At 64.0% G+C, this 54,285-nt stretch carries 66 protein-coding genes (2 of these 66 only partly in view); 47 read left to right on the forward strand and 19 right to left on the reverse strand.

What is annotated here, in order from left to right; genetic code table 11:
- The 3 genes in view from ACE37B_RS11945 to ACE37B_RS11955 are tightly spaced (at most 12 nt apart) and all read left to right on the forward strand, a layout consistent with a single transcriptional unit that may run on beyond the window.
- A protein-coding gene (locus ACE37B_RS11945; protein WP_409923536.1) for a protein FdrA crosses the window boundary here: on the forward strand, positions 1-361 show its 3' end. The gene continues 1,175 nt to the left of window position 1, outside the view; only the last 361 of its 1,536 coding nucleotides appear in the window; its start codon lies beyond the left edge, outside the window; it ends in the stop codon at positions 359-361.
- The gene (locus ACE37B_RS11950) at positions 358-1,500 is read left to right on the forward strand and encodes an MSMEG_0565 family glycosyltransferase (protein WP_409923537.1); all 1,143 of its coding nucleotides are present in this window, start codon (positions 358-360) and stop codon (positions 1,498-1,500) included. Before ACE37B_RS11945 ends, ACE37B_RS11950 begins: the two co-directional genes overlap by 4 nt.
- 12 nt (positions 1,501-1,512) lie before the next feature.
- Complete coding sequence (locus tag ACE37B_RS11955) at positions 1,513-2,541, forward strand: siderophore-interacting protein (RefSeq protein ID WP_409923538.1); 1,029 nt, start codon at positions 1,513-1,515, stop codon at positions 2,539-2,541.
- On the opposite strand, the gene ACE37B_RS11960 is transcribed toward ACE37B_RS11955, so the two are convergent.
- From ACE37B_RS11960 to ACE37B_RS11970, 3 genes are read right to left on the reverse strand one after another with little or no spacing between them, the layout of a single operon-like run.
- The gene (locus ACE37B_RS11960; RefSeq protein ID WP_409923539.1) at positions 2,496-3,707 is read right to left on the reverse strand and encodes an amidase family protein; all 1,212 of its coding nucleotides are present in this window, start codon (positions 3,705-3,707) and stop codon (positions 2,496-2,498) included. The two genes, ACE37B_RS11955 and ACE37B_RS11960, sit on opposite strands and share 46 nt — an antisense overlap.
- Before the next feature lie 40 nt (positions 3,708-3,747).
- Positions 3,748-4,491: a CbtA family protein gene (locus tag ACE37B_RS11965; protein ID WP_409923540.1), complete on the reverse strand. Its 744-nt coding sequence runs from the start codon at positions 4,489-4,491 to the stop codon at positions 3,748-3,750.
- A 17-nt stretch (positions 4,492-4,508) separates the two neighbouring features.
- Complete coding sequence (locus ACE37B_RS11970) at positions 4,509-4,715, reverse strand: CbtB-domain containing protein (RefSeq protein ID WP_409923541.1); 207 nt, start codon at positions 4,713-4,715, stop codon at positions 4,509-4,511.
- Positions 4,716-4,744: 29 nt separating this feature from the next.
- On the opposite strand from ACE37B_RS11970, the gene ACE37B_RS11975 reads away from it, so the two are divergent.
- From ACE37B_RS11975 to ACE37B_RS11990, 4 genes are all read left to right on the forward strand, one after another.
- The gene (locus ACE37B_RS11975) at positions 4,745-5,086 is read left to right on the forward strand and encodes a nucleotidyl transferase AbiEii/AbiGii toxin family protein (RefSeq protein ID WP_409923542.1); all 342 of its coding nucleotides are present in this window, start codon (positions 4,745-4,747) and stop codon (positions 5,084-5,086) included.
- Positions 5,083-5,229 (forward strand): hypothetical protein, encoded by a 147-nt coding sequence (locus tag ACE37B_RS11980; RefSeq protein WP_409923543.1) that lies wholly within the window; start codon positions 5,083-5,085, stop codon positions 5,227-5,229. The genes ACE37B_RS11975 and ACE37B_RS11980 overlap by 4 nt, the downstream gene beginning before the upstream one ends.
- Positions 5,230-5,309: 80 nt before the next feature.
- Entirely contained in the window at positions 5,310-6,113 is an 804-nt protein-coding gene (locus ACE37B_RS11985) for a type IV toxin-antitoxin system AbiEi family antitoxin (RefSeq protein WP_409923544.1), read from the forward strand.
- Positions 6,110-6,967 carry a nucleotidyl transferase AbiEii/AbiGii toxin family protein gene (locus ACE37B_RS11990; protein ID WP_409923545.1) on the forward strand — a complete coding sequence of 286 codons (858 nt, stop codon included), beginning with the start codon at positions 6,110-6,112 and terminating at the stop codon, positions 6,965-6,967. The genes ACE37B_RS11985 and ACE37B_RS11990 overlap by 4 nt, the downstream gene beginning before the upstream one ends.
- A gap of 429 nt (positions 6,968-7,396) precedes the next feature.
- Here ACE37B_RS11990 and ACE37B_RS11995 read toward each other — a convergent pair whose 3' ends face one another.
- Positions 7,397-7,834, reverse strand: a complete 438-nt coding sequence (locus tag ACE37B_RS11995) for a VOC family protein (RefSeq protein ID WP_409923546.1) — start codon at positions 7,832-7,834, stop codon at positions 7,397-7,399.
- 470 nt (positions 7,835-8,304) lie between these two features.
- Between ACE37B_RS11995 and ACE37B_RS12000 the strand changes: the two genes are divergently transcribed.
- The 4 genes from ACE37B_RS12000 (at position 8,305) to ACE37B_RS12015 (ending at position 11,837) form a co-directional block, all read left to right on the forward strand.
- A complete protein-coding gene (locus ACE37B_RS12000) occupies positions 8,305-9,630 on the forward strand; it encodes a plastocyanin/azurin family copper-binding protein (protein ID WP_409923547.1) in 1,326 nt (441 codons plus the stop codon).
- A gap of 46 nt (positions 9,631-9,676) precedes the next feature.
- Positions 9,677-10,132 (forward strand): pyridoxamine 5'-phosphate oxidase family protein, encoded by a 456-nt coding sequence (locus ACE37B_RS12005; RefSeq protein ID WP_409923548.1) that lies wholly within the window; start codon positions 9,677-9,679, stop codon positions 10,130-10,132.
- A 55-nt stretch (positions 10,133-10,187) separates the two neighbouring features.
- Positions 10,188-11,384, forward strand: a complete 1,197-nt coding sequence (locus ACE37B_RS12010; protein ID WP_409923549.1) for an acyl-CoA dehydrogenase family protein — start codon at positions 10,188-10,190, stop codon at positions 11,382-11,384.
- A 78-nt stretch (positions 11,385-11,462) separates the two neighbouring features.
- The gene (locus ACE37B_RS12015; RefSeq protein ID WP_409923550.1) at positions 11,463-11,837 is read left to right on the forward strand and encodes a limonene-1,2-epoxide hydrolase family protein; all 375 of its coding nucleotides are present in this window, start codon (positions 11,463-11,465) and stop codon (positions 11,835-11,837) included.
- 125 nt (positions 11,838-11,962) lie between these two features.
- Here the strand turns inward: ACE37B_RS12015 and ACE37B_RS12020 are convergent, their stop codons facing one another.
- Entirely contained in the window at positions 11,963-12,457 is a 495-nt protein-coding gene (locus tag ACE37B_RS12020) for a YbaN family protein (RefSeq protein ID WP_409923551.1), read from the reverse strand.
- Between the two features lie 92 nt (positions 12,458-12,549).
- On the opposite strand from ACE37B_RS12020, the gene ACE37B_RS12025 reads away from it, so the two are divergent.
- Genes ACE37B_RS12025 through ACE37B_RS12085 form a run of 13 tightly spaced genes read left to right on the forward strand, consistent with a single transcriptional unit; the run spans position 12,550 to position 22,328 of the window.
- Complete coding sequence (locus ACE37B_RS12025; protein ID WP_409923552.1) at positions 12,550-12,954, forward strand: RrF2 family transcriptional regulator; 405 nt, start codon at positions 12,550-12,552, stop codon at positions 12,952-12,954.
- Between the two features lie 38 nt (positions 12,955-12,992).
- On the forward strand, positions 12,993-13,778 hold the full coding sequence (locus tag ACE37B_RS12030) for a YwiC-like family protein (protein ID WP_409923553.1): 786 nt from the start codon (positions 12,993-12,995) through the stop codon (positions 13,776-13,778).
- Between the two features lie 31 nt (positions 13,779-13,809).
- Positions 13,810-14,520 carry an iron-sulfur cluster repair di-iron protein gene (gene ric / locus ACE37B_RS12035; protein ID WP_409923554.1) on the forward strand — a complete coding sequence of 237 codons (711 nt, stop codon included), beginning with the start codon at positions 13,810-13,812 and terminating at the stop codon, positions 14,518-14,520.
- A complete protein-coding gene (locus ACE37B_RS12040) occupies positions 14,517-15,023 on the forward strand; it encodes a group III truncated hemoglobin (protein ID WP_409923555.1) in 507 nt (168 codons plus the stop codon). Before ric ends, ACE37B_RS12040 begins: the two co-directional genes overlap by 4 nt.
- Complete coding sequence (locus ACE37B_RS12045; protein WP_409923556.1) at positions 15,013-16,089, forward strand: MFS transporter; 1,077 nt, start codon at positions 15,013-15,015, stop codon at positions 16,087-16,089. Before ACE37B_RS12040 ends, ACE37B_RS12045 begins: the two co-directional genes overlap by 11 nt.
- A complete protein-coding gene (locus ACE37B_RS12050; RefSeq protein ID WP_409923557.1) occupies positions 16,089-18,332 on the forward strand; it encodes a molybdopterin oxidoreductase family protein in 2,244 nt (747 codons plus the stop codon). Before ACE37B_RS12045 ends, ACE37B_RS12050 begins: the two co-directional genes overlap by 1 nt.
- The gene (locus ACE37B_RS12055; protein ID WP_409923558.1) at positions 18,329-18,976 is read left to right on the forward strand and encodes a 4Fe-4S dicluster domain-containing protein; all 648 of its coding nucleotides are present in this window, start codon (positions 18,329-18,331) and stop codon (positions 18,974-18,976) included. Before ACE37B_RS12050 ends, ACE37B_RS12055 begins: the two co-directional genes overlap by 4 nt.
- Positions 18,973-19,521 carry a ubiquinol-cytochrome c reductase iron-sulfur subunit gene (locus ACE37B_RS12060; protein WP_409923559.1) on the forward strand — a complete coding sequence of 183 codons (549 nt, stop codon included), beginning with the start codon at positions 18,973-18,975 and terminating at the stop codon, positions 19,519-19,521. Before ACE37B_RS12055 ends, ACE37B_RS12060 begins: the two co-directional genes overlap by 4 nt.
- Positions 19,518-19,721 (forward strand): DUF6755 family protein, encoded by a 204-nt coding sequence (locus ACE37B_RS12065; RefSeq protein WP_409923560.1) that lies wholly within the window; start codon positions 19,518-19,520, stop codon positions 19,719-19,721. The genes ACE37B_RS12060 and ACE37B_RS12065 overlap by 4 nt, the downstream gene beginning before the upstream one ends.
- Complete coding sequence (locus ACE37B_RS12070) at positions 19,718-20,797, forward strand: tellurite resistance/C4-dicarboxylate transporter family protein (protein ID WP_409923561.1); 1,080 nt, start codon at positions 19,718-19,720, stop codon at positions 20,795-20,797. Before ACE37B_RS12065 ends, ACE37B_RS12070 begins: the two co-directional genes overlap by 4 nt.
- The gene (locus tag ACE37B_RS12075; RefSeq protein ID WP_409923562.1) at positions 20,794-21,228 is read left to right on the forward strand and encodes a pyridoxamine 5'-phosphate oxidase family protein; all 435 of its coding nucleotides are present in this window, start codon (positions 20,794-20,796) and stop codon (positions 21,226-21,228) included. Before ACE37B_RS12070 ends, ACE37B_RS12075 begins: the two co-directional genes overlap by 4 nt.
- A 32-nt stretch (positions 21,229-21,260) precedes the next feature.
- The gene (locus ACE37B_RS12080; protein WP_409923563.1) at positions 21,261-22,013 is read left to right on the forward strand and encodes a DUF1971 domain-containing protein; all 753 of its coding nucleotides are present in this window, start codon (positions 21,261-21,263) and stop codon (positions 22,011-22,013) included.
- 42 nt (positions 22,014-22,055) lie between these two features.
- Positions 22,056-22,328, forward strand: a complete 273-nt coding sequence (locus ACE37B_RS12085; protein ID WP_409923564.1) for a hypothetical protein — start codon at positions 22,056-22,058, stop codon at positions 22,326-22,328.
- Between the two features lie 958 nt (positions 22,329-23,286).
- On the opposite strand, the gene ACE37B_RS12090 is transcribed toward ACE37B_RS12085, so the two are convergent.
- Positions 23,287-23,958, reverse strand: coding sequence for a hypothetical protein (locus tag ACE37B_RS12090; RefSeq protein ID WP_409923565.1), 672 nt, complete (start codon positions 23,956-23,958; stop codon positions 23,287-23,289).
- A 544-nt stretch (positions 23,959-24,502) separates the two neighbouring features.
- Between ACE37B_RS12090 and ACE37B_RS12095 the strand changes: the two genes are divergently transcribed.
- From ACE37B_RS12095 to ACE37B_RS12105, 3 genes are all read left to right on the forward strand, one after another.
- Entirely contained in the window at positions 24,503-25,255 is a 753-nt protein-coding gene (locus ACE37B_RS12095; RefSeq protein WP_409923566.1) for a maleylpyruvate isomerase N-terminal domain-containing protein, read from the forward strand.
- Positions 25,256-25,636: 381 nt separating this feature from the next.
- The gene (locus ACE37B_RS12100; RefSeq protein WP_409923567.1) at positions 25,637-25,882 is read left to right on the forward strand and encodes an addiction module protein; all 246 of its coding nucleotides are present in this window, start codon (positions 25,637-25,639) and stop codon (positions 25,880-25,882) included.
- The gene (locus ACE37B_RS12105; protein WP_409923568.1) at positions 25,879-26,187 is read left to right on the forward strand and encodes a type II toxin-antitoxin system RelE/ParE family toxin; all 309 of its coding nucleotides are present in this window, start codon (positions 25,879-25,881) and stop codon (positions 26,185-26,187) included. The genes ACE37B_RS12100 and ACE37B_RS12105 overlap by 4 nt, the downstream gene beginning before the upstream one ends.
- A 641-nt stretch (positions 26,188-26,828) precedes the next feature.
- Here the strand turns inward: ACE37B_RS12105 and ACE37B_RS12110 are convergent.
- The 7 genes from ACE37B_RS12110 to msrA all read right to left on the reverse strand — a co-directional run bounded on the left by ACE37B_RS12110 (position 26,829) and on the right by msrA (position 31,963).
- Positions 26,829-27,308: a carboxymuconolactone decarboxylase family protein gene (locus ACE37B_RS12110; RefSeq protein ID WP_409923569.1), complete on the reverse strand. Its 480-nt coding sequence runs from the start codon at positions 27,306-27,308 to the stop codon at positions 26,829-26,831.
- Positions 27,305-28,606, reverse strand: coding sequence for a cation:proton antiporter (locus ACE37B_RS12115; protein ID WP_409923570.1), 1,302 nt, complete (start codon positions 28,604-28,606; stop codon positions 27,305-27,307). Before ACE37B_RS12115 ends, ACE37B_RS12110 begins: the two co-directional genes overlap by 4 nt.
- Positions 28,603-29,016: a DUF6510 family protein gene (locus ACE37B_RS12120; RefSeq protein WP_409923571.1), complete on the reverse strand. Its 414-nt coding sequence runs from the start codon at positions 29,014-29,016 to the stop codon at positions 28,603-28,605. Before ACE37B_RS12120 ends, ACE37B_RS12115 begins: the two co-directional genes overlap by 4 nt.
- Positions 28,898-29,629, reverse strand: a complete 732-nt coding sequence (locus ACE37B_RS12125) for an FAD-binding oxidoreductase (RefSeq protein ID WP_409923572.1) — start codon at positions 29,627-29,629, stop codon at positions 28,898-28,900. Before ACE37B_RS12125 ends, ACE37B_RS12120 begins: the two co-directional genes overlap by 119 nt.
- Positions 29,622-30,215 (reverse strand): molybdopterin-dependent oxidoreductase, encoded by a 594-nt coding sequence (locus ACE37B_RS12130; RefSeq protein ID WP_409923573.1) that lies wholly within the window; start codon positions 30,213-30,215, stop codon positions 29,622-29,624. Before ACE37B_RS12130 ends, ACE37B_RS12125 begins: the two co-directional genes overlap by 8 nt.
- Before the next feature lie 96 nt (positions 30,216-30,311).
- Positions 30,312-30,731, reverse strand: coding sequence for a peptide-methionine (R)-S-oxide reductase MsrB (gene msrB / locus ACE37B_RS12135; RefSeq protein ID WP_409923672.1), 420 nt, complete (start codon positions 30,729-30,731; stop codon positions 30,312-30,314).
- Between the two features lie 602 nt (positions 30,732-31,333).
- A complete protein-coding gene (gene msrA / locus ACE37B_RS12140; protein WP_409923574.1) occupies positions 31,334-31,963 on the reverse strand; it encodes a peptide-methionine (S)-S-oxide reductase MsrA in 630 nt (209 codons plus the stop codon).
- A 148-nt stretch (positions 31,964-32,111) separates the two neighbouring features.
- Here msrA and ACE37B_RS12145 point away from each other — a divergent pair, with 148 nt between their 5' ends.
- The gene (locus ACE37B_RS12145) at positions 32,112-32,729 is read left to right on the forward strand and encodes an RNA polymerase sigma factor (protein WP_409923575.1); all 618 of its coding nucleotides are present in this window, start codon (positions 32,112-32,114) and stop codon (positions 32,727-32,729) included.
- Complete coding sequence (locus ACE37B_RS12150; protein WP_409923576.1) at positions 32,722-33,009, forward strand: zf-HC2 domain-containing protein; 288 nt, start codon at positions 32,722-32,724, stop codon at positions 33,007-33,009. The genes ACE37B_RS12145 and ACE37B_RS12150 overlap by 8 nt, the downstream gene beginning before the upstream one ends.
- Positions 33,010-33,048: 39 nt before the next feature.
- Here the strand turns inward: ACE37B_RS12150 and ACE37B_RS12155 are convergent, their stop codons facing one another.
- A complete protein-coding gene (locus tag ACE37B_RS12155; RefSeq protein ID WP_409923577.1) occupies positions 33,049-33,597 on the reverse strand; it encodes a TetR/AcrR family transcriptional regulator in 549 nt (182 codons plus the stop codon).
- An 84-nt stretch (positions 33,598-33,681) separates the two neighbouring features.
- On the opposite strand from ACE37B_RS12155, the gene ACE37B_RS12160 reads away from it, so the two are divergent.
- The 9 genes from ACE37B_RS12160 (at position 33,682) to ACE37B_RS12200 (ending at position 45,568) form a co-directional block, all read left to right on the forward strand.
- Positions 33,682-34,770 carry a DUF1214 domain-containing protein gene (locus ACE37B_RS12160; RefSeq protein ID WP_409923578.1) on the forward strand — a complete coding sequence of 363 codons (1,089 nt, stop codon included), beginning with the start codon at positions 33,682-33,684 and terminating at the stop codon, positions 34,768-34,770.
- Positions 34,771-34,784: 14 nt separating this feature from the next.
- Entirely contained in the window at positions 34,785-35,360 is a 576-nt protein-coding gene (locus ACE37B_RS12165; RefSeq protein WP_409923579.1) for an MBL fold metallo-hydrolase, read from the forward strand.
- Between the two features lie 319 nt (positions 35,361-35,679).
- A complete protein-coding gene (locus ACE37B_RS12170) occupies positions 35,680-36,240 on the forward strand; it encodes a type IV toxin-antitoxin system AbiEi family antitoxin domain-containing protein (protein WP_409923580.1) in 561 nt (186 codons plus the stop codon).
- Positions 36,241-36,543: 303 nt separating this feature from the next.
- A complete protein-coding gene (locus tag ACE37B_RS12175) occupies positions 36,544-36,990 on the forward strand; it encodes a nucleotidyl transferase AbiEii/AbiGii toxin family protein (RefSeq protein WP_409923581.1) in 447 nt (148 codons plus the stop codon).
- A gap of 552 nt (positions 36,991-37,542) precedes the next feature.
- Positions 37,543-39,024, forward strand: coding sequence for a DUF3375 domain-containing protein (locus tag ACE37B_RS12180; RefSeq protein WP_409923582.1), 1,482 nt, complete (start codon positions 37,543-37,545; stop codon positions 39,022-39,024).
- A complete protein-coding gene (locus tag ACE37B_RS12185) occupies positions 39,024-39,602 on the forward strand; it encodes a DUF4194 domain-containing protein (RefSeq protein WP_409923583.1) in 579 nt (192 codons plus the stop codon). Before ACE37B_RS12180 ends, ACE37B_RS12185 begins: the two co-directional genes overlap by 1 nt.
- A complete protein-coding gene (locus tag ACE37B_RS12190; protein WP_409923584.1) occupies positions 39,599-42,979 on the forward strand; it encodes an ATP-binding protein in 3,381 nt (1,126 codons plus the stop codon). Before ACE37B_RS12185 ends, ACE37B_RS12190 begins: the two co-directional genes overlap by 4 nt.
- Entirely contained in the window at positions 42,960-44,186 is a 1,227-nt protein-coding gene (locus ACE37B_RS12195; RefSeq protein ID WP_409923585.1) for a Wadjet anti-phage system protein JetD domain-containing protein, read from the forward strand. The genes ACE37B_RS12190 and ACE37B_RS12195 overlap by 20 nt, the downstream gene beginning before the upstream one ends.
- Before the next feature lie 197 nt (positions 44,187-44,383).
- The gene (locus ACE37B_RS12200; RefSeq protein ID WP_409923586.1) at positions 44,384-45,568 is read left to right on the forward strand and encodes a Fic family protein; all 1,185 of its coding nucleotides are present in this window, start codon (positions 44,384-44,386) and stop codon (positions 45,566-45,568) included.
- 193 nt (positions 45,569-45,761) lie between these two features.
- Here the strand turns inward: ACE37B_RS12200 and ACE37B_RS12205 are convergent, their stop codons facing one another.
- Together ACE37B_RS12205 and ACE37B_RS12210 are read right to left on the reverse strand one after the other, a co-directional pair.
- On the reverse strand, positions 45,762-46,073 hold the full coding sequence (locus ACE37B_RS12205) for a type II toxin-antitoxin system PemK/MazF family toxin (RefSeq protein WP_409923587.1): 312 nt from the start codon (positions 46,071-46,073) through the stop codon (positions 45,762-45,764).
- A complete protein-coding gene (locus ACE37B_RS12210) occupies positions 46,067-46,318 on the reverse strand; it encodes a hypothetical protein (RefSeq protein ID WP_409923588.1) in 252 nt (83 codons plus the stop codon). Before ACE37B_RS12210 ends, ACE37B_RS12205 begins: the two co-directional genes overlap by 7 nt.
- 466 nt (positions 46,319-46,784) lie before the next feature.
- Here ACE37B_RS12210 and ACE37B_RS12215 point away from each other — a divergent pair, with 466 nt between their 5' ends.
- From ACE37B_RS12215 to ACE37B_RS12225, 3 genes are all read left to right on the forward strand, one after another.
- Entirely contained in the window at positions 46,785-47,003 is a 219-nt protein-coding gene (locus ACE37B_RS12215; RefSeq protein WP_409923589.1) for a CopG family transcriptional regulator, read from the forward strand.
- Positions 46,996-47,343: a type II toxin-antitoxin system VapC family toxin gene (locus ACE37B_RS12220; protein WP_409923590.1), complete on the forward strand. Its 348-nt coding sequence runs from the start codon at positions 46,996-46,998 to the stop codon at positions 47,341-47,343. The genes ACE37B_RS12215 and ACE37B_RS12220 overlap by 8 nt, the downstream gene beginning before the upstream one ends.
- 227 nt (positions 47,344-47,570) lie before the next feature.
- Positions 47,571-47,921 carry a DUF4279 domain-containing protein gene (locus ACE37B_RS12225; RefSeq protein ID WP_409923591.1) on the forward strand — a complete coding sequence of 117 codons (351 nt, stop codon included), beginning with the start codon at positions 47,571-47,573 and terminating at the stop codon, positions 47,919-47,921.
- Between the two features lie 406 nt (positions 47,922-48,327).
- Here the strand turns inward: ACE37B_RS12225 and ACE37B_RS12230 are convergent, their stop codons facing one another.
- Together ACE37B_RS12230 and ACE37B_RS12235 are read right to left on the reverse strand one after the other, a co-directional pair.
- A complete protein-coding gene (locus ACE37B_RS12230; protein WP_409923592.1) occupies positions 48,328-49,161 on the reverse strand; it encodes an SDR family oxidoreductase in 834 nt (277 codons plus the stop codon).
- Positions 49,162-49,194: 33 nt separating this feature from the next.
- Entirely contained in the window at positions 49,195-49,692 is a 498-nt protein-coding gene (locus ACE37B_RS12235; RefSeq protein ID WP_409923593.1) for a PPOX class F420-dependent oxidoreductase, read from the reverse strand.
- Positions 49,693-49,824: 132 nt separating this feature from the next.
- On the opposite strand from ACE37B_RS12235, the gene ACE37B_RS12240 reads away from it, so the two are divergent.
- The 6 genes from ACE37B_RS12240 to ACE37B_RS12265 all read left to right on the forward strand — a co-directional run bounded on the left by ACE37B_RS12240 (position 49,825) and on the right by ACE37B_RS12265 (position 53,704).
- Positions 49,825-50,712: an AraC family transcriptional regulator N-terminal domain-containing protein gene (locus ACE37B_RS12240; RefSeq protein WP_409923594.1), complete on the forward strand. Its 888-nt coding sequence runs from the start codon at positions 49,825-49,827 to the stop codon at positions 50,710-50,712.
- Between the two features lie 127 nt (positions 50,713-50,839).
- Positions 50,840-51,121 (forward strand): type II toxin-antitoxin system RelE/ParE family toxin, encoded by a 282-nt coding sequence (locus tag ACE37B_RS12245; protein WP_409923595.1) that lies wholly within the window; start codon positions 50,840-50,842, stop codon positions 51,119-51,121.
- Positions 51,122-51,132: 11 nt separating this feature from the next.
- Positions 51,133-51,432, forward strand: coding sequence for a HigA family addiction module antitoxin (locus ACE37B_RS12250; protein ID WP_409923596.1), 300 nt, complete (start codon positions 51,133-51,135; stop codon positions 51,430-51,432).
- Between the two features lie 379 nt (positions 51,433-51,811).
- On the forward strand, positions 51,812-51,919 hold the full coding sequence (locus ACE37B_RS12255) for an excisionase family DNA-binding protein (protein ID WP_409923673.1): 108 nt from the start codon (positions 51,812-51,814) through the stop codon (positions 51,917-51,919).
- Between the two features lie 583 nt (positions 51,920-52,502).
- Complete coding sequence (locus ACE37B_RS12260; RefSeq protein ID WP_409923597.1) at positions 52,503-52,649, forward strand: hypothetical protein; 147 nt, start codon at positions 52,503-52,505, stop codon at positions 52,647-52,649.
- Positions 52,646-53,704, forward strand: coding sequence for a haloalkane dehalogenase (locus ACE37B_RS12265; RefSeq protein WP_409923598.1), 1,059 nt, complete (start codon positions 52,646-52,648; stop codon positions 53,702-53,704). The genes ACE37B_RS12260 and ACE37B_RS12265 overlap by 4 nt, the downstream gene beginning before the upstream one ends.
- A gap of 164 nt (positions 53,705-53,868) precedes the next feature.
- Here ACE37B_RS12265 and ACE37B_RS12270 read toward each other — a convergent pair whose 3' ends face one another.
- A protein-coding gene (locus ACE37B_RS12270; RefSeq protein WP_409923599.1) for a winged helix-turn-helix transcriptional regulator crosses the window boundary here: on the reverse strand, positions 53,869-54,285 show its 3' portion. The gene runs 3 nt beyond the window's last position; only the last 417 of its 420 coding nucleotides appear in the window; its start codon lies off the right edge, out of view — the gene reads right to left on this strand; its stop codon occupies positions 53,869-53,871.

The following is a 54,285-nucleotide window of genomic DNA, read 5'->3' on the forward strand; positions in this document are numbered from 1 at the left end:
GTACACCGTCGGTCGTCCGCATCCGATGATCGACCCGCAGGCCCGCCTCGAGTGGATGTCCCAGCAGGTCGACGACCCGACCGTGGCCGTGGTGCTGCTCGACGTGGTGATCGGCGACGGGGCCCACCCCGACCCCGCCGGCCTCCTCGCACCGGCCGCCCGCGAGATCATCGAGTCCGGCGCCGCCGTGGTCGCTTACGTACTCGGCACCGACTCCGACCCGCAACAGTTCGAAGCCCAGCGCACCGCCCTGCGTGAGGTCGGCTGCATCGTCCCCGACACCGCCGCGCGTGCTGCACTCGCGGCATGTGCGTTCGTCAATCGCGACCCGGCACTCGTGCACGACGAGGTGTCGGCTTGAGCAAACGCATCGCGCTCACCACCTACTCGGTCAAGCCGCGTGGCGGCGTGGTCCACACACTCGAGTTGGCCGAGGCATTGCAGTCGCTCGGCGCCGATGTGACCGTGATCGCGATGGGCGACCCCGATATCGGGTTCTTCCGGCCCGTCGATGTCCCCGTGATCATCGTGCCGGCACCGGCCTGGGGTGACACGCTCGACGAGCGGGTGTTCAGCTGGATCGACGCGATGACCAAGGGGATCGACGCGGTCAAAGACCGGTTCGACATCGTGCACAGCCAGGACTGCATCTCGGCGCGCGCCGCAGCACGAATCCGCGATGCCGGCGCCGGCTTCCGACTCGTACGCACCGTTCACCACGTCGACGATTTCACCACGCAGGCGCTCATCGACTGCCAGATCGCTGCAATCCGCGAACCCGACGACGTCCTCGTCGTGTCGGATCTGTGGCGTCGCCAACTCCTCGCCGACTACGGCGTCGACGCGACCGTCGTGACCAACGGGGTTCGCGCCGACCGCTTCGCAAGCGACATCTCGCCCGAACGCCGGAGCGAGCTGCGAGCATCGATCGGGGCGAGCGATGCGTTCCTGTTCCTCACCGTCGGCGGGATCGAGCCCCGGAAGGGCTCGGAGTTCCTTGTCGATGCGCTCGGCCGACTCAAGGCGCGCCCGAGTGGTCGCGACGTGATGCTCGCCGTCGTCGGCGGCCATTCTTTCCAGGACTATGCGCCGTACCGCGAACGAGTGCTCGGCTCGCTCGACCAGCACGACCTCGCCATCGATGACGACATCGCACTGCTCGGAACGGTGTCCGACGACGAACTCCCCGAGTGGTTCCACGCCGCCGACGGATTCGCCTTCCCCTCCGTCAACGAAGGATGGGGTCTCGTCGTACTGGAGGCAATGGCTGCCGGGCTGCCGGTGGTCACCTCCGACATCGAGGTGTTCCACGAATTCCTCGAGCCTGACCACAACGCCATCATGACCACGACCGCCGACGCTGAGTCGCTCGCCCACGGGATGGGGCGCCTCGTGACCGACTCCGAACTCGCGCGGCGCCTTGCGGCGGTCGGCCCGGGAGTCGCTGCACGGTTCTCGTGGGAGCAGACCGCTGCACAACACCTTGCGGTCTACGGCTGACCGACGCCACTCATGGATGCTGCAGACCTTGTCGGCGTCTCCACCTACCTCAACACAGCGCACCCCGACACGCTCTTGTTCCTGGCGAATTCTCTGACCGCCGACACCGCCGATTCCGCTCGCCTCGTCCACGTGACGAACGACTGCTGCGATCTGGAGGTGGTGACCGGTGAAGGGAGCGCGACGCATCGCCTCGCCTTTGCAGCATCACAAGCGACACTCGACGGGATTCGAGGCGAGGTGTTCGGCTTCGTACGACGAGCACGGGCGGCCACCTCGCCAGAGACGCCACTCACATCGCTGGAACACATTGTTGCCGACACCGAACGCGAGACCGATCGTGTCGCCATCGTGGCTGGTCGGCGTTCCATCTCGCCGGGCCTCGTCGAGATCACGTTCACCGACCCGAACGGATTCACATCACTCGGGGGTGACGAATATCTGAAACTCTCTGCGGACGGGTCGTCAGCGTTCTACACCGTCCGGCGCCATCGCGCTGACGTCAGCGAGTTCGACATCTGGGTCGTCTTGCACACGGGTGGACCGATGTCTCGCTGGGCGGACACTGCAACCGTCGGGGCCGAGGTGATCATCGGCGCACAGCGCCGGACATTCGCCCCACCGGCTGATACCACGCACATCGTTGCATTCGGAGATGCTTCGGGGCTCGCAGCGATCGCACGAATCATCTCCGAGACATCGCCTGCGATTTCGCTGACCGCCGTTGTCTCCGTCGACGCGACGACAGCATCGAGAACCCTCACGCCGTCCGCGACGACATCGGTCCGAGTTGTCAGCGACACCACTCCGGGAGCCACCTTTCGAATACTCGAGGGTCTCGACGCCGTTCACGGCGAAGAGTTCGTCAGGCCGCATGTCGAGATCGGCCCGACGACCTACGTTTTCGGCGCCGGCGAAGCCAGCGAGATGGCCTCGGTCCGGTCATATCTCCGACGTGACCGCGGGCTTTCTCCGGACTGGTGCTGCGTTCATGGCTATTGGGCTCGCGACAACGCTGACGCTGCTGCCAACAGCAGCTGATCGCTCCCACGACTCGCGATCAGGCCGACGCCAGCCCGCCGACCTGCATGTTCGAACGGCACGACGACCTCTGGAGCGCCGCTCAGCCCAGCCAGCGCGTTCAGTCGGAGCGCATCGATGCGAAATCGCTGACGCTGCGTTGCCGTCGCTGTGAGTGCCAGCCCCTCCGGTGACGCCACCGGCATCACGAGCACGTGCCCGCCAGCGAGCCATTCGCAGATTCGAGCGCCCAGGCTCGTTCGTCGCTTCGCGTCGTGCCCCACGACGTCAGGCGGGTCCGCAGTGAATCTGCGGGCACGCAGCAGGCGGTCCCGAACCTCGGGAGTCAACGCTTCCCCGTGCTCTTCGACCCAGTCGCCGTGGCGGGCCCAGACCTCCCGACTCATCATCCGCACCAACAACTCGCCCGCCGCTTCATCGGCGGCCTCGGACACATCGAGTCGTTGCGCAGGTACTCCCCATCGATCGGCGAGCCGCGCCGCTGCAGCGGCAACGATCGGTCGAGCCGACTCGACGGACGAGCCGAACGGCCCCGCTGCAACGAGGACACCGCTCGCTCTCGGACTCCGGCCCCGCCAGGGAGCGCACGTGTCGGCTTCCAGCACCCCATACACCGTTGACAGCGTTTCGATGTCGCGTGCGAGGAGGCCCAAGGTGTCAAACGACGGAGCGAGTGGGATCACTCCGGTTGCATCGAGAACACCGTGTGTCGGACGCAGCCCGAAGAGACCACAGAGTGCAGCCGGCACGCGAGTCGAGCCGGCGGTATCGGTGCCGATGCCAAATTCTGCGACGCCACCTGCGACAGCTGACGCCGTGCCTGATGACGAACCGCCACAGAACGAACCAGCGAGGCCGATGTTGCGCGGCGGAGCTCCTTCCCCCAAGTCCCCGGTGAGTGAATACGCGAGCTGATCCAGCTTGGTGGCCCCGACGAGGTTCGCCCCAGCGTCGAGCAACCGGGCCACGATTGGAGTGGTTGTCACCGCCGCCACGTGCGTGTCGCGCCACACGCCATGGCCAAAAGATGAGACGTGACCCGCCAGGTCGACGAGATCTTTGACGACGAAGTCAACGGCGTTCAACGGCCCTCCCTCCGCTCCACGCATCGCCACGGACGGCTCGACGAAACAGTGGAGTCCGTTCCGCTCTGCAGGCATCGTCATGCGTTCGCCGGAAACGTGACCGCCTGCGCGCTGCGAGCGATCAGTTCGCTTGAACGAGGTCGGGTTCGTCGGCCGGTGACGCCTGGCCGGCAGGGCGTTCGAGGCCGGACAGCAGCGTCCCCGAAGCAAGAGACAACACGAGCCATCCTGTCGCCAGTGCACCCAGCGATGCGAGCCGGAACCGCCACACCAGGTCCGTCGGCGCTTCGACGACGTCGGGCGACTCGGGGAGGACGAAGGCAATGACCGCCAGGCCAGCCGCATACGCCGCCGTGCTGAGCCAGGCTCGACGGACGTCGGAGCCTGTGGACAGGCGTCGCCGGACTTGCCACACGACGATGGTCAGCACGATGGACATCGCTACGACCGCCAGGTACTGAACCGTGCGCTCATCGACGGTGCTCGGATCACCCACTGCGGGTGGATTGGCCGGATATTTGACGAACGGGACGAGCACGACGGTGACGAATCCGATCGCACCCAGTTGCATCGTCGACGCGATCGATGTGCGCGCCGGGAGATGCTTGGACACTTTCGCCCACACGACCATGAAGATCAGTCCCAGAGCGAGACCAAACAGCACCAGACCCACGAGACCACCGACCTCCTGCACGCCACGGCTCATCAGCGCCTCGTGCCCGGCCCCGCCGTGATCGTGCGGTAACGACTCTTCGAGCGCCAGGGCGTCGTCGAGCGGCCCCCGTCCGACCGTGGACGTGAACGTGGCGATCGCCACACCCGCAGCGAGTCCACTCGCGAGGGCGATCTCGATGAGGCGACGCATGTTCAACCCGTGCGACTTCAGTGGCAGGGGATTCCGGAGAAATGGCGACCGTCGTGGAAGAACTCATGCAGGGTGTTCGCTGCGGAGCCGAGCGCGACGCCGTTCTCCATCGTCACGAAGTAGACGACGGACGCAGCTACCATCACCACCGCCCACGCCCACACAGGTACGTGGAAACTGGGAACCAGCGAGATGTCGGGATTTGGAACGGTCACGAAGTCCATTCCTTTAGTGTTTCACACGTATCGGATAGTTGACAAGCCCGAGAGTGCTACCGCAAGGTGATCCCCCATTCGATGTAGCGCTCACAGGCCTACACCCGCTGCTCACCGTCGAGCATCAGATCGCACAGAAGCTCCATGCCTGTACCTCGGCGCATCCCCGGACCGGCGACAACGACCGCGCCCACGATCTCGTTGATCTCCAGATCCTCGAGTACGAGGAACCACTCGACAAGTCTGCCCTCGCCAAGATCGCAACCAAGCTCTTCACCGCTCGGAACGCGCAGACCTGGCCACCAGTCGTCGTCTCACATCCGAGCTGGCCAACGATCTACGCCGAAGCAGCCGACGGCCTCGACGTACGGTTCAGGTGAGACGTACGGTTCAGGTGATCGGCATCGACGACGAGAACATCGACACATCAATCGAAACCATCGACCTCGCCGCCTTCGCCGACAAGATGAACCAACGAGTACGCCACGCCTCCAGTGCGCTCGATACCTCACTGCAACCGTGAGGTATCGGAGTTCCATGAAGTATGGAGCGGACATTGTGATTCAAAGTGTGCGTAACGCACACCTTTGATACCCTGAAGCGATGGACACTGCGATCAAGCCCGCCGATCTTTCGGACTGGCTGATCGCGCATGGGCAACACTTCGCAACCACCGATGAGATCGCAGAGTTAGTTGGTGTGGCTCCTGGGAGTGTCCGCCAGAGCCTGCGCCGTCCCGCTGCTGCGAACAAGATCGTCTCGGTCACCAATGGGGCCTGGGTGCCGGTGCCCCCTGAGTACCGCGCCGCTGGGGCGCCGCCTCCGGCGCACTTCATTCACCAACTCATGGCCTTCCTCGGACACCCGTACTACGTCGGGTTCCTGTCGGCTGCCGCAATACACGGAGCGTCACACCAGGCGGTCATGGTGTTCCAGGTTGCAACTCCAGCCGTGCTTCGCGACCGACAGATCGGAGCAGGGAAGATGAGATTCATCCGTCGATCCGCAGTGCCCCGTCGTTCCGTCGTCGATCACTTCGTTCCGACCGGCCGGATCAAGGTGTCGACTCCCGCAGTCACCCTGCTCGACCTCGTTGAATCACCGAGCCACGGTGCTGGTCTGTCAAACGTCGCGACCGTCATCGCCCAGTTCGTCGAAGACGAAATCATCGATCCCGCAGTCCTGGCAGCGGAGGCGGCCCACTACCCCACCGCCGTGGCCCAGCGAGCCGGCCTACTCATCGAGTCAATGGCCGACCTCACCGGCACCCCACTCGACCTCGGCGACCTCGAGAAGTTGGCCCAGGGAGCAGAATCTGTGCCACTTGCTTCGCACCGCAGCGGCGACGGTGACCGCAACAACCGCTGGGGCGTCGTCGTCAACACTGAGATCGAGCCAGACCTGTGATCTCTGAGGCCGAACTCGCACACTGGCGAAGCGTCGTGCCGTGGGTCGATGACAGCCAAGTCGAGCAGGATCTCGTTCTCTCGCGACTCATCATCGAAATCGCACGACACCCGCTACTTGGATCCGAACTCGTGTTTCGAGGTGGCACCTGCTTCCACAAGCTCTGGCTCGACCGACCATGGCGATACAGCGAAGACCTCGACTACGTACGACGAAGCGCCACCGGAGTCGGCGAAGTCTTTGACGCGCTTCGCGACGTCGCCGCAGCTGTCGGATTCGAGGACATCGCGACGCAAGTCGGTCGTCATCCCAAGGTTCGGTTGCGATCAACGCTCGTCGGCGGCGGGCGGCTGCAGGTCAAGATCGAGATGAACACCTTCGAGCGTTCGCCAGCGCGACCGACGGTGACTCGCGACTACGCCGTCGACAGCCCATGGTTCAGCGGCGACGTAGCGGTGCCCACGTTCACGATCGAGGAACTCACCGCCACCAAAATTCGAGCCCTGTTCCAACGCCGCAAAGGACGCGACCTATTCGACCTATGGCTCGCATTTGAACACGGCACTGCGACCCTCGATGACGTCGTCGAGTGCTTCGAGCCCTACAGGCCAGATGGCTGGACAGGTGACCGGGCGCTGGCGAACCTCGATGCCAAACTCAACGACACAACGTTCCTCGACGACCTCGACGCACTCGTCACCGGCCAACCCGAGGGCTACGACCACAACTCAGCGAGAAGAGTCGCCGAAATAGTCATCGAAGCAGCCGAACACAGAAGGCAACGACTCCGCACGGCTCGCTCAGCGCTCCAGGAGATCCAAGATCTCGCCGACGAAACCGGCATGGACCTGTAGCGAACGTCGAAGCGGCGGCGTGCCTAATCCGTGCCTAGAAAAACACACAACACGGCGCAATACGGCGCAACAACGCACAACAACTGGCCGACAGGAACCCAGGCTTGACCAGGTGAAACACCTCACACGCAGGCACGATGCGATCAGCTTGGAAGCGCTTCCCAAGCTGAGAACGCGGGTTCGATTCCCGTCATCCGCTCCATATAACACCTGGTTAGAGGCAGTTTCGTCACTGTCGATGTCGCCATTCGTGCCTTGTTCGTGCCTAGACCGCTTGTGAAATCGGGTCGATAAGCCCGTTCTGGCCGATGCCGGTCGTGGTGAACTCCCTGGTCCTGGGGCTAACGCCGCTTGGATGAGTTTGTGTACTCAGGCGGAAAAGCTGATGTTCATCTGATCATCATGTCGACAATCGACGGGCGTGCTCGATCACTGACGTTCGGACCAGAACTCGATCCGGTTTCCGGCGGGGTCGGTCACGAAGAACCCAGGTGCTCCCCACCGTTTCTGGATGGGCGAGACAGCCACCCCGTTCTGCACCAACTGCCGACGGCATGCGAGTGAGTCCGGAACACGCCAGCTGAGCGTCAGGCCCGCCCCGTCACCACTGACGATGCTTGCCCGACTCGCGTCAGCCACGCTGACGTGCACCCCGGCGTACAGCTCAAACTCGATGAACCAGTCCCGTTCCATCGTTGGTCGAAGGCCCAGTCCCGTTCGATAGAAGGCGGTGACCTCGCTCCAGCGGTCGGTGTACAAGATCGTGTTCGACGCGACGACGCGAACCGGAGATGGGTGCGCATCGAGGTCGTCGACGAGATGCGCAAAACAAGGTGATTCACCCCCGCGATCGCGCTCCTCGATCATCTCGTCATCATGTCATCGTTACGTCTGGCGCGTGTTGGGACGTTGGACCCTGGCGCCGATCCCCGCAATTAATGAGTCTCATACTATGCGACTTGAGATCACGCAGCGCGGGTCCATCCCACGTCTGCGATCGGAGGAGTTCATCGTCGCGAACCAGTACTCGATCGAGCCCCGCTCGGTCCGCAGACAGTGAAGAACACGTGGCAACCCAAAGAAGGCATGACATGACGACGACTTCAGCATCCGGCAAATCTCACGGCGTTGATCGTCGTCGCTTTCTGACCGCGATTGGAGGCGGCGCGACTGCTGTCGGTCTCGTGGCCTGCGCTCCCGATGGGCCCGACGGTCCCGGTACGGCACTTTTCGAAGAGCAACGCGGCACCGGGAACGTCGAGCCTGTCAATGTCACGCAGGCCGTCGAACCGAGTTTCGACGATCGAGCCGACTCCATTGTCCCAACACTGACCCGCTTGGACGAACTCGAGGTGGCGGATGCAGCGGAGGAACGAATGGCCTACGCGCCGGCTGTCCCGACACGCGCTCAGCGCAGCGACCAGCGCGTGGTCGAGTTCGAGATCGATGTCATCGAGGGCGAGTGCGTGGTCGACCCGACCAACAACGTCTCGACACTGATGTGGGGATTCCGGATCGGCGGTGACGCCGCAACCTCCTGCGGAAGTCCTGGGCCGACGCTGCGGGCGCGAGTCGGTGATCTGGCCAGAATCACCGTCAACAATCTCGCTGGAAACGTGCACCCGCACAACATCGACTTCCATGCCGTGACCGGCCAAGGAGGCGGAGCGGAAGGGACGACAGTGCCACCCGGTGAGAGCGCGACGATCAACTGCCGTCTGCTGTACCCGGGTGCGTTCATGTACCACTGTGCGTTCGGCGACGTTCCCGAACACATCGCCCACGGCATGTACGGAATGTTCATCATCGACCCCGAGACACCACTGCCCGACGTCGACCACGAATGGACCATCATGCAATCCGAGTGGTACCTCGGCGAACCCAACGAAGACGGTGTCGCCGAATTCGACCGCGACCGCCTCGAACTCGAGCATCCGACCTACGTCACGTTCAACGGCCGCACCGACGCCCTCGTCGACGACAACGCGCTCCAGATGGAAGTGGGCGAACGCGCCCGGTTCTACATGGTCAACGAGGGACTCAACCTCACCTCGAACTTCCACCCGATCGGCTCGCACTGGGACGTCGTGTACCCCGAGGCGGCAACGCATCCGGTCAACCGAGTGATCCGCGGGTCGCAGTCAACACTCGTGGTGGCTGGCGGAGGCACGGTGACCGAACTCATCGCGCAGGTGCCGAGCACCGTGATCCTGGTCGACCACGCACTGGTCCGCGTCTTCTACAAGGGCTGCATCGGCATGGTCGTCATCAGCGGCGAAGAAAACGCACTCTTCTCCGTTGGTGACGACGGGCTGAGCGCCGCAGCCGAAAGCGAGCCCGTTGTCGCCGCTGTCGGGGACCCGAACACGGTCAACATGCCGGCCGGCGCCTACGACCCAGCCAACGCCGCAACGGCATACACGCCTGCCGTTCTCTCTGTCGCTGTCGGCACCACGGTCACGTGGATCAACAACGACTCGGTCTTCCACACCATCACATCGGGCACCTCGAACGGAACCACTGCAACCCCTGACGGCCTCTTCGACTCCGATCAGGTACAGCCTGGCGAGAGCTTCGAGTACACCTTCGACGAGGAGGGCACGTTCGACTATCACTGCACCCCGCATCCATGGATGAAGGCCCAAGTCGAGGTCACCGCATGATCCGACACCCCGATTGCGCGCAGTGGTCGACGTGAGCTCCTGACCCATGGAGATTCCGACCAAACCAACTGGCCGCCGAGAGGAGCCACCCCCGCCCGAACACCTCGGCGAGGTCGAGTGTCTCCGCCTCTTGCGCAGCGTCGAGGTCGGTCGGCTCGCGGTTCGACTCTCGGACGGCGGTGTCGACGTCTTTCCCGTCAACTTCGTCATCGACGACGGCACCGTGTTGTTCTGTACCGCTGCGGGCACGAAGCTCAGCAGCATCCAAGTCGAACCGATTGTTGCCTTCGAAGCAGACCACTTCGACTGGTACGAACGCACGGCGTGGAGCGTGGTCGTCAAGGGCACGACAGTTCAGGTCACCGATCCGGCGGAGATCCTCGAACTTCGCGATGGCGAGTTGGAGGCATGGCAGCACGACCGCAAACCGTTCTTCGTGCGCATCACGAACCCCATGATCACCGGCCGCCGTTTCACCGTGCGCCGACGGATCGAGCCATAGGGAACTCGATGCCGGAGCGGCACGAATCACGTTCGAACACTTGAAAGAGGGCCACATGGATTTCAACGTCTCGGAAGAGATGACGGTTCGACTCGCGATGATCCGCGAGTTCATGGATCGTGAGGTCATCCCGCTCGAAGGCGAGATGCTGCACGGTGACCCTGTGCAACTCGAACGCGCCGTTGCCGCGGCCCAGGTCAAGGTGAAGCAGATGGGCTTGTGGGCGCCAAACCACCCGGTCGAGTTCGGCGGCCTCGGCCTGTCGATGGTCGACCACGGCCTGTTCGCCGAAGCAGTCGGCCGCAGCCCGCTCGGCATGAACGTCTTCGGCACCCAGGCGCCCGACGCCGGAAACGTCGAAGTCTTGCATCAGTACGGAACGCCAGAGCAGCAGGACCGGTGGCTGCGACCGCTCATCGACGGCGAGATCCGGAGCTGCTTCTCGATGACCGAACCCGAAACCGCCGGGTCAAACCCCCTCCTGCTGGAAACGACAGCGGTGACCGATGGTGACGACTACGTGATCAACGGCCAGAAGTGGTTTACCTCGTCAGCCGACGGCGCCGCGTTCGCGATCGTCATGGCCGTCACCGATCCCGACGCGCCACCACATCAGCGCACGAGCATGATCATCGTCCCGACCGACACCCCCGGCTTCGAACTCGTTCGCAACGTGAGCGTCATGGGCCACGCAGGGTCAGGACACGCCAGCCACGGTGAGGTGTCCTACCAGTCATGCCGAGTCCCCAAGACGAACCTGCTCGGCCCTGAAGGTGGCGGCTTCGTCATCGCCCAGGACCGGCTCGGTCCCGGCCGCATCCATCACTGCATGCGCTGGCTCGGCATCGCCGAACGGGCCTTCGAGATGATGTGCGAACGAGCCAACCAGCGCACGATCGACCCGAACGGAGCGACCCTCGCCGACCGCCAAGTGATCCAGCACTGGGCAGCTGAACTCGACGCTGAGATCCGCTCCGCCCGACTCCTCACCCTGCACGCCGCCTGGTCGATCGACCAGCACGGAGCCAAGGCCGCGCGAGACGAGATCTCAGCCATCAAGTTCACGGTGGCGAACACGATGCTCAAGGCCGTCGACACCGCCATCCAGGTCCACGGGGCTCTCGGCGTCACCGACGACACCGTGCTCGCCTACTGGTACCGCCACGAACGAGCCGCTCGCATCTACGACGGCGCCGATGAGGTCCACAAGACCAGCCTCGGTCGTCGGATCCTTCGCCGGCACTCAACATGAGGCGGCGCACTGGCGTCTGTCCGGTCAGGCCGTCCAACGGCTGAGGTGACATCATCACGGGCAACCAAGGGACTCCCTATGACGACTGAATCCAACGTGGCAACGATCACCGAATTTGTCGCAGCCTGGTCGCGACTCGACCCCGATGAACTCTCGAGCTACTTCACCGACGACGGCAGCTACCACAACATGCCGGTGGGCCCGGTCGTCGGCCGCGACAACGTGCGCTCGATGATCGCTGCGTTCACCGCCGATTGGACAGCAACACAGTGGGATTTACTCAACATCGTCGGGTTCGGCGACGTGGTCATCGCCGAGCGACTCGACCGGACCGAAGCAGGCGACAAGACAGTCGACCTGCCCTGCACCGGCGTGTTCGAGATGGAGAACGGCAAGATCAAGGTCTGGCGCGACTACTTCGACTTGGCAACATTCACGACAGCGATGAGCTGACCGACTTCCGATCGGCTAGCGGACGTCGAGAATGGCAACCACGACAAGGAACACGACGATGCCGACCATGAGCAGCGTCGCTTGCACACGCGGGTGGACTGGCTTCTCGTGGTGTTCTGGTTCGCTCACGTTGCGTCCTCTTCGGTGCGGGAAGTGCGCGGCGGGGCGGTTGGCACGCGTCGGATGATGTACCAGACTCCGACGATGCCAGCGCCGATGATCGAGAGTCGCAGCGCCATGTTGTCCAGGAGTAGTCCGGTGCTGAGAGAGATCGCGATGACCATCATTGCGATGGCGGTGACTTTGGCTCGCTTGGGCATACCGAGGCCGGACCGGTAGTCGGCGACCGATCGGCCGACGCCCGGCAGATCGAGGACCCATTGCTCGAAACGTGGACTGCAGCGGGCGAAGCAGGCCGCCGCGATGATCATGAAACCCGTCGTGGGAAGGCCCGGCACAACCACGCCGATCCCGCCGACTGTGACTGCGAACCATCCCGCGCCGAACCACATGCTCCGAGCAAGCCATGACCTTGCGACTCGTTCCGTCCCGGACGAAGCGACCGTTCCCTCTGCCCGTTCGGCTTCACGGGTCATGACGGCACCCCCACACCGCAGCATCCAGGTCCCTGTTCGCCACGGTTGCAGCCTGCGCGACTGACACGGGACGTTCGTCCCTGGCGGCAATCAGTACTATCCATTAGTCTCATACTATGCGACTAGAGATCACGCAGCGAGCGGACCTGGCTGTGCGAGCCTTGGTGATTCTGCATCGTTCCCCGGCACGGTTGAAGAGCGCCGACCTGGCCGCGGCGTTGGACACCACAGCGGGGTTTGTTCCGCAGGTGATGGGCCCGCTGGTGCGAGAAGGCTGGGTGCATTCGGTTCCCGGCCCGACGGGTGGCTACGAGCCATTGGTCGGGATCGACGAGCTCAATGTGTTGGATGTTGTCGAAGCCGTCGACGGTCCGACCGATTCGGGCCGGTGCGTCGTCGCTGATCGACCGTGCGCGGCCACAGCACCCTGTGCGCTCCACGTCGCATGGGGACTGGCGAGAAGTGAGTTGGTGTCGTCGCTTGCCGCGCTGTCGGTCGGGGCATTGGCGGTCACAGCGTGACCGCCCAGCAGACCTCCACATTGGCATCCACTCAGAGCGTGCCGTCCGAACGTTCGCCATGGCGGGCGGTCGCCGTGCCGTCCGAGCATGGTGGGTGGGGGCTCACCCTCGAGCCCGTATTACTCGGGCTGCTCGTGGCGTTCTCGTGGTCGGGTCTCGCGATCGGAGCTGCTGCGTTCGTTGCCTTCCTCGTGCGCACTCCACTGAAACTCGTCGTCGTGGATCGTCGACGTCACCGGTCACTGCCCCGCACTCGCCTCGCCACGCGCATCGCGGCGATCGAACTCGCCGCACTCGGCCTGCTCGGCTTGTCAGCGCTGTGGGCGGCTGGCGCAACATGGCTGGTGCCGGTCGCAGTCGCAGTACCCCTCGTGGCGGTCGAGCTGTGGTTCGACATCCGCAGCCGAGGCCGCCGATTGATCCCCGAACTCGCGGGAGCATGCGGCATCACCGCCGTCGCCGCAGCAATCATCGTGGCCGACGACGGCAGCTGGCGATTGGCGATCGCAGCGTGGATGGTCCTCGCCGCTCGCGCCATCGCATCGATTCCCTACGTGCGAGCACAGATCGTCCGAACGCGGCGCGGATCCAGCCCGCTCGCCACCACCATCCTGTTCCAACTCGCTGGCGCAGCGGTCGGATTCGCCGCCATCGCCGTCGACAACCGGGCGCTCGCGGGTGCCGTGGCCGTGGCCGCGTTGGCGACCGCGCAGACGATTGCGCTTCAACGCGAACACATTCCGCCCGTGAAGGTCATCGGACTCCGCCAGATGGCCGCCGGCTTCGCCGTCGTTGCCGCCACCGCCGTCGGCGTCCTCGCCTGACACGAACCCTCCCCCTGAAAGCAACCGCACCATGACCACGCTCACCACACAATCCACACTCGCCGACATCGTCACCGCACGCCCATCGCTCGCCAGAGTCCTTGAAGCCCACGGACTCGACTACTGCTGCGGCGGCGCCACCACCCTCCAGGACGCCTGCGACAACCTGCAGCTCGATGCCACCGCCGTGCTCACCGACCTGACAGCCAACTCAAGCGACGAGACACCACCCGAATGGGCAACGATGAACGTCGCCGCACTGGTCGATCACCTCGAAGCCACCCACCACCGCTACCTGTGGGCCGAGATGCCCCGCCTGTCGGCCCTCGCTGACAAAGTACGCACCGTTCACGGAGATCGACACCCGGAACTGGCCGACATCGCGGCGTGCTACGGCACGCTGCGAGCCGACATGGAACCGCACCTCGCCAAAGAGGAACGCGTGCTGTTTCCCATGATTCGCGAACTCAGCGCAGCGAACACCGCCCCGTCGTTTCACTGCGGGTCGCTCAACAATCCGATCTCGGTGATGCTCACCGAACACGACACCGTCGGCGAACTCCTCGCCCGACTGCGCGAGCTCACCAACGGCTACCAGCCGCCCGCCGACGGCTGCGCCTCCTACGCCACGCTGTTCACCGGCCTCGCTGAGCTGGAAGCCGACACCCACCTGCACGTCCACAAGGAGAACAACGTGCTGTTCCCCGCCGTCGTCGCGCTCGAACAACAGCTCGCGTCGTGATCGTCCACCCACTCACCGACGACGACCTCGCCAACCGCAGTGACCTACTCACCCGCGACGACGTCGAGTTGCTGGTTCGCTCGTTCTACCGATATGCCGCCATGGACGAACTGCTCGGCCCGATCTTCGCAGCGGCGCACGTCGCATGGGACGACCACGTGGCGACTTTGACCGACTTCTGGGCATGGCAACTCCTGGGCGAACGGGGCTACACCGGCCAACCGCTGCGCGCCCACGAACCGGTGCAAGCGCGCACTCCCTTTGCTGATGCGCACTACGAACGTTGGCTCGACCTGTTCGTCAGCACCGTCGACGAACACTTCGTCGGAGACATCGCCGAACTCGCCAAACACCGAGCCACGAAGATGGCCTCCGCCCTCCGCAAACTGTTGAACGGCGAGCACGGCGCGGCGAACGAACCGATCGAACTGACTTTCGCGACCTCGCCGGCAGCACCTTGCGCATCGGCCCCGACGACCTACGGTGGCAAGCATGGCCGATGAGCAGAAGTTCCCGTCGCTGAGCCGGGCCGGTCTGGATCGTCGTGGCACGATCTGGGGCCTGCTCGGCGTCGCCGTCCTCCTCGCATTGACGTTCATCGGCAGCGACGGGCTGGTCTGGTTCGACGCAGCGCTCGTCGGCTACCTGTTCGGCATGATCTTCATGGTCTTCGGCGTGATCTACCGATACACGGTGTGGATCAAACGGCCCCCGACCGCGATGCTGAACAAGCGTGGGTGGGATGCGTTCAAGCAACGCAAAGCCAAGAACGCCGCTGCACTGCCGTCACTTGTCGCGACCAATCTGCTTGCCCAGGGGTTCATCCGGCGACGTTCCACCGCACGCTGGATTGCGCACCAGCTGATCTTCTGGGGATGCATCCTCGCGGCACTGATCACGTTCCCGCTGACGATGGGGCTCCTGCACTTCGAGAGTGTCGGCCAGCAGGCCGACCGCTACCAGATCTATGCGTCGCGGGTCGGCACGCTGCACTTCGACGCCGACAGCATCATCGGCTGGATCATCTTCCACGGCCTCGACATCGCCGCAGTCCTCGTACTCGCAGGCGTGTTCATCTTCCTGCGCCGTCGCCTCCGCGACCCCGGCGCCCTCGCTGTCGAGCGCAGCGGCGACTTCCTCGCGCTCGCCGGGTTGTTCGCGGTGTCTGTCACCGGGCTGTTCCTCACGGTGTCGAGCATCTGGCTCGAAGGTCGCTTCTACTCGGCGCTCAACACGATCCACGCGCTGACGGTGGTGTTGGGGTTGATGTACATCCCGTTCGGCAAGCTGTTCCACATCTTCCAACGCCCCGGCAACCTCGGCGTCGAATACTACAAACGGGCCAACCTCGAAGGCGCCCCCGCAGTGTGCACCCGGTGCGGCGACGAGTTCGCCAGCGCACAACAGGTCGCCGACCTCATCGAGGTCCTCCCCCAGGTCGGCTTCGACTACTCCCTGCAAGGCAGCGCTGACGGTGATGGGTCGGGCAACTACCAGCACACCTGCCCGCGATGCCGACGAGCCAAGGTCGCCTTGGCGCAATCCACACGAGTGAAGGGATTCGGCTGATGGCTCAACAACCACTCACCGACGACGAACTGATCGCCCGCTACGGCCCACATCTCAACGCGGAGCCTCCCGGCGGATGGAGCGCTGGGCTCGAGGTCGACAAGACGGTCAAGACGCACTGCTGTTTCTGCGGTCAGCAGTGCGGCATCCAGTTGAAGGTCCACGACAACGAAGTCGTGGGGTTCGAACCGTGGTACGAGTTCCCGTTCAACGAAGGCAAGCTCTGCCCGAAGGGCGTCAAGCGCTACCTCCAGGGCAGCCATCCCGACCGCTTGCTGCACCCGATGGAACGCGACCCGTCATCGCCTGACGGGTTCCGTCGCATCACCTGGGACCAGGCGCTCGACCGCACGGTGGCCGAGATCAAGCGGATCCAGGCCGAGCACGGCAACGACGCGTTCGCGATGTTGTCCGGTGTGTCGCTGACGAACGAGAAGAGCTATCTGATCGGCAAGTTCGCTCGCCTCGCGCTCCGGACTGCGAACCTTGATTACAACGGCCGGTATTGCATGGTGTCGGCCGGTGCGGCGAACAAGAAGGCGTTCGGCGTCGACCGCAACTCGAACCCGTGGAGCGACATCCCCCTCGCTGATGTCGTCTGGGTTGCCGGTTCCAACGTCGCGGAAACGTTCCCGATCACCACGAGCTACATCTGGCGAGCCCGCGACCGTGGCGCGAAGCTCATCGTGCAGGACCCGCGGGTTGTGCCATTGGCACGTACCGGGCACGTGTTCCTCGGAGTTCGTCCCGGCACCGACTCAGCACTGTTCGGCGCCGTGCTCAACACGTTGATCCGCAACGACTGGCTCGACCACGACTTCATCGACGCCCACACCGTTGACTTCGACCACGCAGCAGCCGCCGCTGCTGACATGACCTCGCAATGGGCGGCCGGTGTCACCGGTGTCCCTGCGGCACGGATCGAAGAAGCTGCCGAGATCTGGGGAACATCGGCCACCGGCATGCTGCTCCACGCCCGCGGGATCGAGCAGCAGTCAAAGGGCACCGAAAACGTCCTCTCGGCGATCAACATCGGCCTCGCTACCGGCAAGTTCGGCAAGCCCGGCTGCGGTGTCAGCACGATCACCGGGCAGGGCAACGGCCAGGGCGGACGCGAGCATGGCCACAAGTGTGATCAGTTGCCGGGCAACCGCGACATCCGCAATCCCGAACACCGTGCGCACACCGCTGCGGTGTGGGGCTGCGACGAGTCCGAGATCCCCGACGCCGGTATCCCCGCGTTGGAGATCATCGAAGCAATCCATGCCGGCGAGATCAAAGGACTGTTGTCGATCTGCTTCAACCCGATGGTCTCGTCGCCCGACTCGAACTTCACCGCCGAGGCGCTCGACAAACTGGAGTACTACGGCGTCATCGACTTCTTCCTGTCCGAGTCGGCACACCACGCCGACATCGTCCTGCCCGGCTCACTGCACGAAGAGGACGAAGGCACGAGCACCAGCGGTGAGGGCCGAATCATCAAGATCAACCCGGCCGTCGACCCGCCCGGCGAAGCACGCCGCGACTGGGAGATCCTGTGCGACCTCGCCGAACGCCTCGACGCGAGCAAGTACTTCGGCTACGACAACACCGAGCAGATCTTCGAAGAACTCCGACTCGCATCCAAAGGCGGCACCGCCGACTACTCCGGGGCCACATGGGACCGCATCGAAACAGAGATGGGACTGTTCTGGCCCGTCCCCGAGGAAGGCCACCCAGGGACCCCCCGGCTGTACGAGGGCGGCAAGTTCTTCCACCCCGACGGCAAGGCCCGCTTCCACGGAGTCCCGTTCCGCGAATCGGCCGAAGTCGTCGACGACGAGTACCCGGTGTGGATGACGACCGGCCGCGTCGTCAGCCAGTACCTCTCCGGCACCCAGACCCGACGGATCGCTGGGCTGGTCGAGCAGTACCCCGAACCGCTCTGCGAGATCCATCCGGTGCTCGCCGAGCAGGTCGGTGTGGCCGACGGCGAACTGGTCACGGTCAGCTCCCGGCGCGGCGCAATCACTCTGCCGGCGCAGGTTGTCACCACGATCCGACCCGACACCGTGTTCATCCCGTACCACTGGCCCGGAAGCAAGGCCGCCAACCAGCTCACCAACCGCGCCGTCGACCCCGTGTCGAAGATGCCCGAGTTCAAAGTGTCGGCCGTACGCGTCGAACGAGCAGGAACAGAACAAGCGGTCACCATTGACCAGGCTCGAAGAGGGCCAGCTTCAACAGAAGGACAGTCCCGATGACCATCACCAGCAAGTACGGCATCGACGACTCGCCAATCTTCGTCATCGACCAGAGCCGTTGCATCGGCTGCGAAGCATGTGTCCAGGCGTGCATGGAATGCGGCACCCACCGCGGGCAATCGCTGATCCACCTCGACCATCTCGACCGTGGCACCACCACGCAGACAGCGCCGATGGTCTGCATGCACTGCGAGGACCCGACATGTGCGCAGGTATGCCCGGCCGACGCGATCAAGCAGAACGAGGACGGCATCGTGCAATCGGCGTTGAAGCCACGCTGCATCGGCTGCTCGAACTGTGTGATCGCCTGTCCGTTCGGCGTCCCCAAGTACAAAGCCGAGTTCGACCAGATGATGAAGTGCGACATGTGCGTCGACCGCACCTCTGCAGGCAACCCGCCGATGTGTGCTTCGGTCTGCCCGAGCGAAGCGCTCTGGTACGGCACCATCGAAGAGTTCAACAACAAGCGCAGCGGATCGCTGCTGCGTGACTTCTTCTTCGGCAACCAAGAGGTACGCACCAAGACCTACACCGTCGTCGACGACCACGCCGCCGGGCCCCTCGACGTCGCCGGCGCAACGACACAAACCTGGCTCGACGACCCGTTCGCGATCGCCGACACGAACCAGCCGGTGATGCCATGACGACCCACAAGACAGACAACGACACGACGGCACAGAACCACGAGACGCCCGTCGAGATCACACCGACCTGGAAGCGTGACTTCCCATATCAAGCAGCGAGTGAGGAAGAGGTGACGCGCCGAGAGTTCGCCCGCTACCTCGTGCTGGGAGCCAGCTCGATGGCGGTCGCCAACGTCGGCCTCGCCGCCTGGACACAACTCCGCTCCATCAACGTCGGCGAGCCACGTGCGCTGATTGCGCTCGACAGCCTCGCTGTTGCTGACACGCACCTGTTCCGGTATCCGACCGACGCCGAGCCGGCGATCCTGCTGCGCGTGTCCGACGACGAAGTCGTGGCATTCAGCCAGAAGTGCACCCACCTCGGCTGCGTCGTCTACTTCGAAGCCGAAGAAGACCGCTGGCATTGCCCGTGCCATGAAGGGAACTTCGAAGCAGCGACCGGCGCCGTCATCTCCGGGCCGCCCACGCGGCCACTCGGCAAGATCGACGTCGAGATCCGCGACGACGGGATGGTCTGGGCGCTCGGGGTGGTCGAGCGGTCATGAGGCTCTCAGATTCAGGAAACCGCACGTCGTCGTCGGTACTGGTTTATGTCATCATCCTCGTGTCGTTCCAGATCTTCCTGCTCACGATCGCCGTCGAGGCGTTCGCCGACGACAGCGAAACACTTGCCTGGTCATCGGCGACGGTGTCAGTCGTGATGGCCGGCGCCGCGATTGCCTTCCTGCGCTACCTGCGGACATGAGCACCGCGGCCGGAGCTTCGTTGGCTGCACCCGCCACTGAGGCATCGGTGTCGCCGATCAAGACACTGTTCCCCGGCTACTTCGCGCTCGTGATGGCCACCGGCATCATCTCCATCGCCGCAAGCCAACAGAGCATCGACTGGCTGGCACAGGCGTTGTACGCCGTGGCCGCAACCGGCTACACGGTTCTGACCGTCATGCTCACGCTGCGCATCGTGCTCTACCCCCGGGCGTTCATCGCGGACGTGCAGACCCACACGAAGGGCTTCGCATTCTTGACGACGGTCGCCGGAACGAATGTGCTCGCCAGCGCCTCCGCCATCGTCCACGGATGGTGGGCTCTTGCGTGGGTGCTGTGGTGGGTCAGCCTCGGGCTGTGGGCGTTCTTTCTCTACGCCACGCTCATCTCGACGGTCGTGCGCGGCAACAAGCCAGCGCTCGGCGGCGGCATCAACGGGACCTGGTTCCTCCTCACCGTCTCGACACAGTCGATCGTGGTGGTCGGCGGCCTCGTCTTCGACCGCCACCCCAGCGACACCCTCGCATTCGCACTGCTCGCAGCCTTCCTCGTCGGCATCGTGCTCTACCTGATCGTCATGACGATGGTGTTCCTGCGGTGGACGTTCCACGAACTCGAACCCACCGAAGTGGACCCACCAGCATGGATTGCCGCGGGGGCCGTCGCGATCACCGTGCTCGCCGGCTCCAACCTGCTCATCGCAGCTCCGGACTCCGAACGTCTCACCCGCCTCGCCGGCTTCGTCGAAGGAATGACCGTGCTCGCCTGGGCGACCGCCACGTTCTGGTTCCCACTGATGATCGCCATCGGCGTCTGGCGACACGGCGTGCGGCGCGTCCCGCTGCGCTACCACCCGTCGTACTGGTCACTCGTCTTCCCCATCGGCATGTACAGCGCAGCCACCTACCGCATGCGCGCCGCCATCGACCTCGAATCGCTCGAAGTGCTCCCGAAGCTCGCACTCGCCGGAGCGATCGTCGCATGGTCGGCAACCGCCATCGGCCTCGGCCACCAAGGCATCACCAGCCTGCTCACGCGGCGAAGCAACGACCCATGACCGAGCAAGAACCAGCCGTCGAGGAACTCTCTGCCGCAGCGTGCTGGGCGCTGCTCCGCACCACCCCGGTCGGACGCATCGCGATGCACGGTGCTAACGACGAGATCGAGATCTTCCCGATCAACTTCATTGTCGATCACGGCAGCATCGTGTTCAAGACCGCCACCGGAACCAAACTCTCCCTCGCCGATCAGCAGCGCAGCGCAGCCTTCGAAGCAGATGGCTTTGACTTCTACGAGGGCACGGCGTGGAGCGTGGTTCTGCGCGGCACACCCAAACTGATCAAGCATCACCAGGACATGATCGAAGCGTTCGACATCGAGATCCAGACCTGGCAAGTCGGGCACAAGCCGACCTATGTCCGTCTCGAGGCCGACGTCATCACCGGCCGACAATTCACCGTCAACCCCGCCACCGGAACAACCGCATAGCAGCGCACGACTCGTTACATTGACTGAACCCAATGATCGAACCCACACTGCCCCAGGAACTCCTTGAAGCCAGACGGACACCGCTGTTCGACTTCGAAACCTTGCCCGATCAACTCGCCGAGTCGCACCGCACGACCGTCTGGGCGCAACTGTTTGTCCAGTCCGGCACCGTCCGCTACACCGACCTCCACAGCAACGATCCGCGCGACATCAGCCTCGGAGCGGGTGATTCAGCAGTGATCGAGCCGAACGTTGAGCACCGCGTCGAGCCAGCGACGGACGCAACATTCTTTATTCAGTTCTATCGAACGCCCGACGCACCGATGATCCCCGGCACCATTGCGCCCAGCCCACCGCAACGCTCCGGACCCTGGGAACACAGCGGACAAGATCTCGACAGCACCGATCAGATCCTTGAGATGGTCACCCGCCAGTACGTCGATGTGGTGCAAGACGAGCTCCTCGAGCCGTACTTCAATTTCGCGCCCGGGTTCATTGACTGGCAAGGCCATATCGAATCTGTCGCCGACTACTGGTGCCACGTCCTGCTCTACGCACCCGGCTACCAGATCGACGTCATCGAAGCGCACCGAACACTGCACGACACCGATCCGTTCACCCCCGAAGTGTTCGATCGCTGGCTCGACATCTTCAACAACACCATCGATGACGGATGGACCGGCCCCCACGCCGAACACGCCAAGAAGAAGGCAACCGGAATGGCATGGGCGATGGCCCAACGATTCCTGGGCAAAGGAACCTGGAAGCCCGCCGCGCACCGCTAGGCCACCCGACCCGCGCTCCACCGCTCCCAAAGGAGACCACCTGTGCTCACCTACGTCACCGCCGACGTCAACTGTCCGAACTGTTTCAACCAAGTCATCGACACCATCCGCGCGACCCCGGGCGTCCACAGCGCCGCCCCACACATCGACAAGGGCTGCATCGCCATCAACCACGACCTCGACGAAGCCGACTTGCTCGCCACGATCACCACCGTTGGCCACACCCTCGACATCGCACCCAACGGCGAGGTCACCATGGGACAAGCACACGCCGCAAGCGCTCAGCTCTGTAGCGAACACGAACCCCAACCCTGACTACCACCCCGACGGCTCGAACGCTGCAAGCCAATCGGCAAGTCGCTCGAGGCGAGATCGCAACCCCCTGGCATCAGCGTCCGTAGGGCGCACGTCTGACGGCTGCCCTTGACCCACATCCGAGCCGGCAGACGATCGACTTCATCGCCTCGCTGACCACAGAATGAACACACCGTCGGCGTGCCTAATTCGTGCCTAGAACAACACGCAACAGGGCGCAATACGGCGCAACAGCGCACAGGAACCGACGCCTCAAGAACTACACCTGACCTGGCGAAACACCCCACACGCAGGGACGATGCGATCAGCGTCGAAGCGCTTCCCAAGCTGAGAACGCGGGTTCGATTCCCGTCATCCGCTCCATATAGCACCCGAACAGAGGCTGTTTTGTCACTGCAGGTGCTCACCTTCGTTCCTTGCTCGTGCCTAGCCCGCTTGTGAAATCGGGGCGGGATCGCCGATTCGACTCACGCTGGCCGCAGAAACTTCCTGCTCCTCAGCAGCTGCCGCCTCAGGGACCGTGCGGTGTACTCAGGCGAGAAAGCTGATGTTCCTGCTGGCCATGTGGCGACCGTCGACCCAGAGGTGCGGACCGCGATTATGGGTCGGGTGGGAGTGCGGAAGAAGTGCCGTTCGGAAAGGTCAGCGGCGGGTGAGTGGACTCGGCGATATGCGTGCCGATGTCGTCGACTTCAGTCTGGTTCGGAAACCTCGCCTGCCTTGAAGCCCAGACGAGGCGCTTGGTCGTCGCCGGACAGGGTGTTTCAACCAGCACCGCTCGGGACCGTCAGCGTCGCACACGATGCCGCGGCGTCCGTCTTGATGGTGCGGCTCCACCTCGCGACCATGATCGGTGATGAAGTCGTACTCGACCCGACGCTGGGTAGCTGTGTCTCTCGAAACGGGGCCATGGTCCGGCCTGCCCGCTTCTCGGCGCCGAAGCGCCAGTCGTCGTTCGTCAGCCGGCGTGACCGAACACGAGCGTCCGGAGCTCGCGGGCGGTCGTCAACACCTCGAGCGACTGCTGTGGGGTAAGCGGGCGGGTCCGGACCAGGAGGTGGTCGGCACGGAGCTCGAAGCCAATGCGCAGCGAGCGGAACGATTCGCGATGGGTTCCGAGCCAGGTGGCCACGTTGCGGCCGACGATCGTGCGAGCGAAGCTCTCGTCGTTCGAGCTCACGCGATAGACCTCGCCAAGTCCGACCTCGTCGAGCGCTGCGATCCGCACGTGCGACGATCTGAGCCCCAAGCGTTCGCCGACGTTCGCCAGCCCGAAGGTCGACTCGATGACGAGATGCGGCGTCGATGACGGCATCACGGCGAGTGCGCAGGTGAAGACCGCGTCCGGCATGTTGCCCGCACCGCGACCACGCAGCTGGAAGCCGTGGTCGGGCCCCACATCCGGCCAGAGACGGTGTTCGATGAAGCGTTGGCCGTAGCGGATCTCGAGCAGCGACAGATCGAGTTCGGGCAGCGGGCTCGGACCGCGCTCGTATCGGAATCCGTGAGCTCTCGACCAGGCGGCGAGTTCGGCGTCGTGACGCTTCGACTGCCGAGAGTTGCGGATGACGGCCACCACGGCGAGCACGAGGCTCGCGAGCACGAGCACGCTGATCACGACGATGGCCACGGCCACAGTCTTGCCGACGTCGATGGGCCGGCAGGTGACCACCCTGCGGTGGCGCGCACACCAGATGGCTCGTGCGAGAAACGAGCGTTGTTGCGGTTCGCTCCCCGAACATTCGGTCGACGTGGAACCGCGCTCCTTCGACGCCACCAAAACGTGCATCAAACCCGTCCGAGACATCGGTCGCATACCGCTTGTGAGCCACACCTCACGTGTTCCGAGGTGGGCAGCCGATGAACGGGCGAACCATCCGAGACCCCGATCCAAAGACTGGCCTGGCCCTCGAATCACGTCAACCATGACAAGAGGCGTTCAAGAGCGGGTCGTTAGTCGGCAATGGGGCGTTTGCATCGAGTGGTTCGGCCGCCGTTTGCCGATCCTGTGGTAGCCAAATTCGTTCGCGGTCGACCACGAGAGCTCGGAGGCTGCGATTCTCGAGGAGCTTCGTGCCACCCAGGAACGTCACGTCCGAAAGGCGCCTGTTTCCGGACGTGCGACGGTCCATCATCGGTCGAGTCACCTCCACCAAACCTGAAAGACACCACCCATGCAGACACGTTGGACCAATCACGAAGCGATCGCGTTCGCCGAGACCGTGAGCGGCGCTCCCAGCAACCTGATCACAGCCTGTCGGGGGTGGACGGCCCACGACGTCCTCGCGCACGCTGTGGCGGGCGGCGGCGAGATCGCCCGTCTTGTCGGTATCCACCTTGCTGGCGACCCGGTGCCGTCCACGATCAGCTTCGAGGACCGCGAACCCGCGTTTCGCGCGCTGCCCTACGACGACCTCGTCACTCTCGTCTCAGCCGGCGGGATCTTCGATCTACTTGCAGCGATGGCCGAGAAGAACGGATCGCTGGAGTTCACCGGTTGGGAAATGAATGCCGACACGCTCGCGCTTCACGTGCGCAGTGAACTCGCGATGCATCGATGGGACATCGCTGGCAGCGATCCGACCAGTATCGAACTGCTGAGCCAACCAGATCTGACTGCCCACGCGATACGGGCAATCAACCACTTCGACTTCATCAACGAGAGAGCCGCTGCTCGAACCAGACGCGCCGGAGTTGCCCCACTCGATGTCCGACTCCGAGTCAAGGGCGAACCCGACGTCATTATTCGAGCGTCAACCGAGTCGACCGAACTCTGTCTCGCCGAACCTGACGACTCGCCGGCGCTCATCACCGACGCCGCCGCACGACTCCTCATGCTCTGGGGACGACAACCTCCCGCTGCTCACCGCAGCACCACCGGCATCGACAACGCAACCCTCGTCTCCCTACAGAACTGGCTGTACTGACGATCCGTTGGAGCGTCGCAAGGAGCGCGTTCGGGAGCACCGGGTCTGCTGCATGAAACGGTGACACCTGATCCGGCCGATATCACCTCGCATGACGTGGCCGTCGCCGTCACCGCACTCGTCGACGGCGGCACGGAAGGGTGATCGAGACAGCGGGGTTGTCTCGGCTGTACGGCTAGCCCGGCAGCTTGTCGCCGCGCACGAGCGCCTCGGCCGACGATGCCGGCAGGAACTCTCCAACTCGGATCGTTCGGTCCGGATCGTGAGAGAACACTACAGATGCTTCCGCCTGGCGTGATGAAGGGGGCGTCGCGATGAGGGTCCGCTCACCCTTCCGCTACTGCGATCACCACGTCGAGTGAGGCTTGCTAACGTGATCTCATGACGGAACTCGGACGAACAGTGTTGGCCGAAGCACTCGACCTCTCAGAGACCGAACGCGCCGACATCGCAGCCGAACTCCTGGCGAGCCTCCATCAACCAGATGAGATGCCGGCCGACGAACTCGAACAGGTCTGGACCGACGAGATCCAACGACGGGTGGAGCGAGTCCGCTCCGGTGAGAGCCCCACCGTTGCCTGGAGCGAGGTTCGCTCGGAAGCCGAGCGACGCCTCTCGCCGCAGTGAGCCGATCCATCCAGTTCGATCCTGCTGCTCGACTGGAGGCGATCGAGGCGGCCGTCTGGTACGACGATCAACGAATCGGACTCGGCGAAGAGTTCCTCGACGCGATCGAAATCACCCTCGACCATGCTCTCCGTCGCCGAGTCCCGGGCTCGCCCGTTGCCGACCTCGACGATGTTCGACGAGTTCCAGTGAAGCGGTTCCCGTACCACCTCATCTTCCTCGCGTCGTCCGACGAGATCATCGTCGTCGCAGTGATGCACGAACGACGACGTCCGACCTACTGGATCGATCGCCTCGACGAGTGACCGACACGGCGTGCCTAATTCGTGCCTAGAACAACACTCAACAGAGTGCAATACGGCGCAACAGCGCACAACAACCGACGCCTCAAGAACTACACCTGACCAGGCGAAATGCCTCATACGCAGGTGCGATGCATTCAGTCTGGAAGCGCTTCCCAAGCTGAGAACGCGGGTTCGATTCCCGTCATCCGCTCCATATAATACCTGGTCAGAGGCTATTTGGTCACTGCAGATAACAGCTTTCGCGCCTTGTCCGTGCCTAGACCGCTTGTGAAATTGGAGCGATATTGCCGACTCGGGTTGCGGTGATCGCGGAAACGTCCTGGTCGTGAGGTTGCCGACGTTGGGATTGATACGCGTACTCAGGCGACAAAGCTGATGTTCTGGCCAGCGATTTTGTCTACCGCCAATCGAGTCAAGTCCACGCATTCATGGGTCGATTCCCGTGAGCGGGATGTGCCTGACTCATGATGGGAGTGCGTTGCGGCGGTTGTCGTAGCATCAAAGGTTCCGGTGGAAGGTTCTGATCTTCGGCTACGGGATCCGCAGCGTGGATATGGAGCTGTGAGCATTCGCTCAGCGAAGATGGTTCGGTCGACCTCTTACCGGGAACCGGCCTGACATCCGGCGTCGGCTGATCCGCTTCAGGGCGCGGCGTCGATCGACGCTGCCACAGGCGTTGCGCCTTGGGCCAGTTTGAGTCGGGTCCAGACGTTCATGTTGATGATGATCGCAGCGAGCTCTGCGATCTCGGTCGCGTCGAAGAATGCTGCAGCGCGCTCGTGGATGTCGGCGAAGCCGGGCGCATTGCCCGCAGTGAGGGCATCGCAATAGGCAAGGGCTGCTTGCTCGGCGGGGTCGAAGAGCTCGCTCTCCCACCAACTGCCGAGGTTGTCGATCTTGGCTGGATGGATACCGACGGTGCGGCTGGTCTCGGCGTGCAAGATGAGACAGTACGAGCAGTTGTTGATCTGGGCGACACGGAGCCTGACCAGCTGCGCGAGATGCTGATCGAACGCGAGGTCGGCGGTGTAGCCGAATGCCTTGGCCATGGCCTTCGCATGGTCGTGGAAGCTGGTGAGGTCGGGGTCGAATCGGCGGTTCTCGAACACGATGTCGGTCATGAGGTTCTCGGTCCTTGTGGTTGGTTGGGGTCGGCGTCCGTCACCGGCATGGGGCCGGAACGGGTGGGGAGTTCGGGGACGGGTTCCATTTCGGGCATCGGGTCGGTTTCGGCGTTGAGTCGTCGGGCGAGACGGCCGGCCCACGCGCTTGCGGTGAGTCCGTGTGCGAACACGCTGACGAGCACGGTCCATGCGGCCACGGTGAAGATGGTCCGCCCGGCGTCGGAGTCGAGTTCTTCGACCACGATGAGCGCGAACAGGGTCGAGGCGAGGCCGCGTGGTCCGAACCAGCCGAGGAACACGCGGGTTTCGAAGAACGTTCCCGACGCGGTGAGCGACAGCACGACGGGCACGATGCGAACCACGGTGAGCGACAGCACGACGTACAACGCGATCTGCCAGGTGAGGTCGTCGAGCACCGGTCCGGCGAGCACCGCGCCGAACAGGACGAACGTGATTGCGGAGAGCAGCTCGCCTTCGTCTTCGGTGAAGTCCTGAATGCCGGTGCACTGTTGCCGTGCGATTCCGCCGAAGGCCAACCCCGCAACAAACGCGGCGATGAAGCCGTTGCCATCCAGCACACCAGCCAGGGCGAACGCACCCACGGCGATGGCAATGGTGGCGAGCTGTCGGTAGACGCCTTCGACGTGGCCGGCGGCGGCTCGATGGTCGAGCAGGCGTCCGCCGATCACACCGGCTGCCACGCCAGCCGCCACGCCGAAACCGATTTGGCGGGCTGCCAGTTCCATCCAATCCGAGGCCCCGCCCGCCGACTCGACAGCTGCGGCAGCGAGCAGCACGGTCACCACCGGCACGGCTATCCCGTCGTTGAGCCCACTTTCGACGTTGAGGGTTTGGCGGATCCTGACGGGCAGTCGACGGTCACTGACCACGGCCTGTCCGAGCGCAGCGTCGGTGGGTGCCAGCACCGCAGCGAGCAGTGCGGCCTCGATCACGCTCAGACCGGGAAAGACCACGACGGCGAGCGCGGTGCCGGCGGCGATGGTGAGTGGGAGGCCGATGCCGAGCATGCGTCCGGGGAGCGTTGCGTGGTGACGCAGCGAGCGAAGGTCGATGCGGATCGCGTCGGTGAACAACACCAGCACGAGCGTTGCTTCGACGAGGATCGATGTCGCCTCACCCTCCAACTCCAGGTCGAACCAGCCGAACCCGCCGGTTCCGACAATGAGGCCGACGGTGGTGAACACGATCGGGGCGGACACGGGCGACATTGCGAGACGCTCCGACACGAGCGCATAGCCGAACACCACCAGCGCGATGATCAACAACTCGATCATGTTCGACCGCCGGTCACGTCGATGGCTTCGACGCCGCTCATCGTGACGTGGAATCGGTGGTTGATTTCGACCAGCACGATCTCGACCGACGTGCACTGCGGGCAGCGGATCACGATGCCGGGGCAACGCAGATACACATGGCATTCAGCAATGGCATGTTGCAGACCGCAATGGCCGCACACGGCGGAGGCTTCGGCCATGTCAGCGCCCAAAGCAATCGAGAGCGCCCCGATCACAGCGTTTCCATCGACATGAGTCATGTTGGGCTCCTCTGGATCGGTGTGGTGATGATCATCCGAATCGTTCCAGTCGCATCGCCCCAGGCGGCACGCCGGCCTCGCTGAGCAGGGTGGCCACGTGCTCGACGAAGCCGGTTGGGCCGCACACGTACACAACCGGATCAGACGCATCCGACGACGCTGCCTGAGCGAGAACTTCGGAGATGTCGTCTCGATCGAATCGACCCGTCCGGAACCCCGAGGCGGCGTGGCGAGTGAGGTGAACTCTCGCTCCGAGCGCTCGGAGTTCGTCGGCGTAGATCAGTTGTTCGACACCGCATACCGATGCACCAACCACGACCGGACATGTCTGATCGGTCGCTGCCCGCCAGATCGATCGGAGGGGTGCAAGGCCCGAGCCGCCACCGATCAACACAAGGGGTGCGTGGGAGGGTGCCCACACGAAGTAGCCGCCGATCGGACCACGAACCTCGATCGGCTCACCGACAGCGATCTCGTCGACGAGGAACGGCGACACTTCACCATCGGCGACACGTTCGACCGTGATCTGCGGCGCCTCGCCCGGCGCCGACGACAGCGAGTAGCTCCGTGTTGCCTGGTATCCGTCGGGTGCCGTCAGGCGCACATCGAGGTGCTGTCCGGCCCGATGATTGTCCCACCCGTCGATCCCGAGCACCAGTGTGCGCGCAGACGCGGACTCGGTGACCGATTCGACGACGGTGGCGTCGCGCCATGCGAGCCGCTTGCGGATCGGAGTCGCGTCGATCGTGGCGGCGTCAGTCACTGGTGTACCGCTGTTCGGACCACGGGTCGCCGTAGTTGTGGTAGCCCGCTGCTTCCCAGAAGCCCTGGTCCTCGTCGTCACCGAGCCGGATCTCCGACAGCCACTTGGCGCTCTTCCACAGATACAGGTGCGGGACCAGAAGCCGTGCCGGTCCGCCGTGTTCTGCTTCGAGCGGTGCGCCGTCGAACTCGACGGCCACCATCGCGTCGCGGTCGAGGAGATCAGTGACCGGCAAGTTGGTTGTGTAGCCGCCGTAACTCGACACCAGCGCGAAGTCGAAGTCACCGACACCCGCAGCTTCGAACAGCGACTCGATGGGAACGCCGCGCCATGTCGTGTCGAACTTGGACCAGTGCGTGACGCAGTGGATATCGGTCGTGATCGTTTCCATCGGAAGCTCGTGCAGAGCAGCCCAGTCGAAGGTCGTGCTGACTATTCCGTCGCTCACGGTCAGTTCCCAGTCTGAGGTGTCGACGAACTCGGTCGGGCCTGCGGTCAGGACCGGAAAATCATCGGTGACGTACTGGCCGGGCGGAACCCGCCCGTCCGTAGATCGCGCACGACCCTGGAATCCTCTCGTTGCCATCACTCACACACTCCGTTCTGTACACGCATCTACTGGTTCACCATGTCACGATCAGCCCGCCAGCAACGATGCTGGCGAGCTGGGACGGGTTGTCGCTCAGTTCGCCGAGTCAATCGGCTCGAGACGCAGCGACGCCGAGTTCATGCAATACCGCTCGCCGCCGGGTCCCGGGCCGTCCGGGAAGACGTGGCCGAGGTGAGCGTCGCAGGTGTTGCACCGTGCTTCGGTACGGACCATGCCGTGGCTGCGGTCCACGATCCGCCGGACCCGTCCCTCCTCGCTCTCACCAGTGAATGACGGCCACCCGGTTCCGGAATCAAACTTCGCTGCACTGTCGAACAATTCCTCGTCACAGACGATGCAGCGGTACATGCCGTTGGTCTTGGTGTCGCAGTAGACGCCGGTGAACGGGCGCTCCGTGCCACCGTTCTGGGTGACCTCGAACTGCTCCTTGGTCAACCGGTCCCGGAGATCGTTCTTGTTCAGGGCCTTGGGGGTGGTTGCTTCGTTTGTCATGGGATTGTTCCTTTCGTCCGCGGCGGGCGCGGAAGGTGGTGAATTCTGATGGTCGACGAGCACTGCTTCGATGAGTTCCACGGCGGCGTCAGCGTCGAGTTGGAGACCGTTGAACAGCACGGTCCGGTCGGGGCCGATCACGACCGTCCAGGGGGTGCCACCGGTGCGATAGTCCGACATGATCGTGGGGGGATGTCCGGAGTCGTGACCGAGTGCGATGTCATCAAGTCCGTGGCGGCCGAGTGCTTCGCGGGCTGCGTCGGCGGTGTTGATGTCGTGTCCTTCGAACACTGTCTGGACCGCAATGAACTTCACCTGACCGGAGAACCCGTCAGCGTCCAGCGCCGTTCGGACGGCGTCGAGGGTCGGGAAGCCGTGGCTGTGACAGCCCGGGCACCACGACTGGAAGTTGCAGAGGTAGATCACGGGCACGTCGATGTCGGCAATCCGGAGATCTCCGTCGACGTTGTCGAGCCACTGATCGACTCGGAACTCAGGTGCGGTGTGGCCGGCAATGGCGTACTGGTCATGCATGGTGCGGTCCTTTTCGAGCGACCGATCGTGTCAGTCGGGGGTGGGCGAAGTGATCTGAACTGAACTGGTCAGGCGTAGGCGACCTGGCAGAACCCGTGGTTGCAGTAGCCGCCCGGGTTCTTGGCCAAGTACTGCTGGTGGTATGGCTCGGCGTAGAAGAACTCAGCCGCCGGCGCTATCTCGGTGGTGATTTCACCGAACCCGGCCGTCGACAACCGCTCCTGATACGCGTCGCGGCTCGCAGCGACAACAGCGGCCTGGTCGTCGGAGTTCGTGTAGATCGCCGACCGGTACTGGCTGCCGATGTCGTTGCCCTGGCCCATGTACTGAACCGGGTCGTGGTTCTCCCAGAACACCGCCAGCAACTGCTCGACGGTGACCTCGTTCGGGTCGAACACCACCAACACGGCCTCGGTGTGCCCGGTCATCGAGGTGCAGGTCTCTTCATAGGTGGGGTTCGGTGTGGTGCCGCCGGCGTAGCCGACCGCGGTGCTGTAGACACCCGGGGTTTTCCAGAAGAGGCGCTCGGCGCCCCAGAAGCAGCCCATCGCGACGACCAGCGTGTCGAGGCCGTCAGGCCACGGACCAACCAGCGGGTTGCCGTTCACGTGGTGGACATCAGGGACAGTCCGCGGCTCGCTTCGACCCGGCAGGCAGTTCTCAGCAGGGGGTGGCGGGGCGGCAATTCGACGGTTCATCGTGGGCCTCCAATTCGATGCTCGATCATCGATCGAGGTGGACAACAACGCCCCCGCCCACATCGCTCGGTCGAGCGGGTCGTGGATGGCGACGTGTTCTCAGACCAACAACTCCGGCGGTTGTTACAGACCCTCATAGGATCCGACTGTGACAAACGACTCCGACATCGTCAACGCGCTCCGCGCCGGCGACGAGGACGCGTTTCGGGCCATCGTCACCGAACTCAATCCCGGCCTCACCCGCCTCGCTCGCACCTACGTCACCCAGGCGCTCGCCGAAGAAGTCGTGCAAGAGACGTGGGCCGCGGTCATCCGATCGATCGGCAGTTTCGAACAACGATCATCGCTCAAGACCTGGGTCTACCGCATCATGCTCAACAAGGTCCGCACACTCGCTCCCCGCGAAGCCAAGATCGTCCCGTTCGCCGCCATGGGACACACCAGCGACGGGCACCATCAATCGATCGACCCCGATCGGCTCATGGCCGAGGGAGCGCCCGGACACTGGACCACGCCTCCCCCCGATTGGCAGCGCCTCCCCGCCGATCAGCTCGAAACCCACGAGACACTCAACGCGATCCGAAGTGCCATCGAGCAACTCCCGCCAGCGCAACAAGAAGTCGTCCAACTCCGCGACGTCCACGGCTGGACGGCCGACGAAGTCTGCAACACTCTCGGCATCTCATCAGTCAATCAACGAGTGCTCCTCCACAGAGGACGCACCGCTCTACGAAGCATCCTCGAGGAGCACTACATCGATGCCTGACGACAACGAACCCACAGCAACAGCCGACGGCTCCTTCAGCATTCGCTGCGCCGACGCCGTCGAACTCGTCACCGACTACCTCGACGATGCCCTCAACCGGGCCGACTTCGCAGCCTTCCGACACCACCTCGACGGCTGCGAGGGCTGCACCATCTTCGTCGATCAAATCCGCATGACCATCCAGCTCACCAACGCCACAAACGACAGGCAACTCCACATCATGCCTGCGGACTTCGACAGCCTCCTCGCCGATCTCCGGGCACAAGCGAACGATCAGTAGATCCAGAGAGCCGCGCCGTGTCGGGCATACGGCTGGCGCTCAAGCCGACGATGAGTCAACCGGAGCGGCACTGACCGTCTTGAGCGCGGCGGCGAGCTTGTTGGTCAACTGTGGGTCGCCGGGCGATGCGTCGACCGCGTTGAGGAGCGACGGCCCGAATACTTCCCAGCCGAGGGCGAGTGCGTAGGTGATTGCGGCATCGACAGGATCGTGGTCGTTTGCGAGCAGTTCGAGCATTGGGAACTCGCCCTTCACTGCAGCAACGTCAACACCGTCGAGAATCAGGCCTGCGACGAGGCGCCCGGTCGCAGGATTGTTGACGACTGTTTCGGCGACCATGTCGAGAGCCTGGCCGGTGTCGGCCGCCGAAGCAATCGCAGCTCTGGCGCGCTCGGTGTGGCGTGTCAAGACGAGTGCGATGACGTCGTCCTTGGAGCCGACGTAGCGGTGGATCAATCCGAGGTTCACGTCGGCTGCGGCGGCGATCTCTCGGACCGAAACAGCTGAGGGGCTGCGTTCGGCGAAGAGTTCGGCAGCGCCGTCGGCGACCGCTTCGATGATCTGTTGAGCTGTCCGTCTTGTTGCCACGGATCAATTCTGCCAGAAAAGGTAGACGAACGACTACTTTCTGGTATACATTCGTCTACCTAGACACCGAGAGGGACCATGCTGATGACGACCGATTCCGAGACAGACACCGAAACGAATGAACTGCAGCTTCGAGACGCATGGGATGCGTTCACCGAGAGCCTCAAGACGATGGGCCACGATGCCCTCGAGTCGGCGCCGACCGATGTCGAACGCGCTGATGGACTCCGCTTCATCCTGCGTCAACTCGCGTACCGCGAGGAACAGTTCCTCGAGTTCCCGAGCGGCCACAAACCAGAGTTGTTCTGGGCCGAGTCACCGACGCGCAAGGTCTTCGCGGACTGCCCCGACACGATCTATCGCCAGTTCAGCGTCGTCAAGGGCGGCGTGTATCGAGTCACCGGAACGCGAGGCGAGTCGCCGTACATTTCGTTCACGGCCTACCGAGCCGGCGCCGTCGACCGGGTCGTGGCCGACCTCCATGACGGCGAACTCGAGATCAACGCCGACGGGACCCTGTCGATCACCGTCGGAGGGCCCGACACGGGCAGCAACTGGCTCGACCTTGGTGAGGACGCCGCGTTTGTCATCATCCGCGAGTACACCCACGACCGGGTCAATGGGGTGAAGGCGACGTTCGAGGTCGAACAGGTTTCCCCTGAGCTGGGACATCGTCCCGAGCTCGACGCTGATCGGATCACGTCGTTCCTTGGCTTGCTCGGCATGGGTTTGAGCTGGGTGAACGATGCGACCGTCCGACTGTCGGCCGAACTCCGGTTGCGCCCGAACATCATGAACGAAGCAGGCGCCGACCTCGTCTCGGAGATGGCGGGCACGCCGCACAATCACTACCAACTCTGCTACGTGCAACTCGAGCCCGGACAGGCATTGGAGTTGGAGCTCAACCCGCCGACGTGTCGCTACTGGAGCGTGCACCTCAACAACTGGTGGCTGGAGTCTCCCGAGTTCCGCGACGGCCAATCGGTGTGCATCAACGACGCCCAGGCCGAACGCGAACCGGACGGCACGGTCAAGATGCTTGTCGGTCCGGACGACCCCGGCACCGGCAACTGGCTCGACACCAAGGGACGAACCGAAACGATCCTGCTTGCCCGCTATCTGCTGCCAGAGAACGAACTCCCGCCCATCATCACCAACATCATCAACATCTGATCGAGGAGAACACCATGCGCAAACCTGCAACAGACTTCACGAAGACCGCCAACGACAACATGGGCGCCACGCTGCCGCTCGACGACCGCGACGACTTCGACCGGAGCGACCGTGGCCTCATCGCACGGGCTGACACCCTGGTGCTCACCAGCATCAGCAACGCCGATGACGTTGTCTGGGACATGGACAGGTTCTCGTTCATCGATGGCGATGCGCCGGACACGGTCAATCCGAGTCTGTGGCGTCAGGAGAAACTCAACAACCTTCACGGGCTCTTCAAGTTGACCGATCGCATCTATCAGGTGCGGGGTTATGACGTCTCGAACATCACGTTCATCGAGGGTGACACCGGCTGGATCGTCATCGACCCACTCACGACGACCGAAACGTCGGCCGCTGCGCTGAGGCTGCTCAACACAACGGTGGGCGAGCGACCGGTCGTCGGGCTGATCTACACTCACAGTCACGCCGACCACTTCGCAGGCGCGTACGGAGTCACGAACGACGAAGATGTGGTGACAGGTCGAGTGCCCGTCATTGCACCCGAAGGCTTCGTGCGCGAGGCCGTGAGCGAGAACGTCACGATCTGAGGCGCACAATGGCAGGCACGGCGTGGACCCCATACCCGGCGGAGGTGCGACGTTCTGGATTGAGCTCCCGAGCGGTGATGACCGGTGACGTTGTCTCTATCGTGGCCGTTGTGGGTGTGCATCCGGGTGCGCAGTGCGATGGGCATGACGGACGACTGGGGTAACTGACCCCACCCCGGCGATCTTTGATCCGCCGCTCGAACGATCCCACCCGCCCATACTGTGCAGCCCAGACCGCCGAAAGCCGACGTTGTTTGCCAGTCGTCTTACCGACCGACGGGTGGTGTCAATACCGTACTGATTACAGTACGGTATTGACATGTCGACGAAGAGCCTGGCGAAAACCCACCGTCGAATGCTGCGCGACGCGGCGTTGGATCAGTACGGGTACATCACCCCGACCGACGCCGAGGCGCTCGGGGTGCCGGCGATCGAACTCCGCAAGATCGCACAGCGCGGTGGGCTCGATCATTCGGCGTACGGGCTGTATCGCTTCGCCGACATTCCCATTACCGAGTTCGACACGTTCATGGAGGCGGTGCTGCGTTGTGGACCCGGCGCTCACCTCACGCGCGACGCAGTCCTCGCGGTTCACGGACTCGCGCTCGTCAACCCACGGCGGATCCGCGTTGGTTCGCCACACCGAGTCCGTCGGACTCTCCCCGACTCGATCGAGGTGATTCGCGAGCACGTCGCGCCCGGCGACCTGACTTCGTACGAAGGAATCCCGTCGACGACAGTTCGACGAGCTCTCCTCGACTCCCGCGACATCGTCATGATCGACCGACTCGTCGAAGCAACCGAGGAGGCCGGCCGTCGCAGTCTGGTTCCACGTCACAGACTGACTGAGCTTCTCGACGAAATCACCTCAAGCCGATGACCGAACCGCACACCGCTCCGACCAACCTGCGCTCGCTCACGACCCGGCTCGACAACCTCGCTCGACAGTCAACGCGCCCGATCCGCCGAGTTCAGCGCACCGTCGCGAACTGCGGCGCGCCACACCGATCTCACCCTCGATGACTACCTCAACGAACTCGCCCGGCGTCTCGACGTCGGATGGGTCGGATTCACCGGAACGCTCGAGCAGCTCCCGCCCGCCGAGCCGGAGGGTGTCGCCGAGCAGTACGTGATGTAGCCGTTCAAGATCCGGCTCCTCTATCTCGGGCGGCACTGGCTCACCGTGCCGTTCGAACTGGGACACGACGAGATCGGCAGCACCAAGCAGCACGATCTCCGAATCGCGCACGACATCGTGACAATGTTCGAATCAATCGGACTCCCCGAGCCACAACCGATCCCGCTGCTCACCGTCGAGCATCAGATCGCACAGAAGCTCCATGCCTGCACCTCGGTGCACCCACGAACAGGCAACAACGACCGTGCCCACGATCTCGTTGACCTCCAGATCCTCGAGCTCGAGGAACCAATCGACAAGACGGCCGTCGCAGAGATCGCGACCCGACTCTTCAGAGCCCGAAACGCGTACACCTGGCCACCAGTCGTCATCTCGCATCCGAGCTGGCCGACAATCTACGCCGAGGCGGCAGACGGCCTCGACGTGCTCACCGACATCGAAGACGCTGTTGCGTGGACGAACAACTTCATCACCTCACTGACCACCGACTGAACACGCCACCGACGTGCCTAAATCGTGCCTAGAAGAACACACAACAGGGCGCAATACGGCGCAACAGCGCACAACAACGGCGCTCGAAGAAACCACGGATGAACAGGACAAATAGCCGATACGCAGGCACGATGAAATCCGCCTCGAAGCGCTTCCCAAGCTGAGAACGCGGGTTCGATTCCCGTCATCCGCTCCATTTCCCCTGGTAGGTAGCTTGCCGACCCAATCGTCGTTCTCAGCTTCGTGGCACTTAAGAAGCTGAAGTTGGTGCCTGAAATCGCTACGTGGCGGGGCCGAATTGCCAGCTCACGAGCTGCGGGCGAGTTCGCCGATGTGGACGCAGAGTCGCGGATTTCTGTCGCTTGTCGAACGGATATCGCACGACGTCATGCTCGGATCCGCGCCGACGAAAATCCTTGGTAGTTCCTCGAAGCAACGGCACGACGTCAGGTATCCGGGTGCGCTCAGCAAGATCGGCCTGCCGTCGCAGCGACCGCACTCCCGCCGTCCGCCGGGCAACCCCGAGACACCCCTTCGATACTGTGTCAGGAGATGGAGCACGACGAATTGGAGACACTGCGGTCGCGGCATCCGGCGTGGATTCTGCTTGCGTCGCGCAACGCCCCGATGGTGCTCAGCGTGCTCGATCGGGTCTTCATCCAGCCGAATGCTTCGAACATCGCGGCGGACGAGCTGACCCGGCTCGTCGACGATGAGTTGTATGCGCTTCGCGAGCGCCTCGGTGACGCCGCTTACCCTCGTACGGCGAAGGCGTATCTCGACGAGTGGGCGGATGCCGATCACGGCTTGCTCCGCAAGTTCTATCCGTCGGGCCAGGACCAAGCGCATTACGATCTCTCGCCCTCTGTCCAGGCTGCACTTGACTTCGTCGACGATCTCGAGTCGCGCAGTTTCATCGGCACGGAATCCCGGCTGCAAACGATCTTCGAGCTGCTTCGCCAACTCGCTGATGACAGCGACGCTGATCCGACACGCAGGTTGGCCGATCTTCGACGCCGCAGGGACGAGATCGACGCGAAGATCGCACGCGCCGAGGCAGGTCACGTCGACACGCTCGACTCTGCTGCCCGTCGCGACCGATATCAGCAGTTCGCCCGAACGGCGCGCGAGCTCCTCACCGATTTTCGACAGGTTGAGGAGAACTTCCGCCAACTCGATCGCCAGCTTCGTGAGCGAATCGCTGGCTGGGACGGATCGAAGGGCGAACTTCTCGACGAATTGATCGCCGATCGCCACTCGATCGCCGACTCCGACCAGGGGCGGAGCTTTCGTGCGTTCTACGACCTGCTGCTGTCAGCGGAGCGGCAGGTCGAGCTCACCGATCTACTCGACCGCGTTCACGATTCGAACGATCGCCACAACGCGGCAATCGCGGAACTTGACCCTCGCCTTGCCCGTACCCATTTCGACTGGATCGATGCCAGCGAACGAACGCAGCGGACCGTTCGCCAACTCTCCGAACAGCTCCGCCGGTTCCTCGACGACCAGGTGTGGCTCGAGAACCGCCGAGTCTTCGAACTGCTGAGCAGCATCGAACGCAGCGCCCTGAAGGTTCGTAGTGAGAACACCGACATCGAGATGTCGATCGACGACACGAAGGTGTCAATTTCGCTGCCGTTCGAGCGACCCCTTTTCCGTCCCAGTCGAACGAGTGACCTCGATGATGCCGTCATCGAGGTCGGCGAGTCCGAAATCGATCTCGGCGTGCTCGACGCTCACTCCTTCGTCGATCGAGCCGTACTTCTCGAACGCGTTCAGCGCAACCTCGGCACCCGGCGTCACATCCGACTCGCCGACGTCATCGACAACGCGCCGCTGGAACAGGGCCTGGCCGAACTCGTCGGATACTTCTCGCTCGACGATCCGGGGCTTGATGTCGTGTTCGACGCCGACGCTCGCACCGTGGTGCAGTGGGAGGACGACGACGCCTCCCGCGTCGCCGACCTGCCGGATGTGACCTTCACCCGTCGCGCCGGACCCACGAGCCCAACTGCACGCGGCGGGGAGGCATAGTGAGCGAGCTGTCACCGATCGTGATCCAGCTGTTCAAGGGTCCGATCTATCGAGACGCCCACGAGTTGCTGTGGGAACCACTGCTGAAGCGGCGTGCCCAGGTCGCCGACTACGCCGCCGTGCTCGGTCTGCGAGTCGAGGTCGACGAAACCAATGGGTTCGCCTATCTCGCCAGCTTGCCCGACGTCGATGGCGCTCCACCACTGCCTCGGCTCATCGCCCGTCACAAGCTCGCGCTCCACACCAGCCTGCTCCTCGCGCTGCTCCGCAAACGGTTGGCCGAGTTCGACACCGACTCCACCGAAGGCCAACTCGTCGTCAGCACCGAACAGCTCGTCGAGATGATGCGCCTGTACTCCGCCGATGCGACCAACGAGACAAAGATCCGACGCGAGATCGAGATCAACATCAACAGGGTCAAGGAACTCGGCTTCCTCCGCCAACTTCGCAGCACCGCTAATCAGTTCGAGGTCCGTCCCATTCTCCGAGCGTTCGTCGACGGCCAGTTCCTCTCCGACCTCGATGCCCAACTCGACCGCTACATCGAGCAGTTGTCGCAGGCCGGGAATCGGTCATGACGGTCTTCGGCGGGACGTCGTTCCACGATCTCCGGCCGGGCACCAGGCTGCAGCGATTCGAGCTGTTCAACTGGGGCACGTTCGACCGGGTCGTCTGGCCGTTCGACGTCGACGGTCGCAACGCACTGCTCACCGGCGACATCGGCTCCGGAAAGTCGACCGCCGTCGATGCACTCACGACGCTGCTCCTGCCGTCACACCGCATCTCCTACAACCGCGCTGCGGGAGCCGACACCAAGGAGCGCGATCTACGTTCGTACGTGCTCGGCCACTACAAGTCCGAACGCAACGAAGCCACCGGAGGCACCCGTCCTGTGCCGCTGCGCGGGCCACAGCACTACTCAGTGATCCTCGGCGTGTTCTCGAACCCCGACTTCGCCACGACCACCACGATCGCTCAGGTGTTTCGGGCACGAGAGGACAACAGTCAGCCCGAACGGTTCTTCGTCGTCGCCGATCGCGAGCTGACCATCGCCAAGCACTTCTCGAACTTCGGGAACACCTTGCCCGAGTTGAAACGACAACTCCGCGACGTTGATGTCCGCCTGTACGACCACTTCCCGGAGTACGGCCGAGACCTGCGACGTCGCCTGAACATCCCCAGCGAGCAAGCGCTCGATCTGTTCCACCAGACCGTGTCGATGAAGGCGGTCGACAACCTCAACGACTTCGTGCGCAGCCACATGCTTGAGCCGTTCGACATGGCGGCGCGGATCAGGGACCTGATCGGTCACTTCGACAATCTGACCAGGGCTCACGAGGCCGTGCTCCGAGCACGCGATCAACTCGACCTGCTTGCCCCGCTCGTCGTCGACCTCGACGCACACGACGAACACGCGACCCGCGTCGAATTGCTCGATCGGCTCCGTGCGGCAACCCGATACTACTTCGCCAGCCGCACCGACGACCGGTTGGCTGCCCGCCACGCGGAGCTCATCATGTCCATCGCGGCAGCCGACGACGAACTCGAACGACTGGGCACCCAGCAACGCGATCTCGGCGCACGGCGTGACCAACTCACGATCGACATCGAGCGGGCTGGCGGCGGGCGGATCTCAGCACTGGAAGCAGACATCGGACGCCTGGGCATCGAGTGGCCGCGTCGTCAGACGGCGCTGGAGGAGCACAACCGCGAACTCACTGCGTTGGGCCTCGACCAGGTCTCCAGCCGGGAGCAGTTCGACGCAAGCCGGACGGCTGTCGCTGCTGCGCAGGAGTCGAACTCGGCTCTGGCCGGAGAAATCGACGAGCGTCGGCTCGCGCAGCGACAGGAGCTGACGGAGATCGATGACGAGATCGCGCAGGTCAATGCCGAGCTGAAGAGCCTGGCGGGCCGGAGGTCGAACCTGCCGGCGAGGTCGCTCGAGGTCCGGGCGGATCTGATGGCCGACCTGGGCCTCGACGACGCGTCACTGCCGTTCGCTGGTGAACTGGTCGAGGTCGATGCTCGGGCAACCGAGTGGGAGGGCGCCGCCGAACGCGTGCTGCGCCCGTTTGCGATGTCCCTCCTCGTGCCCGACGATGCCTACCAGCAGGTCGCCCGATGGATCAACGATCGACACCTCGGCACTCGGCTTGTCTACTACCGGGTGCCGAATCGGGTGGCCGCTCCGAGGCTGCCCGACCGAAGCTCTCGATTCCCTCTGTTACTCGACTTGCTCAACGTCCAGACGGAATCACAGTATGCGGACTGGATGCGGGGCGAGTTGGCGCGGCGTGCCGCTCACCTCTGCGTCGACTCGACCGACGACTTTCGTGATGTCGATCGCGCGGTCACTCGGCAGGGTCAGCTCAAGGATCGCAACCGCCACGAGAAGGACGATCGCTCGCGCCTCGATGATCGCCGCAATTACGTGCTCGGCTGGAGCAACGAACGCAAGATCGACGCGCTCATCGAGCACGGCCAGGTTCTTGCGGCGCGCCGACGACCAATGGACGAAGCGCTCGCCGTGCTGCAGAGTGAGTCGCAGCATGTCTCCGGGGCGGGTCAACGATTGGCCGTCCTCGGGTCGAAGAGCGATTGGAGCGTGTTCGATTGGGAGTCGCTCATCACCCAACTCAACCAGGCCGAGGACGAAGTCAAAAGGATCCGGAGCGCATCCGACATCCTGGCAACCCTGACAACCGAGAAGTCGGCGACCGAACACGACCTCGTCCAGACGACGGACGCAGTCGCCGCCGCACAGGATCTCCGAGGCGGGCTGCGCAGCGAGCACACGCAGGTCGAAACCGGACGCCGGAGCCTCGCTGCGCTCATCGAGCCCTCTCCGCCGCGGACCATCGCCGAGGCACAATTCGACGACCTCACCACTGAACTCAACACGGCCAAGGTGCTTCCGGCCAACGCCGACGAGCCCGACTTCGCCGCACTTGAACAGCGCGCCCGAGATCACCTCTCGACCGAGCGCAACCGCACCTCTGACGCAGCGACCACCGTGTCGAATCGCGTCGTCAGGCAGATGACCGCATTCCGAACGGCCTACGCGAGCGAAGCGTCCGAACTCGACGATTCTCTGGCCTCTGGCCCCGAATACCGCCAACTGCACGAACGGGTCGCTGGCGACGACCTCCCACGGTTCGAGGCAGAGTTCAAGCGGTCGTTGAACGAGAACACGATCCAGGAGATTGCCGGGCTGTCGGCGGAACTCAACAAGCAGGATCGCACGATTCGCGACCGCATCGCCATGATCAACTCGTCGTTGGAAGCCATCGACTACAACCCTGACCGATTCATCCGACTGGTTGCCTCGGCGACGCCCAACGCCGAGATCCGCGACTTCCGCGAGCAGCTCCGAGTGTGCACCAGCAACATCGTCGGCGATGACGACGATCAGTACTCCGAGCAGCGATTCCACGACGTCAAGTCGGTGATCGACCGATTCAAGGGCCGAGAGGGGTCGACCGACCTCGACCGTCGATGGACAGCCCGCGTCACCGACGTTCGTCAATGGTCGACATTCACCGCGTCGGAGCGCTGGCGTCAGGACGACACCGAGCACGAAAGCTATTCCGATTCGGACGGCAAGTCGGGCGGGCAGAAAGAGAAGCTCGCGTACACCATCCTCGGGTCTTCACTCGCCTACCAGTATCAACTGGATCCGACCGACGAGAAGGCTCGCGGGTTCCGTTTCGTCGTGATCGACGAGGCATTCGGACGAGGGTCCGACGAGTCCACCCGCTACGCGCTCGGCCTCTTTGCCAAGCTCGGACTGCAACTGCTGATCGTCACTCCACTCCAGAAGATCGCCGTCATCGAGCCACACGTCCACTGCCTCGGCTACGTCGACAACCTCAATGACAACCACTCACGACTTCAACGCGTCACGATCGACGAACTCCAAGAGCAGCGACGGACCCATGGCCGCACGCTCGACTGACTGGTCGACCGTTCCCGAACTGATCAGCCAGCTCGAACGCCAGTGGGCTCGCGGGAAATGGTTCGAGCCGTACGCCCTCGGCGAACGGTTCGAACCCGTTTCGATCACGTTGCGGACGCCGACCGCCGCCGACCTGGTCGAGCGGACCGCCGAGGTGCAGTCATGGGTCACCGGGTTCCGTTCCGATGTCGCCAGGAGGCCGGGGCTTCGCGTTTCCGACAAGGTCGTGCGGAACCGCTCGGTTGGCGCCAACAGCATTCCCGCTTCGATCTGCGTGGACTCCTTCGATGAGCTGATCGACGTGGTCGGCGTACGATCTGACGTCGAAGCATTCGACCACGCAGCATCTGCGACTGAGACGATCGTGCCCGGAGCGACGGACTGGGTTCGGCGTCATCCTCGACAGGTCGCCGAGGGGAGCCGGATCTGGCCACAGCTCCTCTCCGCGCTGCGCTGGGTGCTTGACCATGACGTGTCGCAGCTCGACCTTCGCCACATCGATGCTCCCGGCGTCGACTCCAAATTCCTCGTTGCGAATCGTCGGCTGGTGCGTCCGCTCCTCGATGCCGTCCTGGCCTCGGAGCGGGTGCACACGCAACACAACGACCTCGACAGGCGATACGGATTCCGGTCACGGCCCACGTACGTTCGTCTCCGCGCGCTTGGCAACGACGTCGGTCTCCCGCGGATTCTGAGCGAAATGGAAGTCCGAGTCGACGAACTCGCACTGATGCCGCTCCCCGTCGCAAACGTCTACGTCGTCGAGAATCGTGCGACGTTCAACGCATTCCCCGACACCCCCGACAGCATCGTGGTGTTCGGCGGCGGCTACGCCGTCTCGACGCTGAATGGCCTGGACTGGCTTCACGACCGTCGTCTCGTCTACTGGGGTGACATCGACACTCACGGGTTCCGAATCCTCAGCCGACTCCGCGCGCTGTTTCCCCACTGCGAGTCGATGTTGATGGACGCATCGACGCTGAAGGCCAACCTCGCTCGGACCGTCGGCGAGCCGTCCCCACTCACAGAGCATCTCGATCACCTCACAGCGGACGAGGCGCGGCTGTACCAGGATCTTCGAGAAGACCGCTACGGTGCCGCCGTTCGGCTCGAGCAGGAGCGCATCTCATTCGGCAGTCTCCGGTCAGGACTGGACGCGATTGCGGTGGGCGCCGCGGCGCCCGAGTCGCCACTGCCTTCATCCTGAAACCACAGCAAGAGTCGCTGAGGAGCGGCGCGGCCCGCCATCTCACTGTTGCCGTTCCTTTCAGGTCGCGCTCCGTCGCGCAAGGAAACAGCGATTGTCTTGCAGGATGGTGCCCGACTGTTGTCTTTCCTTTCGAGACGGCACACGTACGGAAAGGTGGAGGCGATTTTCTTTAGAGATGATCTACGCTTCACGCCATGGATGCTGCCAACTACGCGCAAACACCCTTCGGGAGCGCCAAACGCACGCCGGGCACGTACGGCTACATCGCGTTCTTCCCGCAGCCCATTCCTCGATCGCTGGACCTTTCCCCGGCTTCCGTGACAAAGATGGCCGACGCCGAGGCAGCACTCGGCCGACTCGCCGGCGCAGGCAGGCTGCTCCCCAGCCCACAACTCCTTGTCGGCCCGTACCTGCGCCGCGAGGCCGTTGCCTCGACCCGTATCGAGGGAACCCAAGCGTCACTCACCGACGTCTACGACGCGGAAGCCGACGACCTCCCACTCGGACCAGACGTCGAAGAGGTCATCAACTACGTGCTCGCAATTGAGACCGGGCTCGACCGACTCGCAACCTTGCCACTCAGCACCCGCCTGATTCGCGAAATGCACGCCGTCATTCTCGCCGGCGTGCGCGGCCGTGAACGCCAGCCCGGCGAATTCAGAACCACTCAGAACTGGATCGGCGCGCCCGGCGCAACGATCGAGACCGCAACATTCGTCCCGCCGCCAGCAGACGCGCTCCCCGGCCTCCTCGACGACCTGGAGGCTTTCGTTCATGAAGAGCCGACACTGCCACCGCTTATCCAGGCCGCTCTTCTGCACTACCAGTTCGAGACGATCCACCCATTCCTCGACGGTAACGGTCGTCTCGGACGACTGCTCGTCGTCTTCTTCCTCGTCATTCGCGATCGGCTTCCAGCACCACTGCTCTACATCTCGCCCTACTTCGAGGAACGGCGCACCGCCTACTACGAAGCACTCCAAGGAGTGCGCGAGCGAGGTGACATCGACACTTGGTTGTCCATGTTCCTCGACGCCGTCTCCACCCAGGCCGTCGACGCCGTCGGTCGCGCCGAACAGCTCACCGACCTCCGAGAGCAGTACCGCGTACGCGTTCAAGACACGACACGAGGCTCGGCGAACCAGCTCGTTGACCTTGCATTCGAACAACCCGTCCTCACCTCCAGGATCGTCGAGAAGCGCCTGGCCATCACGCGACCGTCCGCGCTCGCAGCACTCCGGATCCTTGCCGACCTCGGAATCCTCACGGAGGCCGCTGACGGCCCACGGGGCCAACTCCGATGGCGAGCCCACGAGGTCCTCGAAGTGCTGGTCGCCGAACGAAACACGACAACGGGTCCGGAAGAAAATTCGGCGTAGTCGCACGTAGCTCGCACGGCGACTCACCCTGGGCAAGAATTTGCGACGTTTGACCTGCTCAGCGTGCCGCAGAGCAAGGCAAAACCGAAGCTTCCCAAGCTGAGAACGCGGGTTCGATTCCCGTCATCCGCTCCATTTCCCCTGGTCGGCGAAACAGGCATGGGCGGCTGGCGCACGCTGGCGTGACGGACGATCAGCAGTCGGCAAGCGCCGCCAGCGCGTCACAGATCCGCTGCCGCCCACCGACACCGAGTCCTCCGAGCTGCGTGGTGAGCACCGACTTGGGAACCGCGGCAAGGTTGTCGAACGTTGCCACGCTCTCGTGATCGAGCCCTTCGCCAGGACCGACCGGGATGCACGTCGCGATGTTGCGCACGGTGCTGGTCACCGGCGCAACGATGACGTTATTGAGCACGGGAATGACCTCGTCTCGCGACACGACGAGAACTGGGCGACGCTTCTGATTCGGTGTCTCCATCAGCCAGATCTCCGCTTGGGCTACCACGACTCCGCCTCGGTCATCGCGATCGCGTTCGCCATCGCGAGCTCGTCATCGTCGTCCGTTTGTGGCAGTGCCCGATAGGACTCGGCAATGGTCTCGCCGACACGGGCCCGTCGAACAGCGTCAGCGAGGTGGTGAACACCGCGTCGAATGACCGCTGAGCGGCTGTCAGCAACGCCATCATCGACCAACCGGTCGATGATGGCGAGTTCCTCATCACTGAACCGTGTCGGCACGGGCGTCGTCATACGTTCCATTCTACAAGATGTAGAACGCGCGCCGTGATGAGCGTCGACCGTCGAACCCCACTCGAAGAAGTTGCACGGGGATTGCACGCGCATCACGGCGACCTTCGGCAGGACCGCGCTTCACCTGCTCACAGCCCTGCGAGGGAAACCAAGTTGACGCTTCCCAAGCTGAGAACGCAGGTTCGATTCCCGTCATCCGGTCCACACGAAACGCCTGGTCAGAGCACACGCAGAGTCACGACCTCTTCGGGGCGTGATGGCTGCGCCGACGATCGCCGGCCCTGCGGCCGCGCAGTGCGCGAGCGATGCAGCACGAGCGACAGCGTTTCGTGAGGGGAGTATCGCTCGGGCCACCGCTCGTCGCGGCCGAGCGATACGTGAGTGCCGATCTGCTCGGTCTCGACGAACGAGTCGATCGCGTCGATATGTGCTGGTCACCGGACGGCGTGCTGTATACGATAGATGTATGCCGTCCACGCGAACTCAGGTGTACCTGACCGACGAGCAACGAGAGCGAGTCGATCGCGTTGCAGCGTCGGAGGGCCTCACCATGGCACAGGTCATCCGCCGCGCCCTCGATGAGTACCTCGACGACCTCCCCGACCCGGACGCAGCCCTTGACGCCACCTTCGGAGCAGCACCCGACGCCGCTACTCCGTCACGCGATTCCTGGCCTCGTGGCTGACCTCCTCGTCGACACCGACGTCTTCATCGACCACCTGCGCGGCGCCCACGAGTTTCGCCCGAGGCGTCACCGCGTTCACTACTCAGTCGTGACCAGAGCCGAGTTGTTCGCGGGGAACTCAGCCACCGATCTCTGTTCGCAGCTGCTGGCTCCGTTTCGAGAGGTCGACGTCGACCGCGAGATCGCTGCGCGGGCCGGGAGAATCGCACGTGAGTTCGGGACTCGCCTCCCCGACGCGCTCATCGCTGCCACGGCGCTCGAGCGCGGACTCGGTGTCGTGACGCGAAACAACAAGCACTTCGAACACATCCGAGGGCTCCGACTCCGCTCGATCGACTGACGACGACACCGAACGACAATTCCGAGCGGGCCACCCCGCCCGGAGATGCCGAACCGGGCGGGCTTTCCGATCGGCGGCGTCGTGCGATCGTGAGACCCGCCAAACCGCTGGTCAGTGCGGCGTCGGCCTCGAGAGAGCGGTCTGCTTGGGGGCCGCAGCCGACGACCTTTGCGCCCGGGGGACCTCGTGACGCTGCTCCAGTACGCCAGCTCTGACGTCTCAGCGATGTGTTCAATCCGGATCAGATCTGCGAGGTGCTCGGTCTGACGCCGAGCCACGTGAGCTGGCGAGGCTCGCGACACTCTGCTGAACCCGTGATTCCGAAGACCAACATCTGGAGCTCCCGGGCTTCCGGCGTAGATCAGGCGGACGACCAGATCCGCCAACTCGCGGACCGATTCGAAGCGCTGGCCGATCGGCTTCAAACCCTCACGACGGGTGACGCGTCGACCTGCTCCATCTCGCTGGTGCGGCACTTCTGCAGCGCCGAGGCGAGCACGGAGAATCCGGGACGCGACGAGCGACGCCGATTCGACGGCATCAGCATCGAGCGAATTCACCTCGACGTGTCGTTGTGACGGCGACTGGCCGACCTGGGCTGGCCGCTCGACGTCGACGAGTACGACGAACACGACGTGGAGTCATGCGGATCGGTTCGCCTCATCGCACGTTTCCCAGGTCACAGCGCTACAGGCCGGACGTGAAACTCCCGTTTCCCAAGCTGAGGACGCCGGTTCGATTTCCGTCATCTGCTCCACACGAAGGCGCCGGTCAGAGCTCACGCAGGATCGCCACTCGTCCTCGACCTGAGTGGGCTCGAATGGGTCTCGTACCTCATGGGTGAGGCAGGTGGACGGCCCGCCACCCGGTTCGATACGTCGCTGAACGGTCGTTGCGGAACGGTCGTCGCTGAACGGTCGTCGACGAGGGCGAATGCGGGTCGATGAACACCGGCTCGGAGTACCGACTCGCTCGCCTGCGTGGTCACCCTGGCGAGATGCCGTACTGCTGGCGAGTGGCGGCGATGTATTCCTCGTCGGTCTTGCCATCTCGGAGGCCGAAGAAGGCGTCGGCGTTGTCTCCGGCGCGGTAGCGGATCGTGTCGGTGCCGTCGGTGGCGGCTCGGTAGATGACCTCGGCGACGACCGACGGTGGCGACGCGGCGTGATGGTTCTCCTGGAGGTGGGCGACCGCTTTGCTGATGGCGTCCATCATCGTGCGGTACTCGGCGAGGTCGGGGTCGTCGTGGAAGTCCAACGAGCCGCCCCAGAACTGAGTGGCGATGCTGCCGGGTTGGATGATCTTGACGCGAATCCCGATCCCGCCGAGTTCGAAGGCGAGCGATTCGGTCGCTCCTTCGAGCCCGAACTTGGTGGCGTGGTACAGCGAGTTGAACGGGAACGTCATCTGACCGGCGACCGAGGAGATGTTGATCACCACACCCTCACCTCGTGTGCGCATGGTCGGCAGCACGGCACGGGTGACGTCGAGGACGCCGACGAGGTTGGTGTCGATCTGGCGGACCATGGCGTCGCGGGGGACGGCTTCGAGCGGGCCGAAGGTGTCGTAGCCGGCGTTGTTGACCAGCACGTCGATGCCACCGAACCGGTCGAGTGCGGCCTGGACCGCGGTGTCGATGGAGTCGATGTCGGTGACGTCGAGCCGGGTGACGAGGGTGTTGTCGAGCTGGTGGAGTTCGGAGTCGTCAGGGGTCCGCATGGTGGCGACGACGTTCCAGCCGTGCTGGTGGAAGTGTTGGGCGGTGGCGTGGCCGATGCCGCTGCTGGCTCCGGTGATGAGGACGGTCTTGGTGGTCATGTGCATCTCGTTCGTTTCGGTGTCGGGTCGGGTTCAGTCGTCTTCGAAGAGTTCGGGTGGGAAGCCGCCGGTGCTGATGGGTCCCCAGCGGGTCGGGCGGACGCGGATGACCGACTTGTTCTGGTCGGCCATGGCCTGGCGGTACTCGTCCCAGTCGGGGTGCTCGCCACTGATGCAGCGGTAGTACTCCACGAGGATGTCGGTGGCGTCGGGCATGTCGATGACCTCGGCGTCGCCGTCGATCTGAACCCACGCTGCGTCGAAGCCACCACCCATCACCAGCACGGAGACGTTGGGATCGCGTCGAGCGTTGTTGGCCTTGGCGCGCTGCGGATAGGTCGAGATCAGCAGGTCACCGGCGGGCGTGATCGTCCCGGTGACGAGGCTCATCTGTGGCCGGCCGTCTCGACGGGTGGTGGCCAGCACGAAGGCGCGTTTGTCGGTCGCGAACTCGATCAGACCGTCGAGGTCGACGATGTCGGAGGTGGCGACGCGCTGCGCTCTCGGGTCGTCTCTGGGGATCTTCTTCATGAGGCCTCCTTGGCGTTCTGACTCGAACGCTAGGACGGGGCTCGTGCTGCAGCTTCCACGATTCGATCGGATTCTTGCTCGATCCGATCGCTTCTGCTCCACGGACGCGACGTTCGGCCTAGTTTTCCGTCCATGGAAGACATCCGGCGCCTGGTCGAGACCCACGCCCCGAGCCACGGTCTGTTCCCGACCGCACTCGATGGCGTGTCGGTGTACCGAAAGACGACCCCCAACCCCCGACAGCCGGCGGTCATGCCACCGCTGCTCAACATCGTCGTCCAGGGCACGAAGTGGGCGCACCTCGACGCCACCACCTATCGCTACGGAGCCGGCACCTACATCTGCGCCCCGACCACCCTGCCGATCGAATCCGAAGCACCCCAGGCCAGCGAGGAACAACCGATCCTCGGCGTCCAGATCTTGCTCAACACCAGAGCCGTGACCGAACTCCTCGTCGACCTCGCCGAACACACGCCGCCACGCCGACCCAGCCCCGCCAACGGCCCCGAACTCGCCCCGACCGTCGTCGAGTGGGACGACACCTTCACCTCCGCACTCCAGCTACTCCTCGTGCTCCTCGACGACGACGCCCGCCGCCGCGCACTCGGGCCCGGCCGGCTCCGCGAGTTGCTCTACCTCGTCCTCGCCGGACCAGCCGGCTCCTCGCTCTGGCACACCATCGGACGGTCCCACGACCTCAACCACACGATCGGTTTCATCCGCGACCACCTCGACCAGCCGCTCTCCATCGACGACCTCGCCCAACGAGCCGGGATGAGCCGACCCGTCTTCGATCGCCGGTTCCGACGCGCCACCAGCTACGCCCCGCTCCAATTCATCAAAGCACTCCGACTGAACGCCGCCGCCACCCTCATCACCCGAGGCAGCGACATCACCACCGCAGCGAACGACGTCGGCTACGCCAGCCCCGCCCAGTTCAGCCGAGACTTCAAACGGCACTACGGCCAACCCCCCAAACAATGGAGCCGGACTGCAGCAGCCATCGGACCAACCGCGTGATCCACCGGCCCCGACTCACCTTGGGTCCCGGGCGACGCGAGAGAGGCCCAGGACCGACCTCCCCACCAGCCGGAGGCGCCGCGCATAACGTTTGTCGTTAATGACGGGAAGCGTTACCATCAGTCGCGTGCTGCAGTCGTTCTCAGACAAGGACACCGAACGGGTGTGGCAACGACAACGATCCAAACGCCTCGACCCCACAACCCAACGCGCCGCCCTGCGCAAGCTGCTCATCCTCGACGCCGCCGACCAGATCGGCGACCTGCGCATCCCGCCCGGCAACCGCCTCGAGAAGCTCAAGGGCGACCGCGCCAACACCTACAGCATCCGCATCAACGATCAATGGCGCATCTGCTTCCGGTGGACGGCCGCAGGACCCGAAGACGTCGAGATCGTCGACTACCACTGAGAGGACATGACATGACGACACCCACCATGGAACCGATCCACCCGGGCGAGATCCTGATGCTCGACTACCTCGAACCGCTCGGCATCACCCAGCACCGCGTCGCCGTCGCAATCGGAGTCCCTCCACGCCGGATCAACGAGATCGTGCACGGCAAACGAGGCATCACCGCCGACACCGCACTGCGCCTCGCCCGCTACTTCGGCACCAGCGAACGCTTCTGGCTCAACCTCCAGAGCCGCTATGAAATCGAAGTCGAACGCGACCGACTCGCCACCACGCTCGACCAGATCGAACCCCTCGCGACCGCGTAGCACCGCTGCCCGAGGTCGTGCCTCAGCCGTGCCTCACACAGCGGTCAACAGTGGTCGACACCGGCTAGCAACGGCACAGATCCGTCGGCGCGAAACATCAGCCCATCGCACGTTTTCCCAGGTCACAGCCCTCCCGGCCGGTCGAGGGACTTTCGTTTCCCAAGCTGAGAACGCGGGTTCGATTCCCGTCATCCGCCCCACTTCGGGACCCCTGCTCGATGACCAAGTCGCTTCGGCGAGGGAGGACATGCGACATGCAGTGCAGGGACTCTGCAGGGCATGCCCATGGTTGACCGCTCGATTGCGTATCCGTGCGGCTTCTACCCCGACATGGTTCCCGCTCGGACCAGTTGCTTCGATATGACGACGTCGCCGAATCCTGGCCGTCTCGCGCGGAACCGTTCAACGTCTCGTGGATCGCCACGAGGTGCGAGCGATCCGGATCGGTACGTCGGTCCGCTTCGACCGCCGCGACATCGACACATAGGTCGAGGCCAGACGCCAAGCCGCAGCATGCCGCATGCCGTCGGTCGCAATCACCCCGACGACTCGGCGGTCACGCGCTCGTCTCCAGCCCGAGTCGATGGCGAGCTCGCCGTGGCGCACAGAGAGAAGTCTGTCAACTCTGAGACCGGATTCCGTCGAGGGCAGGGCTGGACTGGACGGACACAGGCCGGCCGGTGGCGGGCAAGACTCGGCAAGGGCCGACCGTCGCTCGGCACGGCTGATCTGTCATTGGATGACCTCGACTTCTGACCGTGCGGGTCGTAGCTGACCCCAACAGTGATCGTCGACGAGGTCGTGGATGCGGGGCGTCCGGGTTGGGCGGAAGCGTCGGAGCGCGCCCGGTTGACGGCGGCTGAGGCCGAGATGATGTGGAAGCGGCAGGTGTTGAACCCGGCGGTGTTCCACACATCTTGACCGGCGGCGGATGGCCAGGCTCTGACGGGCGTGCGTGACCTGCTGGTGCGTGCAGTGTGGCACCTTCGGCAGCTTCATGGCGGTTGCACTGGACGCCCACCCGTCGAGAAGGTAACTTGCTCTTTGCAAGCTATCCGGGAGGAGAAGTCATGACCATGTCCACCGCGCACCGATCTCAGTGGGACCCCTACGGGGAACTCTGGGCCGTCGTCGACACCGGTGCATCGTTCGCCACCTACGGCCCCGACGGCACGTTGACGTCGGCGACGGGCTGCTTCGACGGGGCAACCCCGTGAACCAGCACGCGACGCTCCCACCTGACGTATCGGCAGACGACGCCGAGATTCTCTGGACCGCAACCGGACGGCCATTCGTGCGGACACCGGACGACTGCCTTGACGGCCTGCCCGACTATCCGTGGGAGCCGCGCTATGCCCCGGTCGACGGGATGCGGATGCACTACGTCGACGCCGGCGATCCCGACGGCGAAGTCGTGCTGCTCCTGCACGGCCAACCGGACTGGAGCTACCTGTACCGCAAGATGATCCCGGTGCTCGCCGGTGCCGGCTTGCGGGTGATCGCTCCGGACCTGATCGGCTTCGGCAAGTCCGACAAGCCGGTACAACTCGCCGACTACCGCTTCTTGCACCACGTGGCGTGGGTCGAGGAGTTCATCGACGTGCTCGGCCTCGACGCGATCACGCCCGTCGTGCAGGACTGGGGTTCGCTCATCGGATTGCGCTGCGTCGGCAACCGCCCCGACCGCTTCGCCCGAGTGGTCGTGGCGAACGGCAACCTGCTCGTCCTCCCGGAGGGGGTCGAGATCCTGACCCTGCCGGACTCGCTGGAGCCGCAGGACCTCGCGTTCCCCGATGTGATCAGCCCCGGTGGTGGCATGGGACTGTTCGAGGCGTGGGCGACCTATGCGCTGGTCGGCCGCGACTTCATGCCGTCGGTGCCGATGCGGGCAACGATCAACGCCGATCTGACCGACGCAGAGTTCGCCGCCTACGACGCACCCTTCCCCAGCCGGATCCACATGGCCGGACCGCGGACGTTCCCCTCCCTCGTCAACACCGTCGGCGACGCACCGACCAACGAAGCGGCCCGGGCCGCGCTCGAAGCGTTCGATCGCCCCGTACTGGGCTGCTTCGGTCTGCTCGATCCGATCTTCGGAACGCCGGACTCGATTGCCGCGACGCGCGAACAGATCGCCGGCGCCGTCGGCCAACCCCACCACGACTACCCGGACGCCGGACACATGATCCAGGAAGACGTCGGGGCGGACCTTGCCGCTCGCATCGCCGCCTGGATGCACGACACACCCGACCCGTTCGGCTCCACTCGCTGATCCGCCAACCGGGCGCACCCCAGCTGGTCCTCACCTCGCCGCAGCCAATGAGCGTGCTCACCTACAGCGACTGGGAAGACAACCCGGAGCCCTACCTCGCACACGTGTTCCGCTGGATCGACCGGGCGGAAGCAGAACGGTGACACCCGGTCGTCGGATCCCGCTCAGTCGACGACTCGGGTGCTCGCCGCCGCCGTGAACTGCTTGATTAGTTCGTCGCGGCGCTCGGCTGCGTTCGCCTTCTCGGGCGGAACGTCGGCGGCGGTGTTGGCGATCCCCCAGATCATCAGGTCGATGAGCACCGGGATCAGCTCGATCGCAGGCTGACGGGGGACGTAGATCCAGCGGCGCCCGTCCTCGGGATCGCGCACTCGCGCGATCACGCCGGCGTCACGGAGGCGCTGCAGACGTTCGGCGAGCGTGTTGGTGGCGATCGCCTCGTCGACGGCGAAGTCGGCGAAATGGGAGACCCCACCGAGCACGAGGTCACGGAGCACCACCAGGGTCCATCGATCCCCGAGCACGTCGAGCGACGCCGCGACGGGGCACGACGAACGCAGTTCGGTGTCCGACGACCTGGG

The organism is Ilumatobacter sp. (assembly GCF_046290335.1).
Taxonomy (GTDB): Bacteria; Actinomycetota; Acidimicrobiia; order Acidimicrobiales; family Ilumatobacteraceae; genus Ilumatobacter_A.

Coding starts and splice junctions, on each gene's coding strand:
- ACE37B_RS11955 (WP_409923538.1), top strand. CDS start 1,513: ATGGATGCTGCAGACCTTGTCGGCGTCTCCACCTACCTCAACACAGCG.
- ACE37B_RS11960 (WP_409923539.1), bottom strand. CDS start 3,707: ATGACGATGCCTGCAGAGCGGAACGGACTCCACTGTTTCGTCGAGCCG.
- ACE37B_RS11965 (WP_409923540.1), bottom strand. CDS start 4,491: ATGCGTCGCCTCATCGAGATCGCCCTCGCGAGTGGACTCGCTGCGGGT.
- ACE37B_RS11970 (WP_409923541.1), bottom strand. CDS start 4,715: ATGGACTTCGTGACCGTTCCAAATCCCGACATCTCGCTGGTTCCCAGT.
- ACE37B_RS11985 (WP_409923544.1), top strand. CDS start 5,310: ATGGACACTGCGATCAAGCCCGCCGATCTTTCGGACTGGCTGATCGCG.
- ACE37B_RS11995 (WP_409923546.1), bottom strand. CDS start 7,834: ATGATCGAGGAGCGCGATCGCGGGGGTGAATCACCTTGTTTTGCGCAT.
- ACE37B_RS12005 (WP_409923548.1), top strand. CDS start 9,677: ATGGAGATTCCGACCAAACCAACTGGCCGCCGAGAGGAGCCACCCCCG.
- ACE37B_RS12010 (WP_409923549.1), top strand. CDS start 10,188: ATGGATTTCAACGTCTCGGAAGAGATGACGGTTCGACTCGCGATGATC.
- ACE37B_RS12015 (WP_409923550.1), top strand. CDS start 11,463: ATGACGACTGAATCCAACGTGGCAACGATCACCGAATTTGTCGCAGCC.
- ACE37B_RS12020 (WP_409923551.1), bottom strand. CDS start 12,457: ATGCTGCGGTGTGGGGGTGCCGTCATGACCCGTGAAGCCGAACGGGCA.
- ACE37B_RS12025 (WP_409923552.1), top strand. CDS start 12,550: ATGCGACTAGAGATCACGCAGCGAGCGGACCTGGCTGTGCGAGCCTTG.
- ric (WP_409923554.1), top strand. CDS start 13,810: ATGACCACGCTCACCACACAATCCACACTCGCCGACATCGTCACCGCA.
- ACE37B_RS12045 (WP_409923556.1), top strand. CDS start 15,013: ATGGCCGATGAGCAGAAGTTCCCGTCGCTGAGCCGGGCCGGTCTGGAT.
- ACE37B_RS12050 (WP_409923557.1), top strand. CDS start 16,089: ATGGCTCAACAACCACTCACCGACGACGAACTGATCGCCCGCTACGGC.
- ACE37B_RS12055 (WP_409923558.1), top strand. CDS start 18,329: ATGACCATCACCAGCAAGTACGGCATCGACGACTCGCCAATCTTCGTC.
- ACE37B_RS12060 (WP_409923559.1), top strand. CDS start 18,973: ATGACGACCCACAAGACAGACAACGACACGACGGCACAGAACCACGAG.
- ACE37B_RS12065 (WP_409923560.1), top strand. CDS start 19,518: ATGAGGCTCTCAGATTCAGGAAACCGCACGTCGTCGTCGGTACTGGTT.
- ACE37B_RS12070 (WP_409923561.1), top strand. CDS start 19,718: ATGAGCACCGCGGCCGGAGCTTCGTTGGCTGCACCCGCCACTGAGGCA.
- ACE37B_RS12075 (WP_409923562.1), top strand. CDS start 20,794: ATGACCGAGCAAGAACCAGCCGTCGAGGAACTCTCTGCCGCAGCGTGC.
- ACE37B_RS12080 (WP_409923563.1), top strand. CDS start 21,261: ATGATCGAACCCACACTGCCCCAGGAACTCCTTGAAGCCAGACGGACA.
- ACE37B_RS12095 (WP_409923566.1), top strand. CDS start 24,503: ATGCAGACACGTTGGACCAATCACGAAGCGATCGCGTTCGCCGAGACC.
- ACE37B_RS12100 (WP_409923567.1), top strand. CDS start 25,637: ATGACGGAACTCGGACGAACAGTGTTGGCCGAAGCACTCGACCTCTCA.
- ACE37B_RS12110 (WP_409923569.1), bottom strand. CDS start 27,308: ATGACCGACATCGTGTTCGAGAACCGCCGATTCGACCCCGACCTCACC.
- ACE37B_RS12115 (WP_409923570.1), bottom strand. CDS start 28,606: ATGATCGAGTTGTTGATCATCGCGCTGGTGGTGTTCGGCTATGCGCTC.
- ACE37B_RS12120 (WP_409923571.1), bottom strand. CDS start 29,016: ATGCGTCTGATCCGGTTGTGTACGTGTGCGGCCCAACCGGCTTCGTCG.
- ACE37B_RS12130 (WP_409923573.1), bottom strand. CDS start 30,215: ATGGCAACGAGAGGATTCCAGGGTCGTGCGCGATCTACGGACGGGCGG.
- msrB (WP_409923672.1), bottom strand. CDS start 30,731: ATGACAAACGAAGCAACCACCCCCAAGGCCCTGAACAAGAACGATCTC.
- msrA (WP_409923574.1), bottom strand. CDS start 31,963: ATGAACCGTCGAATTGCCGCCCCGCCACCCCCTGCTGAGAACTGCCTG.
- ACE37B_RS12150 (WP_409923576.1), top strand. CDS start 32,722: ATGCCTGACGACAACGAACCCACAGCAACAGCCGACGGCTCCTTCAGC.
- ACE37B_RS12160 (WP_409923578.1), top strand. CDS start 33,682: ATGACGACCGATTCCGAGACAGACACCGAAACGAATGAACTGCAGCTT.
- ACE37B_RS12165 (WP_409923579.1), top strand. CDS start 34,785: ATGCGCAAACCTGCAACAGACTTCACGAAGACCGCCAACGACAACATG.
- ACE37B_RS12170 (WP_409923580.1), top strand. CDS start 35,680: ATGTCGACGAAGAGCCTGGCGAAAACCCACCGTCGAATGCTGCGCGAC.
- ACE37B_RS12180 (WP_409923582.1), top strand. CDS start 37,543: ATGGAGCACGACGAATTGGAGACACTGCGGTCGCGGCATCCGGCGTGG.
- ACE37B_RS12190 (WP_409923584.1), top strand. CDS start 39,599: ATGACGGTCTTCGGCGGGACGTCGTTCCACGATCTCCGGCCGGGCACC.
- ACE37B_RS12195 (WP_409923585.1), top strand. CDS start 42,960: ATGGCCGCACGCTCGACTGACTGGTCGACCGTTCCCGAACTGATCAGC.
- ACE37B_RS12200 (WP_409923586.1), top strand. CDS start 44,384: ATGGATGCTGCCAACTACGCGCAAACACCCTTCGGGAGCGCCAAACGC.
- ACE37B_RS12210 (WP_409923588.1), bottom strand. CDS start 46,318: ATGACGACGCCCGTGCCGACACGGTTCAGTGATGAGGAACTCGCCATC.
- ACE37B_RS12215 (WP_409923589.1), top strand. CDS start 46,785: ATGCCGTCCACGCGAACTCAGGTGTACCTGACCGACGAGCAACGAGAG.
- ACE37B_RS12230 (WP_409923592.1), bottom strand. CDS start 49,161: ATGACCACCAAGACCGTCCTCATCACCGGAGCCAGCAGCGGCATCGGC.
- ACE37B_RS12235 (WP_409923593.1), bottom strand. CDS start 49,692: ATGAAGAAGATCCCCAGAGACGACCCGAGAGCGCAGCGCGTCGCCACC.
- ACE37B_RS12240 (WP_409923594.1), top strand. CDS start 49,825: ATGGAAGACATCCGGCGCCTGGTCGAGACCCACGCCCCGAGCCACGGT.
- ACE37B_RS12250 (WP_409923596.1), top strand. CDS start 51,133: ATGACGACACCCACCATGGAACCGATCCACCCGGGCGAGATCCTGATG.
- ACE37B_RS12260 (WP_409923597.1), top strand. CDS start 52,503: ATGACCATGTCCACCGCGCACCGATCTCAGTGGGACCCCTACGGGGAA.